This is a genomic window from Acinetobacter sp. Q85-2, assembly GCF_013420555.1.
Taxonomy (GTDB): domain Bacteria; phylum Pseudomonadota; class Gammaproteobacteria; order Pseudomonadales; family Moraxellaceae; genus Acinetobacter; species Acinetobacter indicus.
The window spans coordinates 112,302-157,537 of sequence record NZ_VOXW01000006.1 but is presented as its reverse complement, the minus strand read 5'-3'; the positions used below and the strand labels follow the sequence as shown (position 1 = coordinate 157,537).

37 protein-coding genes and 2 pseudogenes (1 of these 39 only partly in view) are annotated in these 45,236 nt (G+C 47.6%); 18 read left to right on the top strand and 21 right to left on the bottom strand.

Annotation, left to right across the window (positions count from 1 at the left end; all coding sequences use genetic code 11):
- The 6 genes from FTT68_RS05165 to cysM all read right to left on the bottom strand — a co-directional run.
- The coding region (locus tag FTT68_RS05165) for a transposase domain-containing protein (RefSeq protein ID WP_180175233.1) at positions 1-556 on the bottom strand (556 nt) is incomplete at its 3' end.
- A 92-nt stretch (positions 557-648) separates the two neighbouring features.
- Positions 649-1,293, bottom strand: a complete 645-nt coding sequence (locus FTT68_RS05160) for a 4'-phosphopantetheinyl transferase superfamily protein (protein WP_034597905.1) — start codon at positions 1,291-1,293, stop codon at positions 649-651.
- Between the two features lie 75 nt (positions 1,294-1,368).
- Positions 1,369-3,675: a bifunctional (p)ppGpp synthetase/guanosine-3',5'-bis(diphosphate) 3'-pyrophosphohydrolase gene (locus tag FTT68_RS05155; protein WP_045796610.1), complete on the bottom strand. Its 2,307-nt coding sequence runs from the start codon at positions 3,673-3,675 to the stop codon at positions 1,369-1,371.
- A gap of 31 nt (positions 3,676-3,706) precedes the next feature.
- A complete protein-coding gene (gene rlmD, locus FTT68_RS05150; RefSeq protein WP_005180076.1) occupies positions 3,707-5,098 on the bottom strand; it encodes a 23S rRNA (uracil(1939)-C(5))-methyltransferase RlmD in 1,392 nt (463 codons plus the stop codon).
- 6 nt (positions 5,099-5,104) lie between these two features.
- Positions 5,105-5,926, bottom strand: coding sequence for a 3'-5' exonuclease (locus FTT68_RS05145; RefSeq protein WP_016658616.1), 822 nt, complete (start codon positions 5,924-5,926; stop codon positions 5,105-5,107).
- Between the two features lie 26 nt (positions 5,927-5,952).
- Entirely contained in the window at positions 5,953-6,882 is a 930-nt protein-coding gene (gene cysM / locus FTT68_RS05140; RefSeq protein ID WP_005180080.1) for a cysteine synthase CysM, read from the bottom strand.
- Between the two features lie 154 nt (positions 6,883-7,036).
- On the opposite strand from cysM, the gene FTT68_RS05135 reads away from it, so the two are divergent.
- From FTT68_RS05135 to rsfS, 5 genes are all read left to right on the top strand, one after another.
- Positions 7,037-9,847: an ATP-binding protein gene (locus FTT68_RS05135; RefSeq protein ID WP_160240985.1), complete on the top strand. Its 2,811-nt coding sequence runs from the start codon at positions 7,037-7,039 to the stop codon at positions 9,845-9,847.
- Positions 9,848-9,955: 108 nt separating this feature from the next.
- Entirely contained in the window at positions 9,956-10,741 is a 786-nt protein-coding gene (locus tag FTT68_RS05130; protein ID WP_104470088.1) for a crotonase/enoyl-CoA hydratase family protein, read from the top strand.
- A 30-nt stretch (positions 10,742-10,771) separates the two neighbouring features.
- Positions 10,772-11,644 (top strand): NAD(P)-dependent oxidoreductase, encoded by an 873-nt coding sequence (locus tag FTT68_RS05125; RefSeq protein ID WP_005180090.1) that lies wholly within the window; start codon positions 10,772-10,774, stop codon positions 11,642-11,644.
- Positions 11,645-11,680: 36 nt separating this feature from the next.
- Positions 11,681-12,469 carry a hydroxypyruvate isomerase family protein gene (locus FTT68_RS05120; RefSeq protein ID WP_127799676.1) on the top strand — a complete coding sequence of 263 codons (789 nt, stop codon included), beginning with the start codon at positions 11,681-11,683 and terminating at the stop codon, positions 12,467-12,469.
- A gap of 82 nt (positions 12,470-12,551) precedes the next feature.
- Entirely contained in the window at positions 12,552-12,953 is a 402-nt protein-coding gene (gene rsfS, locus FTT68_RS05115) for a ribosome silencing factor (protein ID WP_005180097.1), read from the top strand.
- Positions 12,954-13,197: 244 nt separating this feature from the next.
- Here the strand turns inward: rsfS and FTT68_RS05110 are convergent, their stop codons facing one another.
- From FTT68_RS05110 to FTT68_RS05100, 3 genes are read right to left on the bottom strand one after another with little or no spacing between them, the layout of a single operon-like run.
- Complete coding sequence (locus FTT68_RS05110) at positions 13,198-14,643, bottom strand: NAD(P)(+) transhydrogenase (Re/Si-specific) subunit beta (protein ID WP_005180098.1); 1,446 nt, start codon at positions 14,641-14,643, stop codon at positions 13,198-13,200.
- A 3-nt stretch (positions 14,644-14,646) separates the two neighbouring features.
- Complete coding sequence (locus FTT68_RS05105; protein WP_005180100.1) at positions 14,647-14,970, bottom strand: proton-translocating transhydrogenase family protein; 324 nt, start codon at positions 14,968-14,970, stop codon at positions 14,647-14,649.
- A gap of 11 nt (positions 14,971-14,981) precedes the next feature.
- Positions 14,982-16,109 carry a Re/Si-specific NAD(P)(+) transhydrogenase subunit alpha gene (locus FTT68_RS05100; protein ID WP_075174856.1) on the bottom strand — a complete coding sequence of 376 codons (1,128 nt, stop codon included), beginning with the start codon at positions 16,107-16,109 and terminating at the stop codon, positions 14,982-14,984.
- Positions 16,110-16,954: 845 nt separating this feature from the next.
- Between FTT68_RS05100 and FTT68_RS05095 the strand changes: the two genes are divergently transcribed.
- Both FTT68_RS05095 and FTT68_RS05090 read left to right on the top strand, forming a co-directional pair.
- Positions 16,955-17,881, top strand: a complete 927-nt coding sequence (locus FTT68_RS05095) for a DMT family transporter (RefSeq protein WP_005180104.1) — start codon at positions 16,955-16,957, stop codon at positions 17,879-17,881.
- Between the two features lie 147 nt (positions 17,882-18,028).
- Complete coding sequence (locus FTT68_RS05090; protein ID WP_005180106.1) at positions 18,029-19,216, top strand: MFS transporter; 1,188 nt, start codon at positions 18,029-18,031, stop codon at positions 19,214-19,216.
- Positions 19,217-19,241: 25 nt separating this feature from the next.
- Here the strand turns inward: FTT68_RS05090 and FTT68_RS05085 are convergent, their stop codons facing one another.
- Complete coding sequence (locus FTT68_RS05085; RefSeq protein ID WP_005180108.1) at positions 19,242-19,883, bottom strand: hypothetical protein; 642 nt, start codon at positions 19,881-19,883, stop codon at positions 19,242-19,244.
- Positions 19,884-20,339: 456 nt separating this feature from the next.
- Here FTT68_RS05085 and FTT68_RS05080 point away from each other — a divergent pair, with 456 nt between their 5' ends.
- Entirely contained in the window at positions 20,340-20,717 is a 378-nt protein-coding gene (locus tag FTT68_RS05080) for a hypothetical protein (protein WP_005180110.1), read from the top strand.
- A gap of 54 nt (positions 20,718-20,771) precedes the next feature.
- Positions 20,772-21,056 carry a hypothetical protein gene (locus tag FTT68_RS05075; protein WP_005180111.1) on the top strand — a complete coding sequence of 95 codons (285 nt, stop codon included), beginning with the start codon at positions 20,772-20,774 and terminating at the stop codon, positions 21,054-21,056.
- A gap of 130 nt (positions 21,057-21,186) precedes the next feature.
- Here the strand turns inward: FTT68_RS05075 and FTT68_RS05070 are convergent, their stop codons facing one another.
- A complete protein-coding gene (locus tag FTT68_RS05070; RefSeq protein ID WP_156189452.1) occupies positions 21,187-21,654 on the bottom strand; it encodes a CinA family protein in 468 nt (155 codons plus the stop codon).
- A 236-nt stretch (positions 21,655-21,890) separates the two neighbouring features.
- Here FTT68_RS05070 and FTT68_RS05065 point away from each other — a divergent pair, with 236 nt between their 5' ends.
- Both FTT68_RS05065 and katE read left to right on the top strand, forming a co-directional pair.
- Positions 21,891-23,306 (top strand): hypothetical protein, encoded by a 1,416-nt coding sequence (locus FTT68_RS05065; RefSeq protein ID WP_168399035.1) that lies wholly within the window; start codon positions 21,891-21,893, stop codon positions 23,304-23,306.
- Positions 23,307-23,324: 18 nt separating this feature from the next.
- Complete coding sequence (katE, locus tag FTT68_RS05060; protein WP_180057108.1) at positions 23,325-25,451, top strand: catalase HPII; 2,127 nt, start codon at positions 23,325-23,327, stop codon at positions 25,449-25,451.
- 118 nt (positions 25,452-25,569) lie between these two features.
- On the opposite strand, the gene FTT68_RS05055 is transcribed toward katE, so the two are convergent.
- Positions 25,570-26,013: a hypothetical protein gene (locus FTT68_RS05055; protein WP_257226020.1), complete on the bottom strand. Its 444-nt coding sequence runs from the start codon at positions 26,011-26,013 to the stop codon at positions 25,570-25,572.
- A 536-nt stretch (positions 26,014-26,549) separates the two neighbouring features.
- On the opposite strand from FTT68_RS05055, the gene dusA reads away from it, so the two are divergent.
- Positions 26,550-27,572, top strand: coding sequence for a tRNA dihydrouridine(20/20a) synthase DusA (gene dusA / locus FTT68_RS05050; RefSeq protein ID WP_104470083.1), 1,023 nt, complete (start codon positions 26,550-26,552; stop codon positions 27,570-27,572).
- Between the two features lie 54 nt (positions 27,573-27,626).
- On the opposite strand, the gene FTT68_RS05045 is transcribed toward dusA, so the two are convergent.
- The 6 genes and pseudogenes from FTT68_RS05045 to FTT68_RS05020 all read right to left on the bottom strand — a co-directional run.
- Positions 27,627-28,400, bottom strand: coding sequence for a ThiF family adenylyltransferase (locus tag FTT68_RS05045; protein ID WP_005180122.1), 774 nt, complete (start codon positions 28,398-28,400; stop codon positions 27,627-27,629).
- A gap of 107 nt (positions 28,401-28,507) precedes the next feature.
- Positions 28,508-29,326, bottom strand: a complete 819-nt coding sequence (locus FTT68_RS05040) for a TatD family hydrolase (RefSeq protein WP_180057104.1) — start codon at positions 29,324-29,326, stop codon at positions 28,508-28,510.
- Positions 29,326-30,300, bottom strand: coding sequence for an RsiV family protein (locus FTT68_RS05035; RefSeq protein WP_180057103.1), 975 nt, complete (start codon positions 30,298-30,300; stop codon positions 29,326-29,328). Before FTT68_RS05035 ends, FTT68_RS05040 begins: the two co-directional genes overlap by 1 nt.
- Positions 30,301-30,356: 56 nt before the next feature.
- Entirely contained in the window at positions 30,357-31,181 is an 825-nt protein-coding gene (locus FTT68_RS05030) for a hypothetical protein (RefSeq protein WP_180103479.1), read from the bottom strand.
- Positions 31,182-31,260: 79 nt separating this feature from the next.
- Complete coding sequence (locus FTT68_RS05025) at positions 31,261-32,850, bottom strand: peptide chain release factor 3 (protein WP_104505411.1); 1,590 nt, start codon at positions 32,848-32,850, stop codon at positions 31,261-31,263.
- A gap of 158 nt (positions 32,851-33,008) precedes the next feature.
- Positions 33,009-33,452, bottom strand: a pseudogene (locus tag FTT68_RS05020) (Fic family protein); the annotation flags it as partial.
- Between FTT68_RS05020 and FTT68_RS05015 the strand changes: the two are divergent.
- Positions 33,450-33,971: pseudogene (locus tag FTT68_RS05015) on the top strand (TonB-dependent receptor domain-containing protein); the annotation flags it as partial. The pseudogenes FTT68_RS05020 and FTT68_RS05015 overlap by 3 nt on opposite strands.
- A 103-nt stretch (positions 33,972-34,074) precedes the next feature.
- Here FTT68_RS05015 and FTT68_RS05010 read toward each other — a convergent pair.
- Entirely contained in the window at positions 34,075-36,159 is a 2,085-nt protein-coding gene (locus tag FTT68_RS05010; RefSeq protein ID WP_180175230.1) for a bifunctional diguanylate cyclase/phosphodiesterase, read from the bottom strand.
- 278 nt (positions 36,160-36,437) lie between these two features.
- Positions 36,438-38,630, bottom strand: a complete 2,193-nt coding sequence (locus tag FTT68_RS05005) for a carboxy terminal-processing peptidase (protein WP_168414295.1) — start codon at positions 38,628-38,630, stop codon at positions 36,438-36,440.
- Between the two features lie 195 nt (positions 38,631-38,825).
- Here FTT68_RS05005 and nagZ point away from each other — a divergent pair, with 195 nt between their 5' ends.
- Complete coding sequence (gene nagZ / locus FTT68_RS05000; protein WP_180048545.1) at positions 38,826-39,848, top strand: beta-N-acetylhexosaminidase; 1,023 nt, start codon at positions 38,826-38,828, stop codon at positions 39,846-39,848.
- A 94-nt stretch (positions 39,849-39,942) separates the two neighbouring features.
- On the top strand, positions 39,943-40,797 hold the full coding sequence (locus tag FTT68_RS04995; RefSeq protein WP_180057101.1) for a class I SAM-dependent methyltransferase: 855 nt from the start codon (positions 39,943-39,945) through the stop codon (positions 40,795-40,797).
- 74 nt (positions 40,798-40,871) lie between these two features.
- On the opposite strand, the gene FTT68_RS04990 is transcribed toward FTT68_RS04995, so the two are convergent.
- Positions 40,872-42,194 carry an alpha/beta fold hydrolase gene (locus tag FTT68_RS04990; protein ID WP_075174638.1) on the bottom strand — a complete coding sequence of 441 codons (1,323 nt, stop codon included), beginning with the start codon at positions 42,192-42,194 and terminating at the stop codon, positions 40,872-40,874.
- A 307-nt stretch (positions 42,195-42,501) separates the two neighbouring features.
- On the opposite strand from FTT68_RS04990, the gene FTT68_RS04985 reads away from it, so the two are divergent.
- From FTT68_RS04985 to FTT68_RS04975, 3 genes are all read left to right on the top strand, one after another.
- Positions 42,502-43,767: a glutamate-5-semialdehyde dehydrogenase gene (locus FTT68_RS04985; protein ID WP_016658571.1), complete on the top strand. Its 1,266-nt coding sequence runs from the start codon at positions 42,502-42,504 to the stop codon at positions 43,765-43,767.
- Between the two features lie 115 nt (positions 43,768-43,882).
- Positions 43,883-44,287, top strand: a complete 405-nt coding sequence (locus FTT68_RS04980; protein ID WP_005180148.1) for a hypothetical protein — start codon at positions 43,883-43,885, stop codon at positions 44,285-44,287.
- A 314-nt stretch (positions 44,288-44,601) separates the two neighbouring features.
- Positions 44,602-45,236: the 5' portion of an acetate/propionate family kinase gene (locus FTT68_RS04975; protein WP_180006602.1), read on the top strand. Its footprint extends 586 nt past the window's final position; only the first 635 of its 1,221 coding nucleotides appear in the window; it begins with the start codon at positions 44,602-44,604; its stop codon lies beyond the right edge, outside the window.

The following is a 45,236-nucleotide window of genomic DNA, read 5'->3' as shown; positions in this document are numbered from 1 at the left end:
GATCCATACTGCCTATTTGGGCATCTATGATTTCATGAGTATTGGTATTCACTAGACACGTGGCTCTAACTTGTGGGTAAGGTGCTACAGCAGTTTTACCTTTAGATGAGCCAAAATGATTAAAATTTTCCTTGGTCAGTGGCATAGACCAAACCACCCCGTCAACAGCACATACACTAAGACCTTGAAAGGTTGAATATTGTTGTTGTGATTCATCAAACCATGCTTGGCTGATTAAGGAGAATAAGGCAGCTAAGGGTTCTCGACCTAAACGTTGTCGAGCTTGGACAGCTGCACTAGGAACACAATAATCTGTTGTACCAAACACGAGTTTTAATTGTTCTACCACATAGCTGATGGGTTGATTGCGAAACAAGGCAAGCCCAAGAACAAGCCAAACCACGTGCTCAGCAGGTAATTTTCTCCTTCTGATCGATGCCTTACCTGTTTGATGCAGAGATGTTTCAATCCAATTTAAGTCAATAAGTTCACAAAAATGGCTAAGTGATGGGAGAGCATGTTCAAGAGTGGATTCTAAATGTTCAGATAAAGACATAAAAAAATGAGCGTATTTACATACACTCATTTTTACTACATTTTTCTAATATTTGCTTAACTGACTGGCATTACATCTCCGGATGGGCTTTTTTAATGGCGGATCAGTTGCAGCTTGGGAAACTGAAATCCCTTGCAGGAACGTTCAGAACGCCAGGCTACGGTCAGCATACAGCCACCAATCTTCAGATGCTGATAGGCAAACGTACCCAAGCCCTCATGATGGCAGAATCCACCCTGCTGATGCGGATGAACCCCGCTATTCAGCTGGTTCAGGCTCATGCGAATACCCAGCCCTGACGCTTTCAGAACAGCCTCCTTGGTGGTCCAGACCTTAAACCAGTAATCTGTCTCCTGGCCATAAGCCTGCCACAATTCCCATTCAGCCGGATGAAACATGTGCCTGGCCAGACTCTCAAAGCGCACCTTGCGATCCAGATCTTCAACATCAACCCCAACATCTTGAAGCTGCTCGCTATAGGCCAGTGCATAGTGCTGACGGCTGTGACTATGATTCAGGGCCAGCTGCGGATACGCAGGCAAAAACGGCTTGCCATACGCAGTACGGTCAAAATCTTCCGAGCAGATTGGCGCGTTTAAATAGGCCGATAGGCGCTGGTTACGAAAAGCATAAATGGCCTGCTTCTGCTGCTGGATGTACGCTTTACGCTCCAGCGCCGGCTGCTGCGGTGCAATCTGTGCCAGACGGGCCAATTCTAAAATGATCTGTGCGCTCATATGTGCACGCATTCCATGCATAAACAAAAACCAGCGATCAAGATCACTGGTTTTTTCAAAGATAAGAAAGAAAGTTTAATTGCCCTGTACCAAACGACGTGCGCTGATAATCCCCGGCTGCTGTTCCAAACGTGCCAGCAGACGCGACAGTTGCGCCAGCCCTTTGACTTCAATCAACAGCTTCATATTGGCAATACCATCATTTTCGGAAATGGTATTCACCTGACGAATATTAATCTGATCGGAGAAAATCACCTGGGTCAGGTCTTTCAGCAGACCACGGCGATCATAGGCTTCCACCACAATCTGTACGCTTTGACCACGGGTTGGCTGCATTTCCCAGTCCGCTTCGACCGCACGTTCTGGCTCCTGGCTGATCATGCGGACATAATCCGGACAGGCCACCTTATGAATGCTGACGCCGCGATTCAGGGTAATATAACCAGCAATGGATTCACCATGTACCGGCTGGCAGCACTGGGCAATATGCAGCTCGACGTTATCCAAACCATCAATCAGAATGCCATGCGCCGACAAGGTATGGCTGGCACGCGGATTCAGGGTCGGTTTTAATACCAGTTCCGGTTCATCCTGATCCAGATGCATATGCCGGTTAACCTGGTTAATCAGCGCATGCAGGCTGATTTCACCATTGACCAGACCAATCAGAATGTCTTCACCGAGTTTGACATTAAAGTGATTGCAGTAATCATTCAAGTCGATACTTTTCGGGTGAATCGCCAGACGCGACAATTCCTTATTCAGAATATCACGGCCAATTTCCAGATTCTTGCTGCGGTCCTGCTGTCTGAACCAGTGGCGTAACTTGTCACGCGCCCGCGCAGTCTTGATATAACCAAGTGAGTTCACCAGCCAGTCACGGTTTGGTTCACGGTCTTTCTTGGTCAGAATTTCGACCTGTTCACCGGTTTTTAAGGTATAGGTCAGCGGCACATAACGCTGATTGACCCGCGCGGCATAACACTTGTTACCGACTTCGGTATGTACATGGTAGGCAAAGTCCAGCACGGTCGAGCCACGCGGTAATTCTTTAATATCCCCATCGCGGCTAAACACATAAATCTTTTCAAAATCTTCAAACTCTTGCAGCTGCTCGAAGTTTTCAGTTTCATCATCGGACTTATGCGCACTGGCATCATTACGTTCCTGATAATGTTCCAGCACCGCACGCAAAGAATGCAAACGATGATTGAAGGAATGATCGGTGGTTTTGCTGCCTTCTTTATAGTTAAAGTGCGAACACACGCCAAGTTCTGCTTCTTCATGCATTTCCATGGTACGGATTTGCACTTCCAGCGACTTGTTTTCAGCAATCACTGCAGTATGCAGCGAGCGATAACCATTGGCTTTCGGATTGGTAATGTAGTCATCAAACTGATGCGGAATATGCCGCCACAGCTGATGTACGATACCGAGCGAGTGATAACATTCCGGAATGGTTTTGACCAGTACCCGCACTGCACGAATGTCATAGAGCTGGTCGAAGCTCAGGTCTTTGCTCTTCATTTTTCGATAAATCGAATAAATGTGTTTGACCCGGCCGGTAATTTCCGACTCAATGCCATGCGCCGCCAGTTCACTCTTGAGCTTATCAATCACAAACTGGATATATTGCTCACGTTCTAGCCGCTTTTCATTCAGTAAAGACGCAATTTCTTTATAACGGTCCGGCGCCAGATAACGAAAAGCCAGATCTTCCAGCTCCCATTTTAACTGGGCAATGCCCAGACGGTGCGCCAGCGGCGAGTAAATGGTCAGAATTTCACGCGCCACCCGCTCCTGACGCTCTTTGGACGCTGTGGTCAGTTCACGTAAGGCATAAGTACGTTCAGCCAGCTTGATCAGCACCACACGCACATCTTCAGTGACCGAAATCAGCATTTTGTAGATACCGGTCAGATGCTCGCGCTGGTTGTTATTGAAGTGATCTTCCAGCCGTTTATTCTTTTCAATCAGCTCGGACAGCTTACCCATCGACAGGGTGCCTTTGACCAGGGTATGTACGCTGTCACCGAAATGCTCACGCACTTCTTCCAGGGTCATCACCCCTTCACGCACACTGCGGTACAGCATGGCAGCCGACAAAGTATCTTCATCGACATGCAAATGCGCCAGAATATCGGCCATTTCAATTCCGGTATACAAGGTATTGGACCGGTGCTTGACTGTCGTTTCCAGCTCTTTTTGTAACGTATAGGTGGCAACTTCTTCGAGTTTTGCTAATGCTGCCCCATCTAAGATGTCACGAACCCGGTCCAGCCATTCTGCCAGATCCTGTCGTGCTTGCTCGGCATGTTCTACAGTCGTTTCCTCAGACAATTCGTTTAATCGTCCAGGAAGTTGTTCACGTACTGTGACCATACCCTACTCCTACCTCTATATACTTCATTTTCTATAAATCGTTTATTGATTTTTCTTGCTCAAATAAGGCAATCGATTCTACATGACCGGTATGGCTAAACATATCCATCACCCCGGCTTTGCTTAAACGATAGCCCTGTTGCACCAGCATCCCCGCATCCCTTGCAAGTGTAGCCGGATTACATGACACATAAACGATTCTTGCCGCACCAAATTTGGGCACATAATGCATGACTTCCTCGGCACCGGAGCGCGGAGGGTCAATCAATAATGCATCAAATCCTTGATTTGCCCAAGAATGATGCGAAAAATCTTTTGTTAAATCTTGTGAAAAGAATTTCACCTGAGTTAACCCGTTCAGCTGGGCATTTTCCGCACCACGATGCACCATTTCATCTGAACCTTCCACGCCAACCACCGTACCACTTTCGCCGACACAGCGCGCCAAAGGTAAAGAGAAATTGCCTAATCCACAAAACAGATCCAGCACACGCTCACCTGCCTGCAACTGAAGCAAATCACATGCCAGCTTGACCATTTGCGGATTCACGGTGGAATTTACCTGGGTAAAATCTAGCGGATGGAAAGCAAATTTCAGCTCAAATTCCGGCAGTGCATAATGCAGACGCATGGCCTGATCAGGTTGATCTACACGTTGCACACTGTCTGGTCCCGCAGGCTGCAGATACAGTTGCCATTGTTTCTGTAACGCAAATTTGAGCAGTTGGTTGACATCTGACTCAGATAATTTTTCCGTATGCCGGACCAACAGGGCAATTTCCGTGTCACCCATTGCCAATTCTACATGACCAATGTCGGCTTTGCCTTTTAGACTTTGGAGTAGTTGTTTCAAGCGGGTGATTGAACCGAGTTCACGGTCCAGAATCAGACAGCGGTCAATTGAGGTCAGCCGGTTGCTCTGGCGTTCCCGGAAACCGACCACCAGTTTGTCTTTATTCGGGAAATAACGCACCCCGATCCGGGCACGGCGGCGATAATCCTCCCGGGTTGAACGTAACGGTGTCAGCCATTCATCCGGTTGAATGCCGGCAAAATGCTGCAGGTGCGACTTGAGTACATCCTGTTTTAAACGAATCTGCTCATCCAGCTGGATATGCTGCATATTGCAGCCGCCACAGACACCAAAATACGGACACGGCGGCTCGACCCGCATCTCGGCAGGTGCAGATAACAGTTCGATACAGTCGGCTTCTTCTAACCGTTTGGTGACATGATGAATCCGTGCTTTGACTGTTTCACCCGGCAAGGCACCCTGAATAAACACCTTCTTGCCGTGTTTATCCTGCGGATGTTCAGGCTGTGAACCATAGTGTGCAATCCCGCGCCCTTCATGGGACAGCGACTCAACCTGAAAGGTATGGATCAGGGGTTGAGCTGGACGAGCGGATGGACGATGTTTCATGAGCACCTAAAGTGTGGAAGATGGGAAGTCTGCAGCAGTAAAGTCTGTGGCTTGTGCATTCTGGCGCCAGGCTGCAAGGAACTCGCCATGCTGTGGCAGGCTGGATAAATACTGGATGGTGGTCTGAACCCACAGGCGATGATCATCCAGCTGCAACTGCCCTTTCAGCAAGAGCCAGCGCAGATAGATCAGCCAGGTATTCAGCACATCACCTTCACAATAGCTGGTGAGTTTGAGCCATTCACCGGCGCGGATATATTCCGGCACATGATAACCGGCTTCACCGCGTTTACCCGGAAAACCGAGCAGATGCGCCATATCATCCAGTTTCTGGAAATTCCGGCCATTAAACATGGCCATCACATCCATCAAGTCAATATGCCGCTGATGATAGCGGTTCTGGTAGTTATTATAGCGCTTTTGCGTGTCAATTTCGCCCTGATCAAACAGACTTGGCGCAGACAGGCCATGATACATGGCACGATATAAAATCACCGGCAAATCAAACTGCGAACCGTTCCAGCTCACCAGAGTCGGATGACGCTTGTCAAAAATCGACAGAAATTTTTTCAGGATTTCGGCTTCGGTATACTGTTCCCGGCTAAAAGAAAACAGGGTCATCAGGCCGGTTTCATCAATCCACAGACCGGAAATACAGACAATTTCATGCAGCGGCAAACGCTGAAAATCCATGCCCGATTCCTGACGGCGCAGCTTCATCAGCGCCTGCTCCAGATCTGCCTCAGGCAAATCCAGACCATACAGATGCGCCCCCGACTTCAGGTCGGTCCATGTTTCAATATCAAATACCAACACAGGTAGACGCATAATTTTCTCTACAGCTTGACGGCGGTTTATTCAGGATCTTGAACGGAAAATAAACCGGTCGATAAATAACGGTCACCCCGGTCGCAGATAATGCAGACAATCACCGCATCCGGGTTTTCTTCTGCCAGTTTCAGTGAAGCCCAGACCGCACCACCCGATGACGTCCCGGCACTGATACCTTCTTTTTGTGCCAGTTTACGCATGGTCCGCTCGGCTTCAATTTGCGGAATATCAATAATCCGGTCGACACGACTGCGGTCAAAAATGGTCGGTAAATATTCTTCTGGCCAGCGGCGAATACCGGCAATGCTGGAACCATCTGAAGGCTGTAACCCAACAATCTGAATATCCGGATTCATTTCTTTCAGGTATTTGGATACCCCCATAATGGTGCCGGTGGTCCCCATCGAGCTGACAAAGTGGGTAATTTTACCGCCAGTTTGCTGCCAGATTTCCGGTCCGGTGGTCAGGTAATGCGCTTCGACATTGTCCGGATTACCAAACTGGTTCAGTACCAGACCTTTGCCTTCGGCCTGCATTTGCAGGGCCAGATCACGCGCTCCTTCCATGCCCTGTTCTTTGGTCACTTCAATCAGTTCGGCACCATAGGCACGCATGGCATCTTTACGTTCCTGACTCATGTTGTTCGGCATGATCAGCTTCATCTGATAACCACGCATGGCAGCCACCATGGCCAGTGCAATCCCCGTATTTCCGCTGGTGGCTTCAATCAAGGTATCACCCGGTTTGATCTGACCGCGCTTTTCCGCCTGCATAATCATGTTATACGCTGGGCGGTCTTTGACTGAACCTGCCGGATTGTTGCCTTCCAATTTGGCCAACACCGTGGCTTGGGTATGACTTGCAAGACGCTGCAAGCGTACCAATGGCGTTTTGCCCACATAATGATCTAATAGAAATTCATCGGCTTGGAAATCAGGGGTGGTATTACTCATTATTTGCACCTTTCTCTAGGTGCGCATATTGTATGAAAAAAACCACCCGCCTGCACTCTTTTCACCAGCTTTTTCGTGAAAGTGCTTAAAGCACAGTCAGTTTTAAAATAAAGCGTGCTAAACTGCTCGGCAGAACGAATAAACTGCTTTAACCATGTCAAATATCAATAAAAAGTTATTTAAGCGCCTACATTTAAATCATGCTTATGGGCAACTGATTGCCCTGATATTTGTGCCCATTATGGTGCTGGCGGCGGTCGGTGCAGGGCTGGTTCTGACCGAAACCTCGAATGCAGCGCGCGCCCAGCAAAAGCAGATGGCGATTGCAATTTTAACCCGCTATGAAATGCCGTCTGAAGTGGCCTTGCAGCAGCTCAACACCTTTCCCTGGCAATATGAGCAGGCACGCAGCTATATGCAGGACCTGCTCAATGAAAAGCATTTACTTCGGACTGCCATTATTGATTCCCAAGGTCGTAGCCGCCTGAGTATGGGCTATCAGGATCAGGCCGGCTGGCCCAGTTTTCCGCGCGATGCCGCCTTCTTTGGCCCCATTCAGCATAAAGACAGCCATGTCTATGGTTTACGCATTGATGAAAGCCAGAGCCAGTATGCCTGGCTGCTAATCGAGCTGGACAATCAGCCTCTGGAAATTGCCCGTTATCGGGTCATGACCGTGCTGATTGCCACCGGCCTGCTGACCCTGATGCTGCTGTTGCTGTGCCTGAATTTCTATTCGCGTCGCTGGATTGCGCCAATGTACGAAATCCGTATGCAACTGCAACGCCTGAATGCCGACACGCTAGATCAGCACATGGTAATTAACAGTACCGGCGAGCTGCGTTTATTGCAGCGTGATATTGCCAATGTGGTCAAGCGTCTGCATTTCAGCTTTCTGGAACTAAAAGAACATACCGAACAGACCGAAGATGACTTGCGCCGCACCCTAGATACCTTGGAAGTCCAGAACATTACTTACCGTCAGGCACGTGACCAGGCGATTTCAGCCAACCAGTCCAAATCGGTCTTCCTGGCCAACATCAGCCATGAATTACGTACTCCGCTGAACAGTATTGATGGCTTTATCCATTTATTACTGCGCCAGGGTAATCTCAGCAATGAGCAGAACCTGTATCTGCAAACCATTCGCAAATCCTCGGCGCATCTGCTGGCGCTGATTAACGATGTACTGGATTTCTCGAAAATTGATGCCGGCAAACTGGAACTGGAAACCGCACCTTTTGATCTGGAAGAAGCCATTTATGATGTAATGGACATGCTGTCGCCGCTGGCCGCGCAGAAGCAGATTGCGATGGCCTTTTATTATGCTGACAACGTGCCAAAGCATGTGATTGGCGATGCCCTGCGCTTTAAGCAGGTGCTGACCAACCTGATTTCCAATGCCATTAAATTCACCCCGGATGGTGAAATTATTGTACGTGCGCGCATTGAACATGAAGATATCGGTCAGAGCATGATTCATTTTAGCGTGCAGGACAGCGGTATTGGTTTAAGCGGCACCGACCGGAAAAAACTGTTTGAATCCTTCTCGCAAGGCGATGCTTCTGTGACCCGTCAGTTTGGCGGGACCGGTCTGGGTCTGGCGATTTCCAAGCAGCTGGTACATTTAATGCGGGGCCAGATTGGCTTTGAAGACAACCAGGAACGCGCACCGACTGAAAAAGGCTCGACCTTCTGGTTTACTGCCGTATTCAGCATTGATGAGGATGAAATTATTGTGCACCCACGCTTTGCCAACAAGCATGTGGTGTCCTATCTGGCGCATCCGGCAACCGCCAATGTGCTGCGTCACTATCTGGAAAATTATCAGGTCCAGCATACCGAAACCACTTCGATTCTGGACTTATTCAGCCGACTCAATCACCTGTCTACACCGGAAGAAGACACCTGGTTAATTGTCGATCATAGCGGTGACACCGAAGCCTTACTGAAAGAAATTCGCAGCCGCTATCAGGGCAATCTGGCCATTTACGGCTACCAGATGGCGCTTGATCCAAGCATGCTGAATGAATATCGCACCCGCCCGCTGTATCAGCCTTTAAGCCGTGGCGCGCTAATCCAGTTACTAAACAATGAAAATCCGTTTGAAGATACAGGCACCGAAGTCTTTGATGGACAGGGGCTGCATGTGCTGGCGGTAGATGACCACTTGCCAAACCTGATTGTTTTAGAAGCCTTGTTAGGTGAACTGAATGTCACCACCACCAAAGCGCTGAGCGGTCAGGAAGCCCTGAATATCCTGCAAGAGCGGATTGAACAGGATGCCAAACCGTTTGATCTGGTGTTTATGGATATTCAGATGCCGGTGATGTCCGGGATTGATACCACCCGCGCCATCCGCTCGCTGGAGTCCACCCTCGACAAGCATAAACGCCTGCCAATTATCGCCCTGACCGCGCATGCGCTGGCCGATGAAAAACAGAACCTGCTGAAAGTCGGCATGGATGATTACGTCACCAAGCCAATCCAGATTGAACAGATCATCCAGATTCTGACCCACTGGACCACTGAAAACTTTAACAAGGTGCCGGCAGTGGAAAAAGCCGTGGTAATTGAAGCACTCGATCCGCTGGTTCTTGACTGGCAGCAAAGCCTGATGCTGGCCGCCAACAAGGAAGATCTGGCACTGGATCTGCTGCGTATGCTGCTCGACAGCTTTGCCACCGAACTGCATGAAATGCAGCAGCTGATTGAACTGGAAGATTTCCCGCAACTGGAGCATGTGCTGCATCGCCTGTATGGCGCCACCCGTTATGTCGGCACCCCAAGCCTGCAGGAAGCCACCGGTTCTTTTGAGCAGTTTGTTTCGACCTTACGTAAAGAACGCCGTAAAGCCGATGATGCCTTTATTCAGGAAGTGCTAAGACGCTTTGATGAATTACAAGCCGTGATTGCTCAGGTTGAACATGCCGCCGAGCAGATTCTAAACAAGCACACGCAGTAGTCTGACTCGACTAAAGTCAGGGTCTTGAAAGATGGATGTGACTGCCCTGTCATGTATCATGCGTATCTGCATGCTATGCTCAACAGAGGAAAAATAAGAGTTTAGACCATGACCATACAGGTAGAAAAAAATAACGGCATTGCCATTGTGCGACTGAATCGCCCGGAAAAACGCAATGCCATGAGCTTTGCATTATTAAAACAGCTGGTCAAAACTGCCCGGCAGCTAAAAAAAGACCGCAGCTTGCGCTGCGTCATTCTGACCGGTGAAGCCGAAGTGTTTAGTGCCGGTATTGATCTGGCCGATTTAAACAATCCGCAAAATCGTGCCTTTGCCGCCTGGGAATTACTCAAACCCGGCCAGAGCCTGTTTCAAAAAGCCTTTCTGATCTGGCAGGAATTGCCCGTCCCTGTGATTGCTGCGATTGAAGGTTACTGTTTTGGAGCCGGGATGCAACTGGCACTGGCAGCAGATATTCGTATTGCCCATCCTAAAACCCAGATGTCAATTATGGAAAGCCGCTGGGGGCTGGTACCGGATATGGGTCTGAGCCGCTCTTTAAAAGGCCTGATTGGCCTGGACCTGGCCAAAGAACTGACCCTCACCGCCCGTATTTTTGAAGCGCAATATGCCAAAGAAATTGGCTTAGTCACCCACTTAAGTGACACACCACTGGATCATGCCCAGATTCTGGCGCAGGAACTGGCGCAGCGTTCTCCGGATGCGCTGGCTGCGGCCAAACAGGTGCTAGATGCCATGGAACATAATCCACAAAAATCCTTACGTCTGGAAAAAATCTGGCAGCTGAAATTACTGCTTGGCAAAAACAGTCAACTGGCGCGTAAAAAAGACAAGCAACCTGACACCAGTTTTTTACCGCGTCAATTTAACTAAGCACAGAGCATCAAGATCGGGAAGAGAAGCATGAGTTTTGATCGCAATACGCCCATCGCCTTTCTGGGTATGGGCTTAATGGGCACACGCATGGCAGCACGTCTGATTCATGCCGGTTTTCGGGTCGCGGTCTGGAACCGCACTGCTGCTGCCTGTGAGGAACTGCTGGACATGGGTGCTGAAGCACTGGCCCTAGAAAAGATTGGTCAATATCCGGTAATTTTAAGCTGCCTGGCCGATGACAATGCAGTCCAAGCCGTTTTTGAGCAGATTCAGCCGCATTTACAGGCCAAGCAAGTGATTGTGGATTTCTCCAGCCTGTCTGTGGATAAAACCCTGACACTGGCTGAACAGGCAGCCCGTCAGCAGGTGAAGTGGATTGATTCACCAGTGTCGGGCGGCACAGCGGGCGCAGAACAAGGCACCCTGGTTATCTTTGCCGGCGGTGATGCCGCCACCATTGAAAAATTAACCCTGATTTATAATGTGCTCTCACAGCGCGTGACCCGTATGGGCGCCAGTGGCACCGGACAGGCCACCAAAATCTGTAATCAGCTGATTGTCGCGGCCAACAGTACCCTGATTGCCGAAGCTGTCGCGCTTGCAGCTCAAGCTGGGGTGGACACCACTTTACTGGCACCCGCACTGGCCGGTGGATTTGCTGACTCCAAACCGTTTCAGATTCTAACCCCGCGCATGGCCAGTCATAGCTTTGAACCGGTGCAGTGGAAAGTCCAGACCCTGTCCAAAGACCTGAACAATGCCCTGACCCTGGCTGCGCATTATCAGCTGAATATTCCGGTGGCACAGCAAGCTTTGCAACAACTGCAAGCGCATCAGGCCAAAGGCTTTGCGGAAGCAGATTTATCCACGGTCATTCAACAGGTGGAACAGACCACTTAATTTCACCCTTTGCACAGGGAATGCAGGACATTGTTTATGACGAAACTTGCCGTAAATCTTTCTATGATTTTTACTGAAGTGCCGCTACTTGAGCGCTTTGCACTGGCCAGACAACACGGCTTCCAGCATGTTGAAATCCAGTTTCCGTATGAACTGAGCATTGCGCAGATTCAAAGCCAGCTAACCTTGCATGAACTGACGCTGTGCCTGATTAATGTTCCGGCCGGAGATTTAATGCAAGGCGGCAACGGGCTGGCCGGTGTGCCGGGCAAGGAAATCGAGTTTCGTCATGCCGTTGAACAGGCCATTGAATACGCGGTTGCACTCAAAGTGCCAAGTGTCAATATTCTGGCTGGTAAACAGCCCCAGGATGCCGATCTGCTGCCTTGCCTCAGAACACTGGCCGAGAACCTGAAAATGGCCAGCCATATGCTTAGCAGCCAGCAGATCCAGCCGGTAATGGAAATGATTAATGGCACCGACATGCCGCGCTTTTTAGTACAGAACATTGCCCAGGCCCAAGAGATGCTTGAAGCGGTGCAACATCCGGCGCTAAAAATGCAGTATGACTGCTATCACATGGCCATGATGGGTGAAAACGTACTGGAAGGACTGATCGAGAATATCCAACAGATTGGCCATATCCAGTTTGCCGACTGCCCGGGTCGTCATGAACCGGATACCGGCGATATTGCCTTTGCGGAAGTGTTTGACTGGCTCAAACACAGTAACTATGCAGGCTATGTGGCGGCGGAATATCGACCGAGCAAAGATTCAGCAAATTCCTTTGCGTGGAAAAACAAATACTTTGCCGAATATCAATAATTCGGCACTGTCATAGATTTGAAATTTAGGCTCAAAGCCGCTATATTAGACAATGAATAATTGTCAGGAAATTATACCCTTTATGAATTTAGAACCATCGCCCGGCGCTTCTAATTCTCACGATCTCGCAATGACTTCCCCAAACAATGACGTACACGCTTGCCTGCAAGTTGTGCGCGATGCCCTTGAAGATGTAAAAGCCAAAGAAATTGTTGAGCTTGATGTTAGCAGCATCAGCAATGTTGCAGATGCTATTGTGATTGCTAGCGGCACCTCAACCCGTCATGTTAAATCTCTTGCTGATAACGTTGCTGAAGAAGCACGTAAAGCAGGCTTCCGCCCGATTGGTATGGAAGGTGAACGCGATGCTGAATGGATCTTGATTGATCTGGGTATCGTGGTGGTACATGTCATGCTTCCAACTGCCCGTAAGTTCTACGACCTAGAAAGCTTATGGCGTACAGCACCTGAATCTGTAAACTAAGATTTCCCAAAAAGCGACCTGAAGGTCGCTTTTTTATTGGGTCAAAATAAGAGCTGGTCACAGCTGAATCCAGACACCGACTGATTTTTCCACTTCCCAATAGCTGAACTTAAACCACTTGGTCGTGCCTCTCACCCCCCATCTCAACGCTTTCATCGTATGTAACGAAAAAGACTCTATTTAGTCACAGATATAAAAAATCCCCCTCAATCGAGGGGGATTTTGAACGCGGGTATCGGACGTCTTAGTGACCCGTACCGTTAATCGCTTTGGTCATGTCTTCAACCACTTTCTTGGCATCACCGAAGACCATCATAGTCTTGTCGTTATAGAACAGGTCATTGTCCAGACCTGCATAACCAGTCGCCATTGAGCGCTTGATCACCATAATGGTACGTGCTTTATGTGCTTCCAGAATTGGCATACCGTAAATTGGCGAGTTTGGATCGTCTTTGGCTGCCGGGTTGACTACGTCGTTAGCACCTATCACCAATACCACATCCGTTGCCGGGAAGTCCGAGTTAATCTCGTCCATTTCCAGAATGTCTTCATACGGCACGTCGGCTTCAGCAAGCAAGACGTTCATGTGACCTGGCATACGACCCGCCACCGGGTGAATCGCAAAACGCACCGTTACACCCTGCTCTTTCAGCAAGTTGGCCAGTTCTTTCACCGCATTTTGCGCACGGCCTTGTGCCATACCATAACCCGGCACAATCACCACGCTGTCCGCATTGGACATTAAGAAGCCAGCATCATCTGCAGAACCTGAACGGTAGTTACGCTGTACCTGCTCACCCGCACCTGCGGTAGGCGCTGCCGCCCCACCCATCGCACCACCAAACAAAACGTTGATGATTGAACGGTTCATGGCTTTACACATGATGTACGACAGAATTGCACCTGATGAACCAACCAGTGAACCCGCCACAATCAGCATGTTGTTTTCCAAGGTAAAACCAATCCCTGCTGCCGCCCAGCCCGAGAAGGAGTTGAGCAGTGATACCACCACCGGCATGTCGCCACCACCGACTGGGGCAATCCAGACCCAGCCAAAGGCTAAAGCCAGTGCGGTCATGGCCCAGAACGAGGTCATGCTACCGCTTAAGAAGAAGTGAATCCCAAAGCCCAGCATGGCAATGAAAATCAGTGCCTGAACCGGTTTAACCCAGCCACCCGAAATGGTCTTGGCCCATTTTTTCGCTGCCAGTTTACCGTAAGCAAATACCGATGCAGTAAAGGTAATCGCACCAACAAAACAGCCCACGAACAATTCAAACAAATGCACTTTGCTCATTTCATGGAAGCTGACGCCATTGGCTGCCAACAGCTCTGGACCCAGTTCAACCAGCTTGTTGTTATGAATAATCGCTGCAATTGCAATTAACACCGCCGCCAGACCGACCAGTGAGTGCATCAGTGCTACAGTTTCTGGCATTTGCGTCATCGGTACGGTACGCGCACGGGCAATCCCGACAATGGCACCCAGAATCATCGCCCCCACAATCATCCAGATAACCGGATGATCCGCCACAAAGAAGGTAGTCAATACGGCAATCGCCATGGCGATCATGCCGTAACGGTTACCAGCAATCGCCGTTTTTGGCCCAGACAAGCCTCGTAAAGTTAAAATAAAGAGGACAGCCCCAATCAGGTAGAACCAATCCGCATAGTCTCGAATAAATTCCATCAATTAGCCCTCTTTTTTCTTTTGTTTTGGTTTAAACATTTCCAGCATACGCGCAGTCACTGCGAAGCCACCGAAAATATTAATACTGGCCAGGAATACTGCAATCGCACCAAGTACGCTCACCACGTTAATGCTCTGGAACTGCACATTGGCATCCACACCTAACACAGGCAAGCCGACCGTTTGAATCATCGCCCCCACGATAATGATCGAAGACAACGCATTGGTTACTGCCATCAGTGGCGTATGCAATGCAGGTGTAACCCCCCAAACCACGTAGTAACCTACGAAAATGGCCAGGACAAAAATTGTAATTGTTTCAACCATGACTGTTCTCCTTAACCTCGTTTCAACAGCACTTGGCCGCCGTGCGTAACCAGTAGGGCTTTTTGAATCTCATCTTCCTGACTGATGGCAAAGTTCTTTTCGCTATCAAAAAGGGTTTCCACAAAATTCAGCACATTACGTGCATACAGCGCCGATGCTTCAGTAGAGACCGTCGACGGAATATTTGGAATACCGAGAATTTTCACGCCATTTTCAGTGACAACGGTTTCACCACATTGAGAACCTTCAACGTTACCACCCGTTTCTACCGCCATATCCAGAATGACTGAACCCGGTTTCATCTTGGCCACAGTTTCCGCCTTGATTAAACGCGGTGCATCACGACCTGGTAACAGCGCTGTGGTAATCACGATGTCAGCATTGGAAACGGCTTTATCGACAATAATGGCCTGATCTTTGATGTACTGTTCGCCCGGCATCCAGCCATAGCCGTTTTTGGCGGCATCAGCAGCTTTTTGCTGTTCTTCTTCAGACATCGGCACGTCTAGCCATTTCCCGCCCAGAGATTCAACCTGATCTTTGGCAGTTGGACGCAGGTCAGTGGCTTCCACCACCGCACCCAGACGTTTTGCGGTCGCAATCGCTTGCAAGCCGGCAACACCCACCCCCATGATCACGACACGGGCAGGTTTGACTGTCCCTGCTGCGGTCATCAGCATCGGGAACATACGCTGGTATTCAGCTGCAGCCAGCAATACCGATTTATAACCGGCCAGGTTGGCTTGTGAGGACAGCACATCCATGTTTTGCGCACGGGACAAAGTTCGTGGCAATAATTCCAGGGCAAATGCAGACACCTGCTGTGCAGCAAATTGGTCAAGTTCAGTATTGCGGTATGGGTCAAACATTGCCACCACGGTAGAGTTAGGAGCAAGTTTTTGAATTTCCTCACCTTTCGGTGCGCGAACTTTCAAAATTATTTGACTGCCGGTATAGGCATCATCCGTAATTTTGGCACCCACGTGCTCATAGGCGCTATCGATATAGGCAGCTTTTAAGCCTGCACCACGTTCAATAACCACGCTATGACCCGCGTTGATCAACTTCTTTACTGTCTCTGGCGTTGCAGCGACACGATTTTCACCGACGACAGTTTCGGTTGGGATTCCGATCTGCATGAGCGTTCCTCAAGCTAATTTTTCTTAAGTAAACATCGCCAAAACGATGCTTCCCCTCAGGTTATGTTCTTGTTGAATTTTTGGATTCTAATTGAACTTTTTTAAATTACCACCCAATATTTATTTAATAAATACCCATATTTTGAACTGATGATTCATAAAAAGAAGGGTGGCAGATACAATTGATCAGTTTGGCTTTATATTCTTCATGGCCCTGATCTGGAAATAATATGTATAAATTTTCAGCACAGCTCCTGACTTTTTACAGCGAATTACGTCCCGTTCTGTTTTTTCTTTCCTTAAAATTGATTGTTTTGACAAATCTTATCGTGTAGAGCCGGCTTACAACAGGCTGATAAATACCAATAATGAACGGCTTTTTCGCAGCAAAAAATGAACATCCAGTTCATGATTGGCTGAAATGACATCTTAATCACAGAAGAATCCGGGATAAATTGGTCAAAACTGCCCAATGTTCGGGTAGAAAAGTAAATCCTGCGGCAAATGCACCGATTGGCTAAATGATTTCCTGCCCGCTGATCTGGCCTTAACCTATACATCTGGCGGTAAAAGCGCGATAAAAAATTAAAAGTTTTTTTATTGATCATTTTGCCTGATGATGAATAAAGCAGTGCAACTGCTTAAATTTGCGTATTTTGCACTATTTTTGTGCAACAATTGCCCGCAAGACATCAATAGATCTTTGCCTGAAATAAACCATCTTAAAATTTTCATAAAATGAGAATAAAGCCTATCTTTATACATTCATTTCTTCGAGCAGACAGCTTATACTCAACGCATGAAAATCTGGTGACACCTACTCTATTGATTAAATTGCTCTGAATATGTCCATTTCCTTGACCAGAACGCAGTTAGGTTCACTGTTTGCACTATGCGCGGCCTTTTTATTTAGCACCAAAGCTATTTTTATCAAGCAAGCCTACGCACTTTCACCTCTGGTGGATGCCACCACCTTAATGACCCTGCGGATGGCCAGCGCACTGCCGTTTTTCCTGCTGATCTGCTGGTTTAACCGGCATCGCAATACCCAGATTCAGCTGCGCGAATGGATACTGCTCGTGGCTGCCGGGCTGCTCGGCTATTATTTTGCCAGCTGGCTCGACTTTCTGGGGCTCATGTTTATTAGCGCCTCACTGGAACGGATTATCCTGTTTCTGTATCCCACCTTAACCGTTCTAGCCAGCAGCCTGATCTACAAGCAGCGCTTAAGCCTGAAAACGATACTAGCCTTGCTGCTCAGTTATGGTGGAACGGTACTGGTGATGTTACAAGAACAGCAAAACATGCCAGATGGCCATTCCTTCTGGCTCGGTGCCAGTCTGGTATTTGCCAGTGCGGTGGCTTTTGCCGCCTATTTACTGGTGACGCCGCGGCTGATCCAGAAATTTGGCAGCTGGAATTTTACCGGCCTGGCGCTAAGTGTGGCCTGTTTCGGCACCTTACTGCATTATCTGCTGGCCGTACCGGAGCCACTACAACGGCTGAGTCAATTACCGGGCAGCGTCTATGCCTATGGCATTGGACTGGGTATTCTGGTCACGGTGTTGCCAACCATTTTATTAATGCAAAGTATCGAACGCCTGGGAGCCGCTCATTCGGCCATGATCGCCTCTATCGGCCCGATTCTGACCATTGTGCTGGCCACCCTGTTTTTAGATGAATATTTAAATGCCTGGCAATGGCTGGGTTGCGCCCTCAATATCATTGGGGTGATGATGATTAGCCTGTCCAAGAAAAAGCTGATGGCCTGATCCATGATCAGTCAGCTCAGCCTGTTCCGGACTGCTGTGCATGTGTCTTGCACATGCAAAAAGGATGTTGCAAATGGTGGTCTTTGGCCGTCATGCTCAGTATTGCCGAAGATGCGATTGAATGAATTAACCTGAACTGGACCTTGTATGAATACCTCTCCCGATATTAGTCAGGATAAAACCCTGCTCTGGCTTATGGCGCTGGCTTGTGGTCTATGTGCAGGGGCCAACTATTATTGCCAGCCGCTGATTAACTCGATTCATACTTATTTTCAGGTGCCGGAATCCCAAGTCGCGCTCACGGTGACGTTTGCCCAGGTGTCCTATGCGCTGGGGCTGTTATTTATTGTGCCGGTTGGCGATACCGTCAATAAAACCAAATTCATTCCACTGCTGATGTTTCTGGCCGCGTTTGGCCTGTTTCTATGTGCTTTTTCAGTGAATCTGCCAATGCTCTGGATTGGCACCATCATGACCGGGCTATTTTCAGTGGCCGCACAGATTCTGATTCCGTTTGCCACCATGTCGGTCAAGCCAGAGAAAATGGGCGAAGTGGTCGGACTACTGATGAGTGGTTTACTGGTCGGGATTTTACTGTCGACCAGTCTGGCCGGACTGTTATCCAATTTATATGGCTGGCAGCTGATTTATATCATCAGTGGCGTGTTGATGATGGGACTGGCGATTATTCTGAAAAAACGCTTGCCACATATTCCGACGGCGCGCATGGCCTATGGCAAAATCCTGCATTCGATGCTGCAACTGATCCGCCAGGAAAAACGGCTGGTCTATCGCGCCCTGATTGGTGCCAGTGCCTTTGCCGCCATGAGCGTGCTGTTTTCCACCATTGCGGTGTTACTTGGCTCCTCTTTTGGCCTGCCAGATGTCGCAGTCGGTTTAGTCACCTTAATTGGGGTATTTGGCGCACTCTCTACCAAAAAAATTGGCAAAATTGCCGACCGGGGTCATGGCAAACTGATCACCTGGGCCGGACTCTCTTTATTGGCGGTCAGCTGGAGTTTCCTGTATTTCGGCGCGCAGTATTTATGGAGCTATATTATTGGTTTTGGCCTAATTAACCTGGGACTGGCCAGTGTGCATACCAGTAACCAGAACGTGATTTTCCATTTACGCCCCGATGCCAAATCACGCCTGAATGCAGTCTATATGACCAGCTATTTTATTGGCGGCGCCTGCGGTTCTGCACTGGGCATTTACGCCTGGCATCATGGCGGCTGGAGCATGAGCTGTCTGGTTGGTTTAACCCTGGTGCTCTGCTCGGCCTGTTTTGCCTGGTTAGATCAGCAACATCTGCGCCGCCAGCAACTGGCTTAAAACTGTATAAATCGTGCAGGCAGGTTTAAGACACCTGCACCATCGGATAATGCGGCTGGGCCGAATCAATACTGGCCGGATATTCCAGCAGAATCTGAATAAAGGATGGAATTAAGGCAGCAAAAATACTGGTTGCCCCAGCCAGAATGTCACGGTTTAACAGGCTGTTATAGTTGGCACCGCCGCTGGCAAACTGGTGACGCAGACTGTCAAAACGTTTAAACACCGCCATTAGCAAGGCCACCGACTGTTTATTTTGCAAGGTCTGTTGCAGATCAATCTGCTCTTGGGCAGCGCGCTGCTGCCATTCATCGCGCGTGAGCTGTAAATGCTGATAGGCCCAAAATTCCGGATGGGTATACGGGTGCGCCAACAGGGCCTGAATCTGCTGCTGGTATTTTTCCCATAACACATAATCAATTTTTCGGGTTTCATCCTGCTGGTGCAGAAGCTGAAAAAACTGCTGTAACTGCGCAGCGGATGGACTGGCCGCATCTTCACGGTAAATGGCCTGAAAGGCAATCCATAAACTCATAAATTTAAAATCCAGCTCCTGATCCAGACTCAGGGCTTTTTTAAACCAGCTCAGGCTGCGCTGTATTTTCAGATTAAAATGCACCGAATTTTCATTCTTTTTACTGCGGTAAATTTCCTCAACCACCAGCATCTTTGTTATCCTTTTTCTTGTCTTACTGCATCAATGTAATGGTTTTTTTATTTTGTCTCAACCTTTTGATCCTTCAATTTATTTATTACCCGTCTATTTTCCAGCATAAATAAATCCGAGTATTTTCCTTTTATTTAAATAAAATAAATAAAAAATCTGAAAGCTTAAAATATATTTAAAACACATTTTATCTAGCAGCTACTTAAAATAAAGAAATGTAAAGTTATATATAAAATCGCGAAAAATGTAATTACACAAAAGATTACATTCTTAAAAATCTTATGTAGGACAGCCAATTAAAAATACTGGCTTAAAATCACCGCTTACAACTAAATAAGATGTAACAGAGCCAGGGTTTTTCATGAGATGTTTCATGTTAAAAAGAAGCTATCTGTTTTTCTCAGATGATTTCAGCGCGCTAGCGATAGCGTCGATATCTATAAAAGAGGTGTTCAAATGCAAAATCAAAACAATGGTTCAAACCAACAGCAACAACAGCCTCAACAGCAAGGCAATCAGCAGCAGCAACAAGACCGTCTGCAGCAACAGCAACCTCAACAACAGCAAAATAACCAGCAACAAGGCAATCAGCAACGCCAGCAAGATCAACAGCAGCAACAGCCGCAACATCAGGGCAACCAGCAGCAACAACAAAACCAGCAACAGCGCCAGCAAAATGATCAGCAACAGGATCAGCTACGCCAACAACAGCAACAGCCTGGCCAGCAACAAAACCGCCAGCAGCAACAGCAACAACCGCAGCAATATGGTCAACAACGCCATAACCAGAATGCGCAGCAGCAAAACAATCTCTTAGATGATGAAGATATGTAAAACCATTTTTTGTTTTTCACTTATTTTTATTATAAATAATCGAAGGAGATGATCATGGTCAACAACGCAAATGATCCACATGGGTACTGGCGTGACAACCATGCAGACCGTCCTTACTACAATGATTTTAAAAGAGATATCCCAGATATTGATTATGATCGGGACTTATCTTCTGCTTATGACCTCGGTACACGTGCCCGCAGTGAATATGGCACAGATCGCGACTTTGAAAGTTCTGAAGGCGACCTGAAACAGCGCTGGGAAGAGTTTAAAGCAGATTCTCGCTTAAAATGGGAACAGGCCAAGCATGCGATTAAAGATGCCTGGGATAGAAACTAGATTGCCCTCAGTCTGGTTCTAATACGGTTCAGAGTTATAGGTCATTATGACCTATAACTTTTTTATATCTGTGGGTTTTATCTCTGCAGATTTTCTATTTTGGGTTGTCTATTTGATTTATATATCCCTATTATTTTTGCTTGACCACATCAATAATACTCTGACTAATTGCTCGCGACAGCTGTTCCAGTTTTTTCTTTTTGGTGCCATTAAATACACAGCGATAATGATGCAGTTTATTCTGATACGAAATACAGTAAAAAAATGTTCCGACCGGTTTTTCCTTAGTTTCAGAGCCACCACGTTTTAATAAACCGGTACAGCCAACAAAAATATCAGAATCAATGATCTGTTTGGCTTTTAAAACCAGTTGCTCCGTTACTTCAGCAGATTCTGGAGAGTATTTTTCCAGGAATTTCTTTGAGATCTTTAAAATACTGACTTTTAAATTGGCGTCATAACAAACCAAGCTGCCATTTAAAATATCGCCTGAATTTTTATTTAATGAAAAACGATAGGCCAGATACCCTGCCGAAGCACTTTCAATAAAGGTGACTTTTAATTTCTTTTTGGCAAGTAACTGGCAGCATTTATTCATTTATACCCATCCTGAATATAATTATTCCTTCCGATTTAAACATAGCTCTTTTTCAGTGCTTTTTTCTGAAAAGTAACATTTCATTTATTTTTTAAAACTAAAAATATAACCCTCTGATTTTTATACCTATAGGTTAATTGCCCATATACATACTTTACATGAAGGCACACAACTCAGGCTTAAGTTTACAGCCAACTAGATTACTGTTTTCTAGGGTTAAATCATGGAGCAGAATAATGCCAACGGTCGTCAAACAAAGATTATTAGACATACTCAATGATGTGCCTGAAACCTATTTTGATCTGGTGTCCTTTTATTTAGATGCCGATATTGCTCCCACCGCCAAACAACAAAAAGCCCTGTTCAGTTTAAAACATGAAATTGAAACCCTGCCGTTGGCCCTACCCGATTTCCCTCGCCAGCTGGATCAGCTGGAGCACTGGATGATCCAGCATGAACAGCAAGCCCAGCTCGAATTTGAATATTATTTAAAGCGCCGTGCCTGGGGACAGCCACGCGAATATTTTCACTGCCTGTCCGATGCTTATGAGTTTCTGATCAAGATTGCCCCTACCCAGCGTGCGCAGGCAGCCTGGCTCTACAGTTTTAGCCAGCACTGGGATGACCGGCGCTATACCGAGCTGATTCAGCTGTATCTGCAAGCTCTGGCCTATGGTCACACGCAGCAGCATCAGCTGTATCAGTTCAATGCACTGCTTGAAACCCTGCAGCTAGATAACTTTGTACTCGGTCTGGAAGATGGCTATTTTCATCAGGCTGCAATTCAGCTGGCACTGGCGTACTGCCCTACCGATTTCATGCCTTTGACCTTAGGCTTTCATATTGGTAAACATCTATGCTCGCTGCATCAGCTGATCATTGCGCATGAACTAAAAGAACTCGGTATTCACACCCGCTGTTTTCAGCCACAGCAGCGTTCAACATCACGGCATACGCCTGTGCTACATGCCATTGCCAGTCTGGCCCCGGACGAAAAACAGCAGGCTCAATATCTGCGCCTGATTCAGCTGGGCTATGCCTTAAGCCAGCAAGGCATGAACGAAGAAAAAATCCTGCAGCGGCTGCATCTGCACGACATTATCCAGAAAATTTTCCAGCATAAAGCCCTGATGGGCAAATTCATTCATGACAATAAATGTATTTTTACCAACCGCAGCATCAACCAATGGCTGGAAACCGTCGAAGGCGTGGATGGTTTTATCCAGCAGCTGCTGGAAACCGACTGGATCCGTTTAGGCCAGGACCCGGAGCAGAGTAAATTCTGGCGTCTGATTCATCAGCAGGAAAGCCAGATGTTCGGGCTGTTTAACCGTACCGAACAGCAGTTTATTTATGACTGGATTCTGGGAGATGCCGCAGTACAGCATCCTGCCCCATCTGCGCTGCAAAGCACGTCGGACCATTTTAAAACCAGCGACCACTTTAATTATATGGCCGAGCTGGAGCTGGAAGAAATTCAGCTCAAATACGCCCAGGCCTCATCTTTTGACGACAAAATCCGGCAGCTATTGCCTTATTTGGCCCCGCATAAATCTGCCAGCGATGCCGGACGCTGGTGTACCCAGCAATACAGCCAGGCCCTTTTCCCGGCGCTGTCGCAGGCGCTCGACCCAATGCATCATAAAAGTTAATTACGGAGAACAGCAACAATGAAAAAAGATCAACAACCGAGTGAAATGGCCGGCGCAGATGCGGCAAACCGACAGAACAATAATGATAAATCCGTTCAATTAGACCCGTATCGCAGTGATGCGACACAACAGGCGCTCACCACCAATCAGGGCGTTAAAATTGCCGATAACCAGAACAGCCTCAGAGCTGGCATTCGCGGGGCCACCCTGCTCGAAGATTTTATTTTTCATGAAAAAATGACCCACTTTGACCATGAACGGATTCCGGAGCGTATTGTGCATGCGCGTGGCACCGGTGCGCATGGTTATTTTGAAGCCTATCCGGGCAATGAAAAATATACCAAAGCCCATTTTCTAACTACCCCAGAACATAAAACGCCAGTCTTTGTACGCTTCTCGACCGTACAAGGGCCGCGCGGCTCGGCAGATACGGTACGCGATATTCGCGGCTTTGCCATCAAGTTCTATACCCAGGAAGGCATTTATGACATGGTCTGCAACAATGCCCCGGTGTTCTTTATTCAGGATGGCATGAAATTCCCAGATTTTGTGCATGCCTTAAAACCGGAACCGGATACCGAAATTCCAACCGGTGCCAGTGCACATGACACCTTCTGGGACTTTGTTTCGCTGGTGCCAGAAAGCTCACATGCGGTGATCTGGGCCATTTCCGACCGTGGTATTCCAAAAAACTTCCGTAGTATGCAGGGCTTTGGCGTACATACCTACCGCTTTATTAATGCCGAAAACAAATCGGTGTTTGTGAAATTCCACTGGACCCCGAAACAGGGTATGGCCGCCTTGGTCTGGGATGAAGCACAGAAAATTGCCGGGAAAGACCCGGATTATCATCGCCGCGATTTGTATCAGGCCATCGAGAACGGTTTCTATCCGGAATGGGAACTGGGCGTGCAGATTGTGGAGCAGGAAGATGAAATGAGCTTTGACTTCGACCTGCTTGATCCGACCAAGCTGATTCCGGAAGAACTGGTGCCGGTCATTCCGATTGGCCGGATGGTGCTCAACCGCAATATTGACAATTTCTTTGATGAAACCGAACAGGTCGCCTTCTGTCCGGCGCATATTGTGCCGGGAATCGACTTCACCAATGACCCACTGCTGCAGGCGCGGATTTTCTCCTATACCGATACCCAGCTCAGCCGTTTAGGGGGTCCGAACTTCCATCAGCTGCCGATTAACCAGGCGGTGTGTCCGTTTCACAATAACCAGCGCGATGGCATCCATCAGAGCCGGGTTCATCGCGGTCAGGCGGCGTATCAGCCCAACTCGATTGACAATGACTGGCCACGAGAAACCCCACCCGCAGCCAAAGGTGGCGGTTTTGAAAGCTATCAGGAACGCATTGACGGGCATAAAATCCGTCAGCGCAGTCCATCCTTTAGCGATCACTTTTCGCAAGTGCGTCTGTATTTCAAAAGCCTGAGCCTGCCTGAACAGAAACACGTGGTCGATGCCTATGTCTTTGAGCTGAGTAAAGTGCAGCGCAAACCTATCCGTGAGCGTGTGGTGCACAATATGCTGGCCAATATTGATGCCAATCTGGCCAAAATGGTCGCCGATAAACTCGGCATTGCACTAGATGAAAGCCAGCTGCCGCCTGATCTACCCGAGGAAAAAACCTCAGCCAAGTTATCCATGACGGCATTTTTACCGCCGAATATTGAAGGCCGTAAAATCGCGGTACTGGTGCATCCTCATGCCGCCACCGACAATATTGAGCCGATTCATCAATGGGCCTTAAAAGAAAATGTAATGCTGGATTTTCTGACGCCCACCCCTGCCCCAACCACCACCATTGAAGATGACATGATTCCATCTGATGGGATGCAGCAGGCCGAACCTTCAGTGCTGTATGATGCAGTGATTGTGCTGGATGGCAACAATCTGGATGCCTTTAAGCGCGATGGGGTGGCCTGCCATTATGTGATTGAAGCCTATAAACATTTAAAACCAGTGGTGTTGTTAGGGGATAAAGCCGAGCTGCTGGAACATCTGCGTCTACCGCCAGATGAAGGCGTATTTAGCGATGCCAGTTTCCAGAATGTGGCGGAAGGCTTTAAAGAAGCGATTCGTCACAACCGGGTCTGGGCACGTGAAGCCATTGCAGAATCTATTCCGGCTTAATTGTCCTGCACTCATACAAGCTGAATCAACAAAAGGGAAGCCAATGGCTTCCCTTTTGTTTGAATAGATGGATGAGATTCAGATTAGAACTTGATGTGCATAGTGCTTTCCTCTCACTTTAATCTGCAATCTGCGCCGCTTGATACCGCTCCAGCTCCTTGTCACTCGAGATCTGTGGAGGGGCTGCAATATCCAGCGGTTCTAAGCTCCTTAAGGGCACTTTGATCTTCTTTCCCTTTGGGGTCTTCGGCTGATCTTCATCAACGGTAATTTTCTGAATAAATGTCGCCAACCAGAGTATAAACTCTTCTTTATTGCTGCTTTTCGGCACAATGCTCAAGTCCAGTTTCAGCTCGTTGGCATATAAAGGGTTGACCATCAGCTCATTAAAGTCGATGCAATTGACCAATAATTTAAGACGTGTTTTTTTGATTTCAGCACGCAGCTCAATCATTAACATATTTAAATCATTGATAATATCTCCTCTAAAGTCCTTATTTCGCTCGACATTTCTATAGATTATTTCAGAAAGTTTAATATACTGGGGCATACGATCATCCATTTATTATTCTGAATATAGTGATATTGAAGGATTTTGCGTAATTTTATGTAGTATTTAATAGATATTTTGCAAGAAAAGTGCGTCTTGTTACATTGGAATTACATATTTTTTAAAATAAATCAAAGAATAAATATAATTTGTGAATTGATTGTCAATTTTTCCAGTGAATTAATTTTATTATTTTTATTTTGCTTAAGAGGATTATATATGTATTTTGATTATATATTCTAATTGAATTTAAAGATCATTTTCGGGAGTATTCATTTAATTTATAAAATAACTTAAACTTAATATCAATAATTATAATTTATATTTTAACAATATAACAGTTAAAATAGCAGCAAGCTAAAATATGGATATTCACCCTCCCACCTTCGGACAGCCAACAACAATCTTTTTTCGTCAGCCGGATTTTGTGCTACTATCTCGCCCCTGCACGCCCGGTGGATGTGAGTAAAACCCTCTGCCTTGTGCTGCCCGATCTGTGCGAATAGCGCCTCAGTTTTGTTTCCCGTCGTTGCAAGGTTTGCTGTTGAATGTCAAATGTAAATACGCTTGAAAATATCCAACTGCCAAGAATTTCCGTGGCCCCCATGATGGACTGGACCACCCGGGATTATCGTTTCTTTGCGCGCCTGTTTAACCCAAACGTGATTTTATACACAGAAATGGTCACCACTGGTGCCATTATTCATGGTGATGCCAAACGCCATCTGGACTTTAATCAGGAAGAACATCCAATTGTGCTGCAATTGGGCGGTTCCAATCCTCAAGATCTGGCCACCTGTAGCAAAATGGCGCAAGACTGGGGCTATGATGAAGTTAACCTGAATGTCGGCTGCCCAAGTGACCGCGTGCAGAACAATAAAATTGGTGCCTGCCTGATGGCCGAGCCTGATCTGGTGGCAGAATGTATTGCAGAAATGCGCCATGCGGTGGATATTCCAGTGACGGTTAAACACCGAATCGGGATTGATGACATGCATTCGTATGAAGAAATGCTGCATTTCGTCGATACCGTTGCCAAAACCGGCTGCAATAATTTTATCGTGCATGCCCGGATTGCGCTGCTACAAGGCCTATCACCCAAAGAAAACCGTGAAGTACCGCCTTTACGCTATGAAGATGTTTACCGTTTAAAGCAGGATCGCCCGGAACTGATCATTGAAATTAACGGCGGTATTAAAACCCTGGCAGAAACACAGGCGCATTTACAGCATGTCGATGGGGTGATGATTGGCCGCGAAGCCTATCACAATCCGTATTTACTGGCCGAGCTGGGACATTTCTGGAATCTGCCCCTCCCAGACCGTTTCGAGATTATGCAACAGATGATGCCATATATCGCACAGCGCGTGGCTGAAGGTGCACCACTGTCGATTATCACCCGTCATATTCTGGGCCTGTTCCAAAACTTGCCGGGCGCACGCAAATGGCGTCAGGCGCTAAGTGGTGGTAATGCCAAAACCTTAAAAGATGTAGAAGTGGCCATTCAGAATATTCAGGCCGCGATGCAGCGTACTGAAAACTATCTGCAGGAACACGCTGTTCAGCCTTAAAAGATCAACAAAAAGCCCTCAATTGAGCTTTTTTAGAATCAGATCGTAACCGGATTATGCCTGTTTGGCTTTTAGCTGATCGAGTTTTTTCAAAACTTCGGCCACGGCCACCATCGCAAAACTGGAAGTAACCACTACCGCCGAACCATAGCCACCACAGCGCAGCCCGGCACTGGCACAGACATCAGCACTGGAAAACGGATTATCAATTGAATAGATGCAGGTAATCCCGAACTTCTCTTTCGGCTTTTTACAGATGCCTTTGCTACGCAACTGGGCACGCAGTTTGGCCAGCATCGGGTCCTGTTCGGTTTTAGATAAATCGGCCACACGAATTTTCAGCGGATCGAGTTTACCGCCGGCACCGCCGGACACAATCAGCGGCACTTTATTAAAGCGGCAATACAGCATCAGCGCCAGCTTGGCTTTGACATCATCAATACAGTCCAGCACCACATCGGGCGTATGCGCCAGCAGGTCTTTGACATTGTCCGGGGTCAGGTAATCATCAATCAGGTTGATCTTGATGCGTGGATTAATGGCACGGCAACGCTCGGCCATAATTTCAATTTTTTCATGGCCCAAAGTGCTGCTCATGGCCGGTAATTGCCGGTTGATGTTGGAGGCGGCCACCACATCCATATCCACCAGGGTCAGCTCACCAATACCGGTTCGCGCCAGAGCTTCAACCGCCCAGGAACCGACCCCGCCGATACCAATCACCATGACATGACTGTTGGCATAATACTGAAAGCTGTCCTCACCATAAATTTTGGCAACACCGGCAAAACGGCGATCATATTCATCATCTTGGAGCAGTTCAGTCATTGCACAATCAAATCTTATACAGGAGGGCTTATTTTAACGGTTTTTTCACATGGCGTGTGAGATTGAAGGATTTTTGCACGGTGCAACAGCAGCGAGAGATTTAGATTTTAGGCCAGATGTAAAGCCTGTAACGAGTTCTGCCAGATCGCCTCGGCCAGTGCTGCCTGCTCCATCCGCAAACTTTGCGCCAGCCCTTCGAGCACATAAGGTAAATTGGCCGGCGTATTGCGGGTACGCTGCTCGGTCGAGGACTGGCAGCACAGCGGTGTCATATCCGGACAATCGGTTTCAAGCACCAGATGTTCTGGGCCTAATTCCTGCACCACCCGATGCAGTTTCTTGGCATTCGGATTGGTAATTTGTCCGGTCACGCCAATTTTAAAACCCAGTTTGATAAAGGCTTTGGCTTCTTCAACACCGCCACTAAAGGCATGGGCAATTCCGCCATAGCTAAAATTCTGCTGTTTTAGCAGCGCCAGCACATCGGCATGGGATTTACGAATATGTAGCAATACCGGACGCTGAAACTGGTGTGCCAGCTCCAGCTGGGCGGTAAAATACTTTTGCTGTTTCTGATACAGCTCGGGCTGTTTATGCTGCTTTAAAAAGGTATCCAGGCCAATTTCACCAACCGCAACACAGTCCTGTTTACGCAATAACTGTTCTACATCCAGCAGATGTTGCGGCTGATGCTGCTCGATATAAAACGGATGTAATCCCGGTGCCAGATGGCTTCGCGGCGCCTGGCTTAAACGGTTCAGCCATTGATGGGTATTCAGTAACTGCTGAAAACGCGACTGCACAAAGCCAATTAAAATCAGCTGTTCGACACCCGCCTGCTTCGCCTGATAGGCCAGTTGCTCCCGATCGGCATCAAAATCCGCCACATCAAAGTGGGTATGGGTATCAAACAGTGCCAATGCCATTAGATGGTTTTCGCGTCAGCGCTGGACGCAGCTGCTGTAATGGCTTCGCTGGCTGGCGCTTCGGGTGCCGGCAAATACGGTTTTTTCAGCACCTGCTGCAGCTCTGCATAAGGAATCATCAGCCGTGGCAAACCGACCACATACGGACCAATTTCATATTCAGCATATTGCAGAATCAGGCCCTGCTGCCCCAGATAGAAATTATCCGACAGCTTGAATTTCCAGGCCTGCTCGTACTCGGCAACATTATTGGCCAGTTTGCTGTCTACCACCCATTGCTTAAAGGCTTCATAGGCGGCAGCTTCCAAAGCGGCTCGTTGCTTCGGCTGCAAGATGTCAGCCAGTTTGACCTGCTTTTTCTGCTCCAGATCAAAATTAAAATAGGTTTGCGCAGTAGCGCCATGTGCACCGCCCAGATAGCTGCTGCTATTTACTACCACGGTGGCCAGCGGCCCTTCCGAGTTTAAAATTTTTGGTTTAATCATCAGGCTAATCTGATGATTGGCACTCAGCGCCTTGATTTCCTGATCCAGACTTAAGAAGGCCGCAATAAAGGGCTGCACCTGCTGTTCCAGTTTCTGTTTTGGCGTTGGAATTTGCGTCAGTGCCTGTGCCGAGGAAGCTGGCTCTGCCGCAGAGGCTGGTGCTTCAACATTCAGAGGTTTATCTGCCGGAGCAATTTCTAGGGTCTGGTTCAGTTCTTTAAGAATGTACTGATCAATCTGCTCATCAACAAAAGGCTGGTTACTCTGCAAACGCTCAACAGAAAGCTCCGGGCAGTTTTTACCTTCACATTCCGGCAAGTTCAGCTGCAGCTTTTCCGGCTCGCCAATCAGTTTTAGCGCCTGCTGTTCAACTTCTGCGGCCTGCGCCTGCTGTTCCTGTTTCGGTTCATTATTTTTGGGCTGACATGCGGTCAATGCCATGGACACGGCCAAGACACTCATCACCCATGCTGTTTTTTGCTTTAACATTGAATAACCTTTATTGCCTTTTGTGCATCCCAGATTCAAAGCGGATGTTCTGATTATTAAAACATGCGCGAATAAATTTCAGCTTTTACAACTTGTTGAGTTTGTGCTTTCGTTAAGTAAATATCAAGCTGCGTTCCATCTTTCACAATTTCATGAGTGCGATAATGCAGCCCCATACCTTCATGATCAAAGAACCAGTCGGCCTGTCCCCAATATAAGGTTTTCGGTGCCGTGTTTTGCACCTCTGCACTCTGTTCTTTCAGCCATTGCCGATAGGCCTGCTGCACGATTGCATGCATCGCAGTTTGCTGCTCGGGCTGAATAATATCCAGTGCGGTTAAAGCCTGCTGCTGTTGACGATCAGCCACGAAAAAATAATAACGCTCTTTGACTTTTACTGTTTCCTGATGGCTATCCACCCCAATCTGCAATAACACATACTGGTTGCGCTGATAGGCTAGCCGGGTATACAGCGCCAGTTCATAGGCCGGATTTTTGGCAAACTCGGCCTGCCAGGCATCAGATTTTTTCACATAGGCATTCACCGCCTGCTGCAGGCTCATGTCCTGTTTCAGCCCGATCTGGTCCTGAATCACCTTGGCCTGACTTTTGGCAATCCACTGGTTCAGCCATGAATCCTGTGTCTGAATAGTTTGAATATCCAGATCAATACAGTTTTTCTTTTCACAAAATGGCAAAGCAATCTCTGCCGGCTGCTGCTTAATCTGCAGAAATGGCAGCACCTCAGCCTTTTCCTGCTGGAAGATATTTTTTTCAGGACGCGCATCTTCAGCCGATTCATTGTTCTGGGAAGATGAGTCGCAGCCCCCCAAAGACAGTGCCAGCACGGCACAAGCGATAAAACTGATTTTTGTTTGCATTGTTGATCTCTCTTCCTGAAATTTTCCCCATCCTAGAAAAACAGCTTCACGAAGAAGCTGTTTTAACGGCGATGACCATTTAGTGTTCGCGGGTGTTACAGAACACGATGTCCGGATAACGCTCCTGCATCAACTGCAAATTAACCCGGCTTGGCGCTAGATAGGTCAGGTGACCGCCACCATCCACCGATAACTGGTCATGGGCTTTTTTCTTGAACTCGTTGAATTTTTTCTCATCCTCACAAGAGACCCAGCGTACCGTGTTGATGCTGACCGGCTCGTAAATACAATCGACCTTGTATTCTTCTTTCAGACGATAGGCCACCACTTCAAACTGCAGCACACCGACCGCACCCACGATCAGGTCATTGCTGTTTTGCGGCATAAATACCTGGGTTGCACCTTCTTCCGACAGCTCTTTTAAGCCTTTTTGCAGCTGCTTCGATTTTAGCGGATCTTTTAAACGTACACGGCGGAACATTTCCGGTGCGAAGTGCGGAATACCGGTAAACTGCAGGTTTTCACCTGAGGTGAAGGTATCACCAATCTGGATGGTACCGTGGTTGTGCAGACCAATAATATCGCCCGGCCATGCTTCTTCCAGATGCTGACGGTCACCGGCCAGGAAGGTTAAAGCATCAGAAATACGCACATCTTTACCAATACGTACATGCTTCATCTTCAGGCCCTTTTCATATTTGCCTGAACAGATCCGCATAAAGGCAATCCGGTCACGGTGTTTAGGGTCCATATTGGCTTGGATTTTAAAGACAAAGCCAGTGAAACCTTCTTCAGTCGCTTCGACCACACGGTCTTGAGTCGGATGCGCTTTTGGCGGCGGTGCATAGTCGCTAAAAGCATTCAGGACATGGTCAACACCGAAGTTACCCAGTGCGGTTCCGAACAGTACCGGGGTTTGACGACCCGCCAGGAACTCTGCACGATCTAACGGTTCATTGGCCATTTGCACCAGTTCTAAAGATTCTTCAAATGCCGCCCAGGCCAGTTCACCGACTTTTTCACGCAGGTCAGCATGGTCATAGCCATTACGCACTTCAATTTCAGGAATGGTTGAACCAAAACCAGCTTTATAAACGTAAAACTTTTCTTCCAGCAGGTTAAACACGCCGGCAAAATCACGCCCGGTGCCCAGCGGCCAGGTAATTGGTACACATTTAATTTTCAGGACGTTTTCAATTTCATCCAGCAGCTCTAAAGGCTCACGGATTTCACGGTCCATTTTGTTGACGAAAGAGATAATTGGCGTGTCACGCATACGACACACCTCCATCAGTTTGATGGTCCGGTCTTCGACACCTTTGGCCCCGTCAATCACCATAAGTGCCGAGTCTACTGCGGTTAAGGTCCGGTAGGTATCTTCCGAGAAGTCTTCGTGCCCCGGGGTATCGAGCAGGTTGATCATCTTGTCTTTATACGGGAACTGCATGACCGAGGTGGTAATCGAAATCCCACGCTCTTTTTCCATTTCCATCCAGTCCGAGGTCGCCGCCCGATCCGATTTACGGCTTTTCACCATTCCCGCCACCTGAATCGCCTGCCCCCATAACAGCAGTTTTTCTGTCATGGTGGTTTTACCGGCATCGGGGTGGGAAATAATAGCAAAGGTTCTACGAGCCTTTACCTCTCTAGCTAATTGATCTTTAAACATGAGAAAAATCTACAATATGTACACAGTTATGTACACATTTCTAAATATGTACTAAAACTGAAAAAGTGGGAATTCAAAATTGGCGTAATTGTAGCAGATTTGAATAGGATTTTACTGATTGCGGATATGTCTTGATTTATCCACAATTGAAAGTATTGTTATCTTTTTAATCTATATCTTTGCTTCGGACTTTTCGGCTTATCAGGAATGGTACGTTTAATCAGACCAACTTCTATTGCAGGATTTAAGTAATTCCTTTGGAATGTTGCTCGATGAGTTAATCCAACCAATTGCATCAATTCAGCTAAAGTATAATCTTCTTGCTTCATTGCCGAAAGTAAACGCTGAACTTGGTCGCTCACTTGTACGTTAACTTGAGCGGTAACATGATCGCTATCTTGAGCGGTATCAGTTGAACTAAGAATGGCATCTAAAATCATCTGTAAGATGAATTCTATAAACGGGGCTGAATCAGTACGACCTGTACTTGCTTGCAATGCTTCGTAATAAGCTTTTTGATTTTGGTAAATCAAGCTTTCAACTGGAATATTGGCAAAGATTGGATTCCATCGGCTAAGAATCAATGTTTGCCATAGTCGACCCTGGCCATGTTTGAAATGACCCAGAGCAATATCCAAAATAAAATTCCAGACAGTAATCCACCGCTGGCGATGCTGGCTGGGGAACAAAGCACGCAAGGCGTTGAAGTGTCCTTGACCGGTCAGCTCAGCGATCAATTATCACTATTGGCGGGTTATGCTTATATGGATGGAAAAATTGAAAAATCGACCATCGGTCTGGCCGGCAAACAGGCCGCGTTAACACCCAAAAACAGCGCCAATCTCTGGTTAAAGTATCAACTGGATGAGCACTGGTTTGCAGCGGTGGGTGGCCGGGCCGAATCCTCCCGCTTCAGTGCACCAGACAATAAAAATGTCTTGCCGGGCTATGCGGTTTTCAATGCCGCGCTGGGTTATCAGACCGCGCAGTATGATGTAACGCTGAATCTGAACAACCTGTTTGATCGTGATTATTTTGTCTCAGGACATGGTGAAGGGAACGATTCCAATATGATGGGCGATCCACTGAATGCACAGCTCGCACTTCGTTATCGTTTTTAATATGTGGGGTAAATGGATGTCATCTGGCATCCATTTTCAAACCATTTTTTCTTGCACCATCGACCGTGATTTTTTAAACATCTGGCTATCTAAAAACAGTACCTTAATCAGACCCGATAATTTCATTTTGTACTTGCGGCAAGTCTTCCAAACGCTCGACCTCAACCGGCATCGACAGCAAATAACCTTGTAATTGCTGACAACCTAAACGCGCCAGAATTTCGGCCTGTAATGGCGTTTCCACCCCTTCTGCGGTAACCGTCAATCCCAGTTTGGTCGCCAGCTGGATAATACTTTCCAGAATCATTTCTTCTTTGGAATCGCGATACAGGTCTTTAATAAACGCGCGGTCAATTTTCAGCTCATCCACCGGCAGGTCTTTTAAATACAGGAAACTGGAATGGCCCGTGCCAAAATCATCAATCGCCAGTTTCACGCCCATTTCTCTTAAGCGCCTAAAACTGCGAATACTCGATTCCACATGATGCATGGCAGTGGTTTCGGTAATTTCAATCATGAGATGACTCGGGTCAATCGCATAACGGCGGAATAAGGTTTCCAAGGTACTAAACAAATGTTTATGCTCGAACTGCACCGCCGACAGATTGACTGCCAATGGAAACAGGTTCAGTCCCTGCTGTTCCCATTGCTGAATCTGTTTGCAGGCCTGCTCGAGGGCCCAATAGCCCATCTGGATAATCAGACCGGACTTCTCCGCCCCTTTAATAAACATATTCGGGGTCAGCAGACCATGCACCGGATGCATCCAGCGAATTAACGCTTCAACGCCACAAATCTGCTGGGTGCTGGTGGTAAATTTGGGCTGGTAAAACAGAATAAACTGCTGTTCATCGACAGCTTTATATAAATCATTTAGCAACTTGGTCTGGCTTTTGGTTTCCTGCTGGTCAATGCTGTAATTAAACACCGAATAGGTGTTACGACCCTGATATTTTGAAGTCAACATGGCGGCATCGGCATTCATCAGTACATCTTGCAGGTTGTTGCCGTGCTCCGGGTACATGGCAATACCAATACTGGCCGAAATATTAATACTCTTGCCGGCAATCAGGAAACTCTCCTGTACACTGTGCAGCACATTTTCTGCCGCCTGAATCGCATCCTCAACCGTGGCCTGCTCCAGCACCAGCAAGAATTCATCACCGCCAATTCTTAATAATTTTTCCTGTGCTTTCAGCTGCTGATGCAGTCGTGTGGTCAGCTGAATCAGCAACTGATCACCAACATGATGGCCAAATACATCATTCACCGCCTTAAAACGGTCCAGATCAATATATAAAAACGCGACATTCTGCTGATTGATGCGCTGGGCGCTAAACAGCAAATGCGCATATTCAGCCAGATATAAACGGTTGGGTAATTTGGTCAGATTGTCCTGCACCGCCTGATTGGCCAGCTCACGGTTAACCAGCGACAGCTGGCGGTTACGCTCTTCCAGACGCTGCTCCAGCACGGCCACACTAAAGGCGGCAACCATCACCAGACTGGTCACAAAAATCACGGTAAACAGCAAGATGCCATTGCCGGTTTTATAAATCGCATCCAGACGTTCCGTATCAATCGGATAGTAAGACACCGAGGCCATGCCGGTATAATGCATCCCGACAATGGCCAGCGCCATCATAATGGCAATCATCACCTTATAGTGACGATGGTAGAGCAAGGTATTTTTAAAGCGAAACGCCAGCCAGAAGGTCAGGCCGGAACCACTAATGGCAATGAGCACCGAAAACACCACCAGTAGCGGATCATAATAGGTCCGATGATTCTCTACGACCATGCCCAGCATACCGGTATAGTGCATGCCGGAAATGCCGAGTCCCATTAACACCGCCCCAATCACCAGACGGGCAAAAGGCAGGGTGGGTTTGGTGGTCAGCCAGATGGCAAAGGTGGAAGCAATAAAGGCAATAACGCCAGAAAAAATGGTTAGCGGCAGATTAAATGCGTAATTGGCCGGCAACTGGCAAGCCAGCATCCCGACAAAATGCATACCCCAAATAGCAACGCCAAGGCATAGGCCACTGAGCAAGAGCATGGCTTTTTCAGATTTCTGGCGGATTCCCCCGAGCAGGAACTGCTGGGTTGAAATAGCCAGATAACTGGCCAGAATTGCAACCGCAATTGAACCTACCACCAGGCTAAAGTCATAATGAATATGAACCATAAAAAGCTTCCGTATAGGTTATTTTTTTGTTGTTACTATACTCAACGCTAAATACTCATGAATTTGCCGCTTTAAAAGATAACAATAAAACAAGGAATTAAAACTCAAACTAGAATCTTATACTATCGCATTGAGGTCAAGCCTAAATGCGGTTTTTCCGCCCTGAAAACCGTCATTCTCACTTTGATTTACCGGCTCATCTGCCTCTTAAGTCATTCAACTCAAAAGCATCAAAAAAGGCCAGTACATCTACCGGCCTTTTTCTCACATCCAAGGTCTTATTTGGCTGTGCCTGATTGTAACTGACTATAATCCAGTAACACATTGGCCGCTTCGCTCACAAAGACTTCTTCTTCCGGCAGCGGCGGACGCTGGTTGGCTTTCATTTTGGCCCGTGACTCGGCTTGCGCTTCCAGTGAGGCCTGATAGCTTTCCCAGTTTGGATACGGCGCCAAACCGGTCGCCTGACGACGCATGTTTTCAGCAGCTAAGGTTTTACGCTCCAGCTCAATCAGTTCGGCACGGCGCTGATCTAAATCCAGCACCGCCGTTTTGCGCTCTTCGGCCTGTTTGGCAATATTTTTACGCTCAGTCAGATACTTGAACTGCGGATCAATACTGACCCGGGTCTGCGAAGATTTGGCCAGTTGCGGCACATAAGACTGCACCACGCCCTCACGTTTAAATGGTGCGGTGGCAATGGTATCCCACTTCAGCGCATTCTTGGCCTTACGCTCACCAAATTCTTCATTGTAGATATCTACCAGTTTAATGTCCGGAATCACCCCTTTGTTCTGGGTACTGCCGCCGGTAATCCGGTAGAACTTACGCTGGGTGAGCGTGGCCTGACCATAGGCCAAGGTATCCAGCTGCACCTGTGCTGTCCCTTTACCGGTGGTTGTGCTACCAATCACAATACCGCGCTCATAATCCTGAATCGCGGCTGAATAAATCTCACTGGCAGAAGCCGAGGCCAGGTTAATCAGGACTGCTAGCGGGCCAGCATAGGTCTGTTCACCGCCATCATTGTCTTCAAACACGCTCACGTTGCCATTGCCATCACGGATTTGTACTACCGGACCCGATTTAATCACCTGACCCAGCATACGTGCCACCTCTTCAAGTGAGCCGCCCGGGTTATTGCGTAAATCGACAATAATCCCGTCGACATTTTTGGCAGCCAGCGTTTTCAAGGCATTGTTGGTGTCTTCCGATACCGAACGGTATTCCACCCCGGCACGGCGCGCCCGATAGTTCAGATAAAATGATGGAATTTCAATCACGCCATAGGTATAGGTTTTGCCATCACGTTGAATTTGCACGGTTCGGTTACGCACCCCGGCATCTTCTTCCTGAATAATGTCACGTACCAACGTCACGGTACGTGCCTGACTCATCGAGGCACCCGGACCGAGTAAACGCAAGGTCACTTTGGTGCCACGTTTACCGCGAATCAGACCGACCACTTCATTGCTTGGCCAGCCAATCACATCCACAATTTTCTCGCCATCCTGACCGACACCAATAATCCGGTCGCCAGATTTGACCTGACCAGATTTACTCGCCGGTCCGCCTTCAACAATGGTTTCAATCTTGGTGTAATCTTCATTGCTGCGATCCGGACGAATCGACACCCCAATCCCTTCCAGCTGCAAGGTGGTCTGACGGTTCAGCTCCATTGCATCAACAGGCGGGAAATAGTTGCTGTGCGGATCATAGGTCAGCATCATCGCATTTAAGGTTTTGTCCAGCACATCGTCGCTTTTCAGGCGGCTCATGCGTTCCAGCTGACGGGTATAACGCTTGGTCAGGGTTTCCACCGGCGTCATATCTTCCGGGCCGGATAAATCTTGCCCATTGGCCAGTTCTGGATTTTCCTTGAGGGCTTTTTGTTTGGCCTGCTCTTCTTCTTTGCTGATGGTCAGGTTAATCAGCTGGGACACCAGCATTTTTTGCCAGTGGGCACGCTGCTCGGCCTGGGTCTTAAAGAACGGCGCTTTTTCACGGTCCAGCTCAATGGTGACATTCGGCTGTTTTAAATTCTGCGGTTTTTTCAGCTCGGCCAGCATAAACTGATAAAAGGCCTGCATGCGTTCACGATAATGCGCATGAATCTGATACGGGCCCGATAAATCACCGGCTTTTAAGGCGGCTCCAAAATTGGCGCCATATTTTTTCTTGTACTGTTCGACTTCATTGGCCAGGAACAAGGTGTGCTCCGGGTCCAGACTATCGATGTAAAAATCAAAAATGCGATTGGAGGTGTTGCTGTCTAAACGCTGGTTCAGGTAATGCTGACGGTCAACCAAGGTCGCTAACTGGCGTGACACCAAGGCCTGTTCCCGGGTTGGAACAATGGTATTGGAAACAGCAGCAGTATTATTGGCAGCAATGGCTTCGTTGATTGCGTGACTAAAGAAGAATCCCCCAGTTGCCACGGCAACTGCACAAGCTATCGTTTGAAGTTTCATAAATAATGTGTATTTCCTTGGTTTTCGACCAGTAGTACAAGGTTGCTTAGCGACGAATCAAGCAGATTCAAAATCTTAAACAACTTAATCTGTTTATGTCGTGTAGTTTTATCATATTCTGTGCTGACAAAATGTAGCAAATCATTGCAGAATTCAGGTATTGTTTTTCGATAAAAATTTGAATCCGGAACCGATATGATTGGCGCATTGATGCTCGACATCGCTGGCACAGCACTTACTCAAGAAGATATTCAACTCTTACAAGCTCCGCAAGTCGGTGGCGTCATTTTATTTGGTCGAAATATCGAATCACCGCGGCAGGTACGCGCCCTGACCGATCATATGCGTCAGGTACGTCCGGATATTTTAATTGCAGTCGATCAGGAAGGCGGCCGGGTACAGCGTTTAAAACAGGGCTTTACTCTACTGCCGGCCATGGGCCGTTTTGGTGAGCTGTATCAACAGCAGCCGGAACGGGCGGTCGAGCTGGCCGAACAGTGCGGCTGGCTGATGGCCACCGAAGTATTAGCAGTCGGTATTGATTTCAGTTTTGCCCCGGTGCTGGATTTAAATGACATCAGCGATGTCATTGGCGACCGCAGTTTTGCCCGCAATATGGACGATATTATTGTGCTGGCACGCGCCTTCTTAAGTGGTATGCAGCGCGCTGGTATGGCCACCACCGGCAAGCATTTCCCCGGTCATGGCTCGGTCAAGGCCGACTCGCATGTGGCCGCTGCCATTGATTCACGTTCTTATGCAGAAATTCAGCAAAAAGATATGCAAAGCTTTATCCAGCTGCAAGCCCAACTGGATGCCCTAATGCCTGCGCATGTAATTTATGATCAGGTCGATCCAAACCCGGCCGGTTTCTCTCCGTACTGGATTCAGACCGTGCTACGTCAACAGCTGAATTTTGATGGCGTGCTGTTCTCGGATGATTTAAGCATGCAGGCCGCCTGTGTGGCAGGTGGTGCCGATGCCCGCATTCAAGCGGCCTTAAACGCCGGTTGTGATATGGGACTGGTCTGTAATGACCGTGCCGCCGCCTGTCTGGCACTGGACGGCATTCAGGATTTACCGTTACCAAATCAGGCCCGTTTAGCCCGTATGCGTGGCCAGATTCCAGAAATTCAGATCGGTGATGTACTCGAGCTCGGCCCGGAATGGCAAGCAGTACGCGACCGTATTGTCCGCTTTAAAGACAGCGGCCAGTAATACCGACAAAGGAACAGGACAAGCTGTTCCTTTTTCTTTATGATGCAAATACATAAATCCACCCCGAATAAATAAAAAGAATAGAGGACCTTGCATGAGCCAACCGCTTTCCGAACATCGCCATATATCCTTTACTGCCCACTATACCGGCTATATCTGGTTTCAAATGGGCATCTCGCATCCGGTATTTGCTACTTCAAAAGGCAAGTTTCTGGCCAAATTGGTCCATCCGCTGGAAAGCTGGGCCGAAAAATATGTCGGTGGCAGTATGCGCACCACCCTGAAAGAACGCCACACCATTATTGACCAGCAACTGACCGAGCTGATTGCCCGCAATCCTCGTACCCAGGTGCTGGAAATTGCCTGCGGCCTGTCCCCACGGAGCTGGAATTTCCGCCAGAAATATCCGGAACTGAATTACCGCGAGCTGGATTTACCGGATATGGCCAAGGTGAAAACCGCCGCCTTGCAACAACTGGACCAGCAGGCACCGGAAGTCTTGAGTGCCGATATTTTCAGTGAAGAATTTGCCCAGATTTTTCAGCATTTTGACCCGCAGCAACCGCTGGTAATTATTAGTGAAGGCTTAATCAATTATTTCGACAAGCCGATGCTCAGCAAACTGCTGCATGGGATTTATCAATATGGACAACATTTTCAGGAACTGCATTACTTGAGTGATATTTATCCTGAACCGGTGAAAAACAAACTGGCCAGCTTTATGTGGACCAGCAGTAAATTACTGAAAGTCATGTCTCGCAGCGCCTTTAGTTTTCATTTTCAAAGTCCGGGTGAAGTCCGTGACTTTGCTAAAGCCAGCGGTTTTGAGCGGGTCGATATTCTGCAGCCGCAGCACTATTTCCACACTCCGGACCTGCCCGCCCCTGAAGAACATTTGGGTGATATTGTCTGGGTGCTGCACGCCTGCCATAAACAGTCCAGTGCCTAAAAGAGAGTTCTGAGCCTCATCAGCCCATAAAAAAAACAGCGCCTTTGCGCTGTTTTATTTTTAGACACCTCAATTTAGGCAATTGCTGCCAGACAACCTTTTTGACGCTGGATATAACGCAGCAAACGCTCGGCAATATCAAAGCTGCCATGTTTTAATAAAGCGCGAATCTGCTGATCCTGCACTTCAAAAATCAGGCACTCAATCTGGAAACTACCCTCTTCATCTTGGAGTGTCAGGGCCAAATCACGCTCATACTGCGCAGCCCGTTCTGCCTGTCCGTCTTCAAAACGTAGCAATACGCCAAAAAAGTTCAGATCGACAATTTCCGTGGCAAAGCTTAAATCGGAATGACGGTGCGTTAACTGACTAAATGGCTGTTGTACAGCAATGCGTTCTTCTCCGCGGCGCTCCATGGTCAAGAGCTGGGCACGGGTCATGGGGATAATACCTTCTAGCGACTGAATCGGTTCATCTCTTAAGAAGGTGGCAAACAGGCGCATGGTTTCTTTACGGCGCTGCAACTGCGGCACATGGTCGGCATTGGCAATCATGGCAAATTCCATGTCCGGACATTGCAAGGCAAAATTGGCATTTTCATGTGGCAAGGTAAAACTGTCATACTGACCACAGGCCACCAGCACCTTGCACTGCGGAATAGGAACGTGAGTCAGGCGCAGCAGACGATTACAATTGATATCATAGCGTTCCTGTTCGGTGGCGGTGAACTCGGCCATCTGCCGGAAGAACAGCCGCTTGGCGGTTGGCGACATGCGGGTCGCTTCCAGCTTGGCATGATTGACCAGATATAAAATTACCGCCTGACCAAACTCATCCATGCGCTGCTCTTTCATTAAATGCAGCGATTCTTCCAGCAGCATACGCCAGCTTTTCCGGGTCTTTTGCATGACACCCATCAGAATCATGCGGTCTATCAGTTCCGGACGCTGATGTGCCAGGCAGGATGCCACCACAGAACCGAGGGACATGCCCAATACCGCGACCTGACTCAAGCCAACGATATCCAGCCAGCGACCGAGCATGGCTGCCAGATCTTCCAGCTCCAGCGTACCGGCAGATACGCCGCTATCAATATTGCTGATTTGCTGGTTGGCGCCCATGGAAGGTAAATCAATCAGGATAATCGGGCCGGCATCAAACAGTTGTTCAACACAGTATTTATAGGAGTTAAAATTCTGAAAAGCGCCCCCGATAATCACCATCGGCGTCATGTGCAAGGTGTCTGGGCGAGCAATCGCCATGTATTCAATCTTCCAACCGTCAATCCAGGTTGTACGCGCTGGCTGTTTGAAACTGTGCTTATCGTAAAGATCAAAAAAACCAAAGTGAGCACTTGACTGCCCGACTTCCGAGTCCATTTGGATAATGGAATTCATATTCCTTTCCTCCATTCTCGCGCTTATTTTTATTGTGCAAGAGATGATTTCTAAAATTGAGCAAAAATCGCATCCTGCTCTTTCATTGTTATTTGTATGACTTCAATGTCCATCGTGTTTCATTCTATACAGGTGTCGTTTTGACACGCAACCTCTTCTGCAACCACTTGTCTGCTTTTAAACAGGAAACAATTTCAAAATGTTTAGCGCTTTTCCGGCTTTCCTGCGGAAAATTCCATCAAACTGCTTCATTGTCCCGACCTAGACTGTTAATATCGAGGAGAAATTTCTAAGTGATCAAACCGCTATGCACGAGTCTATTGAACAATATATGCAAACGGTAGGACAACAAGCGCGCCAAGCTTCCGCAGTTCTGGCAAGTGCTTCTACCCAAACAAAAAACCATGCTTTATCTGCTATTTACACTGCACTTGAAAACAGTGAAACAGCAATTTTAGCTGCCAACCAGGTTGATATGACCAAAGGTCGCAACAACAATCTGGATAGCGCCTTGCTTGATCGCTTAGAACTGACTCCCCCGCGCTTTAAAGGCATGTTACAGGGCCTGAAAGATGTAATTGGCCTGCTTGACCCAATTGGTGAAATTACCGATATGGCCTATCGTCCGTCGGGCATCCAGATTGGCAAAATGCGAGTACCTTTGGGCGTGGTCGGCATGATTTATGAATCACGTCCGAACGTGACCTTAGAAGCAGCTTCGCTGGCGCTAAAATCAGGCAATGCCATTATTTTACGTGGCGGTTCAGAAGCGCTGGAATCGAATAAAGCCATTGCCGAAGCCATTCAGCACGGTCTGAAAACTGCAGGCTTGCCAGAAACGGCGGTACAGGTCATCAATACCCCAGATCGTGCTGCTGTAGGCCAGTTAATTACCATGTCGGAATATGTCGATGTGATTGTGCCACGTGGCGGTAAAGGCTTAATCGAGCGCATCACCAATGAAGCCCGTATTCCGGTAATTAAACATCTGGATGGTAACTGTCATGTCTTTGTCGAAGCACAGGCCGACTTGCAAAAAGCCCTACCGATTGCCCTGAATGCCAAAACCCATCGTTATGGCGTCTGTAATGCCATGGAAACCTTGTTGGTGGATGAAGCCATTGCAGATGAGTTTTTACCGCGTATTGCCGAGCTGTATGCAGAAAAACAGGTCGAGCTCCGTGGCTGCGCCGAAACCCAGCGTATTTTAGGCGACAGCGTTCAAACGGCTACCGAAGACGACTGGTATACTGAATATCTTGGTCCGGTTCTGGCCATTAAAGTGGTATCGGGTCTGGATGAAGCGATTACCCATATCAATAAATATGGCTCGCATCATACCGATGCCATTATTACTGAAAACTTCAGTCTGGCACGTCAGTTCCTGGCCCGTGTTGATTCCAGTTCAGTGATGATTAACGCCTCTACCCGCTTTGCCGATGGCTTTGAATATGGTTTAGGGGCGGAAATTGGTATTTCTACCGATAAAATCCACACCCGCGGTCCGGTCGGTCTGGAAGGTCTGACCTCGCAAAAATGGGTGGTGTTTGGAGATGGCCAGATTCGCCAATAACTCACTTTTCTAAAGATATGAATGTTCAGCCTTTGCGGAGGCTGAACATTTTTCTGCTGTTTTCCCCGTCTATTCCACCGTACACTGTCTTAAGAATGAGAATAAGAGGTGGACAATGTTCTATTATTTAATTGTGACCACATTTGTTCTGGCACTGCTGGTGTCATTTGTGGTGATGCGTATTTTTTCCAGTTCCATTAACCGTATTCTGGCACGTATTATTCATGATCCGATTCATGAAGCCTGGGCCAGATATACCAAATTTGCCGGCATGGTGGTTGGAACATCCTCCGGAATCCGGATTTATGACATGGAAAAATACATTACCCCACTCACCTATAGCGAAAACGACCAGAAAATTATTATTGAACTGACGCAGGAACGCTGGTTTCTGGAAATTTACCGCACCTTAATTGAAACCCTGCAAGGCTTGGCCTGGATGATGCTGGTATTTTTTATGGTGGCGCTATTTGCCTATGTGATTGTGCGCTGGTCGGAAATGAAGTATCAGAAACCTTAAATATGAAGGAATAAGAAATATTTTCAAACAGTTCTGTCAGATGCTTTGATTCAAGGCGTGTTATGGTAAACAGAAGAACAACGCGACTGGACATGACTACTATTTTATTAATAAATGAAATCTATCAACCGATAAATTTTAGTTATTATTTCCGAAAGGGTCGATAGTGCTTAAGTCTAATCTCCTAAAGTCTATCTAGAAGCGATACCCATCCCATGATAAAAATTAGTTATTGATCAAGATTGCACCGTGTTGGAACAGGTGCAGATCAATACGGGATACAAATATTTCAATTAGAATTCGGGTAAAACAACGTGTCTAAATCAGTATTAGTTATTAATTGTGGCTCTTCTTCAATCAAGTTTGCCCTATTGCTTGAAGAACAGAATTTCCGTATTCACGGCTTAGCTGAGAACTTAGGCACAGAAAATGCCCGTATTAAAGGTGTGACTGTCGGCAATGAACCCGTCGATATTCATATTCCTTTTGCAGATCATAAAAAAGCATTAGAAGTAGGTTTAGAGCGTTTGGCGAACTACAAGCCGGATGCCATTGGTCACCGCGTGGTACATGGCGGCAGTCTGACCAAAGCTGAACTGATTACTGACGAAATTATTGAAAAAATTCGCGAAGCAACTCCACTTGCGCCTTTACACAATCCGGCTCACCTGATCGGGATCGAAGCGACTAAACGTTTATTCCCAGATTTGCCACAAGTCGCAGTATTCGACACAGCTTTCCATCAAACCATGCCGGCACATGCTTACCGTTATGCCCTGCCTAAATTCCTGTACACCGATCATAACGTACGTCGTTACGGCTTCCACGGCACCAGCCATGCCTATGTTTCTGAACGCGGTTCAGAACTGGCCGGCAGCCTGAAACAAGGTGGCTGGTTAACAGCGCACCTCGGCAATGGTAGCTCGACCTGTGCGATCTGGAACGGTGA

Bases quoted from the DNA above. Each gene is read 5' to 3' on its own strand.
- FTT68_RS05090 (WP_005180106.1), top strand. From the start codon at position 18,029: ATGAATACCTCTCCCGATATTAGTCAGGATAAAACCCTGCTCTGGCTT.
- rlmD (WP_005180076.1), bottom strand. From the start codon at position 5,098: ATGAAACATCGTCCATCCGCTCGTCCAGCTCAACCCCTGATCCATACC.
- FTT68_RS05135 (WP_160240985.1), top strand. From the start codon at position 7,037: ATGTCAAATATCAATAAAAAGTTATTTAAGCGCCTACATTTAAATCAT.
- rsfS (WP_005180097.1), top strand. From the start codon at position 12,552: ATGAATTTAGAACCATCGCCCGGCGCTTCTAATTCTCACGATCTCGCA.
- FTT68_RS05110 (WP_005180098.1), bottom strand. From the start codon at position 14,643: ATGGAATTTATTCGAGACTATGCGGATTGGTTCTACCTGATTGGGGCT.
- FTT68_RS05035 (WP_180057103.1), bottom strand. From the start codon at position 30,300: ATGTTAAAGCAAAAAACAGCATGGGTGATGAGTGTCTTGGCCGTGTCC.
- FTT68_RS05005 (WP_168414295.1), bottom strand. From the start codon at position 38,630: ATGAAACTTCAAACGATAGCTTGTGCAGTTGCCGTGGCAACTGGGGGA.
- FTT68_RS04990 (WP_075174638.1), bottom strand. From the start codon at position 42,194: ATGAATTCCATTATCCAAATGGACTCGGAAGTCGGGCAGTCAAGTGCT.
- FTT68_RS05070 (WP_156189452.1), bottom strand. From the start codon at position 21,654: ATGAATAAATGCTGCCAGTTACTTGCCAAAAAGAAATTAAAAGTCACC.
- FTT68_RS05095 (WP_005180104.1), top strand. From the start codon at position 16,955: ATGTCCATTTCCTTGACCAGAACGCAGTTAGGTTCACTGTTTGCACTA.
- FTT68_RS05040 (WP_180057104.1), bottom strand. From the start codon at position 29,326: ATGGCATTGGCACTGTTTGATACCCATACCCACTTTGATGTGGCGGAT.
- FTT68_RS05045 (WP_005180122.1), bottom strand. From the start codon at position 28,400: ATGACTGAACTGCTCCAAGATGATGAATATGATCGCCGTTTTGCCGGT.
- dusA (WP_104470083.1), top strand. From the start codon at position 26,550: ATGTCAAATGTAAATACGCTTGAAAATATCCAACTGCCAAGAATTTCC.
- FTT68_RS05030 (WP_180103479.1), bottom strand. From the start codon at position 31,181: ATGCAAACAAAAATCAGTTTTATCGCTTGTGCCGTGCTGGCACTGTCT.
- FTT68_RS05105 (WP_005180100.1), bottom strand. From the start codon at position 14,970: ATGGTTGAAACAATTACAATTTTTGTCCTGGCCATTTTCGTAGGTTAC.
- FTT68_RS05125 (WP_005180090.1), top strand. From the start codon at position 10,772: ATGAGTTTTGATCGCAATACGCCCATCGCCTTTCTGGGTATGGGCTTA.
- FTT68_RS05155 (WP_045796610.1), bottom strand. From the start codon at position 3,675: ATGGTCACAGTACGTGAACAACTTCCTGGACGATTAAACGAATTGTCT.
- cysM (WP_005180080.1), bottom strand. From the start codon at position 6,882: ATGAGTAATACCACCCCTGATTTCCAAGCCGATGAATTTCTATTAGAT.
- katE (WP_180057108.1), top strand. From the start codon at position 23,325: ATGAAAAAAGATCAACAACCGAGTGAAATGGCCGGCGCAGATGCGGCA.
- FTT68_RS04995 (WP_180057101.1), top strand. From the start codon at position 39,943: ATGAGCCAACCGCTTTCCGAACATCGCCATATATCCTTTACTGCCCAC.
- FTT68_RS05100 (WP_075174856.1), bottom strand. From the start codon at position 16,109: ATGCAGATCGGAATCCCAACCGAAACTGTCGTCGGTGAAAATCGTGTC.
- FTT68_RS05075 (WP_005180111.1), top strand. From the start codon at position 20,772: ATGGTCAACAACGCAAATGATCCACATGGGTACTGGCGTGACAACCAT.
- FTT68_RS05120 (WP_127799676.1), top strand. From the start codon at position 11,681: ATGACGAAACTTGCCGTAAATCTTTCTATGATTTTTACTGAAGTGCCG.
- FTT68_RS05065 (WP_168399035.1), top strand. From the start codon at position 21,891: ATGCCAACGGTCGTCAAACAAAGATTATTAGACATACTCAATGATGTG.
- FTT68_RS05025 (WP_104505411.1), bottom strand. From the start codon at position 32,850: ATGTTTAAAGATCAATTAGCTAGAGAGGTAAAGGCTCGTAGAACCTTT.
- FTT68_RS05160 (WP_034597905.1), bottom strand. From the start codon at position 1,293: ATGAGCGCACAGATCATTTTAGAATTGGCCCGTCTGGCACAGATTGCA.
- FTT68_RS05080 (WP_005180110.1), top strand. From the start codon at position 20,340: ATGCAAAATCAAAACAATGGTTCAAACCAACAGCAACAACAGCCTCAA.
- FTT68_RS05055 (WP_257226020.1), bottom strand. From the start codon at position 26,013: ATGGATGATCGTATGCCCCAGTATATTAAACTTTCTGAAATAATCTAT.
- FTT68_RS04980 (WP_005180148.1), top strand. From the start codon at position 43,883: ATGTTCTATTATTTAATTGTGACCACATTTGTTCTGGCACTGCTGGTG.
- FTT68_RS05145 (WP_016658616.1), bottom strand. From the start codon at position 5,926: ATGCGTCTACCTGTGTTGGTATTTGATATTGAAACATGGACCGACCTG.
- FTT68_RS05085 (WP_005180108.1), bottom strand. From the start codon at position 19,883: ATGCTGGTGGTTGAGGAAATTTACCGCAGTAAAAAGAATGAAAATTCG.
- nagZ (WP_180048545.1), top strand. From the start codon at position 38,826: ATGATTGGCGCATTGATGCTCGACATCGCTGGCACAGCACTTACTCAA.
- FTT68_RS04985 (WP_016658571.1), top strand. From the start codon at position 42,502: ATGCACGAGTCTATTGAACAATATATGCAAACGGTAGGACAACAAGCG.
- FTT68_RS05130 (WP_104470088.1), top strand. From the start codon at position 9,956: ATGACCATACAGGTAGAAAAAAATAACGGCATTGCCATTGTGCGACTG.
- FTT68_RS05010 (WP_180175230.1), bottom strand. From the start codon at position 36,159: ATGGTTCATATTCATTATGACTTTAGCCTGGTGGTAGGTTCAATTGCG.